The sequence below is a fragment of the Arhodomonas sp. KWT2 genome, assembly GCF_041949875.1.
Taxonomy (GTDB): Bacteria; Pseudomonadota; Gammaproteobacteria; order Nitrococcales; family Nitrococcaceae; genus Arhodomonas; species Arhodomonas aquaeolei.
Genome location: NZ_JBHFPQ010000033.1, coordinates 1 through 55,854, shown reverse-complemented (window position 1 = coordinate 55,854; position 55,854 = coordinate 1). Strand labels below are relative to the sequence as shown.

Sequence of the window (55,854 nt, the reverse complement as noted above, 5' to 3'; positions counted from 1 at the left end):
TCACTGTCCCCGAGACCCTCGACAGCGTCCATCTCTCCCGGCTGCGCGTAGACCAGCCCGGCCTCGTCAGCGGTCAGGGCACCCTTACCTGGGAGAGCGGCCGGGGCATCGTCGCCGCGGGCGTCACGCCGTTGACCCTGAGCCTGCCGGCGGCCTACACCACCTATGCCCGCCCGTTCCTCACCGGCGGCGGCCTCCCCGAGGTGGGCGGTGACGGCACCGCCACGCTTCGCGCGGCGTTCGCCGACGGGGCGTTCCGGAGCGTGAACCTGCGCCTCACCGGCCTCGGTCTCGACGGTGCCGACTACCGGCTCAACGGGCTCGAGGCCCGGCTGGACTGGCGGGCCGGCGACCTCGACGCGCCTGCGGCGAGCCGCCTGAGCGTGCAGGGGGGCAGCCTCCACGGCGTCCCGGTCGGGGCGTTCGACGCGCGGGCCCTGCTCCACGGCGATGGCGGCAGGCTCCTTGCGCCCCTGCGCGTCCCCATCGCGGACGGCGCGCTGGCGGTGGAGCGGCTCGCGCTGTCCGGGCTCGCCGGCGATAACCCCGCCGCCGCCCTGGACGCGCGGGTGACCCCCATCAGCCTTGGCCCGGTGACCCAGGCCCTGGGCTGGCCGCGGTTCGGCGGCACCCTCTCCGGCGAGCTGCCGACCCTGCGCTACGCCAACGGCACCGCGAGCGTCGCCGGGACCCTGCGCATCGAGGCCTTCAAGGGCCTCATCCGCCTCCAGGACCTGGTACTCTCCGACCCCTTCGGTGTGGCACCGCGGCTCACGGGGGAGATGACGGCACAGGGCCTGGACCTGGAGACGCTGACGACGGCGTTCGAGTTCGGCCGCATCACCGGCACGCTGGAGGGCCGCGTCACCGGGCTGCGCCTGGTGGGCTGGCAGCCTGCCGCCTTCGACGCCTGGTTCCACACGCCGGTGGACGACCCGGTGCCCCACCGGATCAGTCAGCGGGCGATCGAGGCGCTGTCGAGCATCGGCGGCAGCGGTGCGGCCGGCGCCCTCTCCCGCGGGCTGCTCAGCGTGTTCGACGCCTTCGGCTACGCCCGCCTGGGGCTCGGCTGCCGCCTCTCCGGCGATGTATGCCTGATGCGGGGTGTCGGCCCGGCGGAGAACGGCTACTACATCGTCGAGGGTGCGAGCGTCCCCCGCGTGGACGTGATCGGGCACGTCGACCGGGTCAGCTGGTCGACCTTCATCCGCCAGCTCGCAGGCGTGACCGCCGGCGGCGCACCGGTGGTAGAGTAGACCCGACGCCACGACGACGAAGGAGACCCGCCGTGACCGCGATCAAGCGCCTGGGCCTCGTGCCGCTGTTCATGCTGCTCGCCGCCTGTGTGACCATCAATGTGTACTTCCCGGCGGTCGCCGCGGAGAAGGCCGCCGACCGCATCATCAAGGACGTCTGGGGTCCGGAGGACGGCGCCCCGCCGACGCGCGAGCAGGCCCCCGGGGGCGACGACACCCAGGGGCGTGCCCCCGGAGCGGAACGCCCCCTGGCGATACGCCTGCTCGACACGGTGATCTCCCCCGCCCACGCCCAGGAACCCCGCATCGACATCTCCTCACCCGCGGTCAAACGCCTGACCGCGAGCATGGAGAACCGCTTCGCCCGGCTGCGCCCGTACTACGAGTCCGGTGCCGTCGGGCTCACCCAGGACGCCCTGGTCGCGGTGCGTGACCTCAACAGCGTGCCGCTCGCCGCGCGGGGCAGCGTCCGCCAGCTCGTCTCCGCCGAGAACGCGGACCGCAACGCCCTGTACCGGGAGATCGCCGTCGCCAACGATCACCCCGAATGGGAGCAGCGCATCCGCGGGGTCTTCGCCGAGCGCTGGGTGCGCAACGCCCGCAACGGCTGGTACTACCAGAACGACAGCGGCAAGTGGGTCCGCAAATGACCCGCCGGCGGCCCGGCTGACGGGGCCGCCTCCCGAAGCCGCCGCCAACGCCCGTGCCCAATGCACGGGCGTTTTCCTTTCGGCTCCCCGGTCTGCTATGGTGCATTGGTCAGACCAATGGAGGAGAGGTCATGGCAGCGCCGTCCCGTTACCGTGACGAAGATACCCGTTTCTCCGTCGACCGCGACGACCTGATCACGCGGCTCTCGGCGATACTCCCCGGCGAGGGACTGATTGTCCACGAGGCGGGCCTGCGCGCCTACGAGTGCGACGGCCTGTCCGCCTATCGCCAGCTGCCGCTGGTGGTGGCCGTGCCCGAGACCGTCGAGCAGGTTCAGGCCGTGCTCCGGCTGGCCAGCGAGTGGGACGTCCCCGTGGTCGCCCGGGGCTCCGGCACCAGCCTCTCCGGCGGCGCCCTGCCCCATCCGCAGGGCATCCTGCTGTCGCTGGGCAAGTTCAACCGCATCCTGTCAGTGGACGCACAACGGCGCATCGCGCGGGTCCAGCCCGGCGTGCGCAACCTTGCGATCTCCGAGGCCGCCGCCCCCCACGGGCTGTACTATGCACCGGATCCCTCCTCCCAGATCGCCTGCTCCATCGGCGGCAACGTCTCCGAGAACGCCGGCGGCGTGCACTGCCTGAAGTACGGGCTGACCGTGCACAACGTCCTCGAGGTGACCGCAGTGACCATCGACGGCGAGCTGGTAACCATCGGCTCGGAGGCCCCGGACACCCCCGGCTATGACCTGCTGGCGCTGATGCACGGTTCCGAGGGCATGCTCGCGGTGATCGTGGAGATCGCCGTGAAGCTTCTGCCCGAGCCGCCGACGAAATCCGTGCTCATGGCCTCGTTCGACGACGTCGAGCACGGCGGCCACGCGGTCGCGGCGATCATCGCCGCCGGCGTGATCCCGGGCGGACTGGAGATGATGGACGGCCCGGCGATCCAGGCGGCGGAGGACTTCGTCCACGCCGGCTACGACACCGGGGCCGCCGCCATCCTCATCTGCGAGCTCGACGGCACCGACGCCGAGGTTGCCGACCAGCTCGAAAGCGTCCAGGCACTGATGCGCGAGCACGGCGCCACGCGCATCCAGGTCGCCGCGGACGACGCCGAGAAGGCCCGCTTCTGGGCCGGTCGCAAGGCCGCGTTCCCGGCCGTCGGGCGCATCTCGCCGGATTACTACTGCATGGACGGCACCATCCCCCGCCACCAGCTCGCCCACGTGCTCCGGCGCATCCGCGAGCTCTCCTCGGAGTACGGGCTCGGCGTGGTCAACGTCTTCCATGCCGGCGACGGCAATCTCCATCCCCTCATACTCTTCGACGGCAACCGTCCCGGCGAGCTCGAGACCGCGGAGCGCCTCGGCGGCGAGATCCTCACCCTGTGCGTCGAGGTGGGCGGCACGGTCACGGGCGAGCACGGCGTGGGCATGGAGAAGATCAACGAGATGTGCGTCCAGTTCCGCACTGCGGAACTCAACCAGTTCCACGCGGTAAAGCATGCCTTCGACCCCCGGGGACTGCTCAACCCCGGCAAGGCGGTCCCGACGCTGGCGCGCTGTGCGGAATTCGGCGCCATGCATGTGCACAACGGGGAACTGCCCCATCCGGAACTCGAGCGATTCTGAGGAGCATGCCATGGAGACCGGCGAGGACCGGACCGAGTACATTGCCGAGGCCGTCCGCGACGCCGCGGCCGCATCCCGCGCGCTGTCCATCGCCGGCAGCGGCAGCAAGGCCTTCTATGGACGCACGCCGACGGGCACGACGCTGGACGTCTCCAGCCACCGGGGTATCGTCAACTATGCCCCCACCGAGCTGATCCTGACCGCCCGGGCGGGCACCCCGCTCGCGGAGATCGAGGCCGCGCTCGCCGGGCAGGGTCAGATGCTGCCCTTCGAGCCGCCTCACTTCGGTGGCGGCGGCACCCTCGGCGGCGCTGTCGCCGCCGGCCTCGCCGGCCCCCGGCGGCCTTTCACCGGGGCCGTGCGCGACATGGTGCTCGGCCTGCGCCTGGTGAACGGCAATGGGGAGGTCCTGCACTTCGGCGGCGAGGTCATGAAGAACGTCGCCGGCTACGACCTCTCCCGTCTCAACACTGGCGCGCTGGGCACCCTCGGCGTGATCCTGGAGGTCACGGTCAAGGTCCTGCCGCGGCCGGAGACCGAGGCCAGTGTGCGCCTCGAGCTCCCTGCCGAGGCGCTCCACGGCGCCGTCGAGGGCTGGCTGCGCCAGGGCGTTCCGGTCTCCGCCGCCGTTCACGACGGCGAGGCCGCGCTGCTGCGGCTCTCCGGCACCCATTCCGGCGTCGAGCAGGGCCTGGCCCGCGTCGGCGGTGAGGCCCTGGCGGACGCGGCGACGGTCTGGGCCGACTGGCGGGATCACCGCCATCCCTTCTTCGCGCGCACCGACACGCCCCTGTGGCGGATTGCGCTGCCACCGGGGCGACAGCCGGAGGGTCTGCCCGGCGAAGCCGTCACGGACTGGGCGGGCCAGCAGCTGTGGCTACGCACCGACGCCGACGCGGCCGCGGTACGTGGCCCGGTCACCGCCCGTGGCGGCCACGCCGCGCTGTTCGCCGGCGGCGACCGCGACAGCGACGTCTTTCAGCCCCTGTCGCCGGTCCTCATGCGGGCGCACCGGCGCGTGAAGCAGGCATTCGACCCCGGGGCGATCCTCAACCCCGGTCGGCTGTATCCGGAGTAAGCGACCATGCAGACCCAACTCGCCGACTTCATCCGCGACACCGAGGCCGGCCAGGAGGCGGACGCCATCCTGCGCAAGTGCACGCACTGCGGTTTCTGCCTGGCCAACTGCCCCACCTACCGGCTATGGGGCGACGAGCTCGACAGCCCCCGCGGGCGCATCTACCAGGTGAAGCAGGTACTGGAGGGCGCAGAGCCCACCGAAAGCCTTCAGACCCACCTGGACCGCTGCCTCACCTGCCGGGCCTGCGAGACCACCTGCCCGTCCGGCGTCGAGTACGGACGTCTCGCCGACCTGGGTCGCGAGATCGTCGAGCGCGAGGTGCCGCGCCCGGTGTCCACACGCGCGCTGCGCTGGGCGCTGCGCGTCGTGCTGCCGCGACGGCAGCTGTTCTCCGCGCTCCTCGGCATCGGCCGTACGGTACGGCCGCTGGTGCCGCAGCCCCTGCGCTCGAAGATCCGCCCGCGCCGCACCGCCCCGGCCTGGCCGCAGGCGGCCCGCGAGCGCACGGTGCTGATGCTGGAGGGCTGCGTCCAGCCGGCCCTCGATCCCGTGATCAACCCGCAGACCGCGCGGGTCGCCGACGGTCTCGGCTTCCAGGTGATCCGTACGCCGGAGGCCGGCTGCTGCGGCGCCGTCAACCAGCATCTCGGCGACGTGGACACGGCGAAAGACCAGGCGCGGCGGAACATCGACGCCTGGTGGCCCCACGTCGAGGCCGGCGCCGGGGCGATCATCGTCAACGCCAGCGGCTGCGGCGCGCAGGTCAAAGACTACGGCCACCTCCTCGCCGGCGACCCGGACTATGCCGAGCGTGCCGAACGCGTCAGCACCCTGGCCGTGGATCCGGTGGAATTCCTGGAACACTGGCAGGCGGAGCTGCGCCCTGCCGCAGACGCACCGCGGCGCATCGCCTTCCAGAGCCCCTGCACCCTGCAGCACGCCCAGGGCCTCGGCGGCCGGGTCGAGGCCCTGCTGGGGGCGGTGGGCTTCGAGCTGACCCCGGTGGCGGACCCGCACATCTGCTGCGGCTCCGCCGGCACCTACTCGGTGCTGCAGCCAGAGACCGCCAAGACCCTGCGCCAGCAGAAGCTCGATAACCTCAACGCGGGGGCACCGGAGCTCATCGCAACGGCCAACATCGGCTGCCTCACGCACCTGGACGAGGCCAGCGATATCCCCGTGCGCCACTGGCTGGAGCTTGTTACAGTCGAGGGCCAACCCGCCACGGAGGCCTGAACCCAGTCATGGCGAACAAGCGTCTGCCCCTGCTCGTCGAGCCCGAGACACTGGCCGAATCCCTGGACACGCCGGGCCTGCTGATCGTGGACCTCTCGGACGCGGACGCCTACGAGCGCGCCCACATCCCCGGCGCGGTGCACCTGCGCTACAGCGACATCCTGCGCCAGGAAGGCAACGCCAAGGGGCTGATGGCGGACGTGGACACGCTGTCACGGGTCCTCTCCGGGCTCGGCATGCGCTCGGACTGCCACGTGCTCGCCTGCGACAACGAGGGCAACGGGCGGGCTTCCCGGTTCCTGTGGACGCTGGACGCCCTGGGCCACCATGACTACTCCCTGCTCGACGGCGGCATGCGTGCCTGGGTTGCCGACGGGTATGCCACCGAGAGCGGTCCCTCGCCGTCTGTGCCCCCGAGCGAGTATCACGCGGCGCTCGCCAACCCCGATGTAGTCGCGGACAAGGCGTTCATGCTCGAGCATGTGAACGACGACAACACCGTGATCCTCGATGCGCGGTCGCCCGCCGAGTACGCGGGCGAGGACGTGCGCGCGGCCCGCGGTGGGCATATCCCCGGCGCCGTGAACCTGGAGTGGACCGAGGTCATGGATCCCCAGCACGACTCCCGGCTGCTGCCGCCGGAGGCCCTCCGCGAGGTGCTCAAGGACCGCGGTGTGACGCCGGACCGGGAGGTGGTCACCCACTGCCAGACCCATCACCGCTCGGGGCTGACGTTCTTCGTGATGCGCTATCTCGGTTACCCCCGGGTCCGCGGCTACGCCGGTTCCTGGTCCGAGTGGGGCAACGACCCGGACGTGCCGATCACCGCCGGCGATCGCCCCTGATCCCCCGCCGCCCCGGGCGGCCCGTCATCGTCGCGGAGATCGACCATGCGTTCCGTCGCGGACCGTATCCGTCATGCCGTACTCTTCGAGCTTATCGGGGTGCTTATCGTAAGCCCTCTCGCCGGCTGGCTGTTCGAGGCCCCCGTTCACCGCGTGGGCGCGCTCGCCGTGGGCATATCCCTTTTCGCCACGGTGTGGAATTACGTCTACAACCTCGCCTTCGACCATGCCCTGCGCCGGTTCACGGGCCGTGTCTACAAGACCCCGGGCGAGCGCATCTGGCACGCCCTTGCCTTCGAGCTGGGCATGCTCGTGATCACCCTCGTGCCGGTGATGTGGTGGATGGGCTATACGCTGTCGGCGGCCCTGACCATGAACGTCGCGCTGATGCTCTTCTATCTGGTGTACACGTACGCCTACAACCTCGCCTACGATCTGATCTTCCCGATCCCCGTACACCCGCAGGCATGACCACGATATCCGCCATGGACACGCCCGGCGTCTGCGCTATGCTGGGCGGCGTTCCATTCACCCGAGCGGGAGGCCACCGATGAACCGCGCGCTGATCCTCTCCGAGGATGCCGACGTCTATCACGATCTGCTCCGGGATACCGAGCTCCCCGGACTGACGCTCCACGTCGCGACCGACGCCGACAAGGGCCGTGCACTCGCGCCGGAGTGCGACATCATCCTCGGCAAGCCCGCGCTGGTGGCGCAGGTCCTGGACACGGCCGAGCGCCTGAGCTGGGTGCAGTCCACCTTCGCCGGCGTCGACGCCCTGCTCGAGGACGGGCTGCCCCGTGGCTACACGCTCACCGGCGTGAAGGACGTGTTCGGCCCACTGATGAGCGAGTACGTGCTCGGCTGGCTCATTGCCCTGGAACGCCAGTTCTTCGCCCTGCGCGAGCAGCAGCGCGGGCACGTCTGGGCCGAGCGTCAGTACCGCGGCCTCGGCGGGCGGACCATGGGCATCGCGGGCCTCGGCTCCATCGGCCAGCACATCGCCGGCACCGCGAACCACTTCGGCCTCGATGTGATCGGCTACAAGCGCCGCGCGAGCGACGTCCCCGGCGTGCGCCGGGTCTACGCCGGCGACGAGTGGGACCGGTTCCTGGAGGGGCTCGACTACCTCGTGCTCACCCTGCCCGATACCCCGGAGACCCATCACCTGGTGGACGCCGCGGCGCTGGAGCGCCTGCCGGCGCACGCCTGGGTGGTCAACGTGGGCCGCGGGCCGCTGATCGACAGCGACGCCCTCGCCGGCGCGCTTCGCGATGGCCGGATCGCCGGCGCCGTGCTCGACGTCTTCGAGACCGAACCGCTGCCGGCGGACAGCCCGCTTTGGGACCTGGAGAACTGTTACGTCACCCCCCATGTGGCTGCCGAGAGCTTCCCGGAGGACATCGTGGAAATCTTCCGCCGAAACTACGCCAGATACCGGGACGGCGAGGCGCTGGACTATGTCATCGACTTCGCACGGGGGTACTGACCCGGTCCGGACCTTCGCCCGCCAGGCCCAGCGCACGCTGCTGGTGGGCGAATGGTTCGACGCCCTGCGCCTGGGCCAGGGGTCAGCGGTCGCGGACCTCGGCTGCGGCGGCGGCTACGTCGCGCTGCGCGCCGCCGAACGCGTCGGCACCACCGGCACCGTCTACGCCTTCGACCGCGATCCGGAGGCCGTCGAGCTGCTGCGGCGCACCGCCGCACTGCACCAGCTCCACCACCTCCATGCCGCGGTGGCGGATGTCGCCGCGCTCACCGCCCTGCCGGCGCCGGTGGAGGCGGCACTGCTGACCATGGTCCTTCACCACGCCGGGGATCCGGGCGCTTTCCTTGCCCACCTCCGCGGATTGCTGGCCGACGATGCACGTCTGTTGGTGGCCGAGTTCGCGCCGGACGGCCCCGGGCTCGTCGGCCCCGGGCTCGCCTCGCGCATGGGACCGGCGCAGCTGAACGAACTGGCCGCTGCCGCCGGCTTCGACATGGACTGGGTGGAACGTCAGACCGCCGAGCACTGGTTCGGCGTGCTCACGCCGCGCTGACGGCACCGTATCCTATCCGTCCCCGCCGCGCAGCCACGCCACCAGCCCGGCGGTGGAACCGTCCAGATCCTGTCGGACCGCGTCGCTGCCGAGGCAGGCGCGGAGGTCGCCCGCCAGGCGCTTGCCCAGCTCCACGCCCCACTGGTCGAAGGGGTTGATCCCCCAGATCGTCGCCTCGACGAAGATGCGGTGCTCGTAGAGTGCGACCAGCCGGCCGAGGTGCCCAGCGTCGGCGCGACGCATCAGAAGCGTGTTGGACGGCCTGTCCCCGACATGGGTCCTGTGCGCCAGCAGGAGCCGCCGTCGTTCCGGCGCCAGCGCCGCCATGGCCTCCTCTGCCGCCAGGCTCTCCGCATCAACACCACACATCAGCGCCCGGGACTGGGCGAGACAGTTGGCCAGGAGCTCGCGGCGGTGCGCCGGGGCGTCGCGCCCGTCCTCCATGGCGCAGATGAACTCCGCCGGCACCACCTGGGTACCCTGGTGCAGGAACTGGTAGAAGGCGTGCTGGCCGTCGATGGCGGATCGCCCCCAGAGCACGGCCGCGGTGCCGGTCCCCGCCGGGGTGCCGTCAACGGTCACGGACTTACCATTGCTCTCCATCACCGCCTGCTGGAGGTAGGCGGGCAGCCGGCGCAGTCGCCAGTCATAGGGCAGCACGACCTGGCTGGCCGCGCCGAGGACCGTGGTGTTCCAGACGTTCACCAGCGCCAGCAGCACCGGCAGGTTATCGGCAAGGGGCATATCGCGGAAATGCCGGTCCATCGCCGCGCCGCCGGCAAGGAACTCACGGAAGACAGCGGTACCGGCGGCCATCATCACCGAGACGCTCACCGCGGACCACACCGAATAGCGGCCGCCGACCCAGTCCCACAGGGGGAAGCTCCGGCCGACCTCGAGACCGGCGTCGGCGAGTCGCTCCGGATTCCCGGTCACGCCGACGAAATGGTGTGCCAGGGCCGCATCGCGCCCCAGCCGTGCGGCGAACCAGGACAGGGCGGTACCGGCATTGAGGAGCGTCTCCCGCGTGCCGCCGCTCTTGGTCGCAACCACCACCAGCGTGGTCGCGGGATCGAGGCCGGCGAGCACCGTACGCAGGGCCTGGGCGTCGGCACTGGAGACGAAATGCAGCCGCGGACCGTCGTTCTCCGGTGACAGTACGACATCCGCCAGCAGCCGTGGCCCCAGGTCGGAACCACCGATACCGATGTGGATCACATCGGTGAAGACATGGCCATCCACGCCGGTGACCGTGCCGTCCCGCACGCCGGCGGCGAAGGCCTCCATCTGCCCGAGACAGTCCGAAACCGTCCGCGACACCCCCGCGTGATCGGCGATCTCCGGCGTACGCAGCGCTGCGTGCAGCGCCGCGCGCTCCTCTGTCGGGTTGACGACGTCGCCGGCAAACATGGCGTCCCGGCGCGCCGGCACGTCCCGCGCCCGCGCCAGCGCCAGCAACGCATCCAGGGCGGCCGCGTCCAGCCGGTTCTTGGAGAAATCCACCAGCAGCCCGTTCTCACGCCGGCTGAAGCGCTCAAAGCGTTCAGGATCCGCCTCGAAGAGCGCGTCGATACGGCACTCGACGAGCCGTCGGTGATGGGACGCCAGCTGCTGCCATGCCGGGTCCTGCTCCAGTGGGCGCATCGGTCCCCTCCTGCTCCACGTGCCCGGGCCGGCGCTCACCGCGTGCGGCCCGGGAGGTGACACTACGTATGAGCGGGCCAGTATACCGGCGCTCCGCAACAGCGTCCGGATACCGCCGGACACACCGCGATCATGACCGCGGCGACGCCGGGCGACGACACCCGGCACCCGGGCGCAACGGCGTCAGGGACGGTTCGTCGTCGGCGTATCCGGTGACGGCCGGACGCGATCGCGGCCGTGTGCCTTCGCGAGGTTCAGCGCCTGGTCGGCGGCGCCGATGAAGACGTCCACGCTGGGGTAACACCGGCCGGCATCCATGTGCGCGGCCACGCCGATGGACGTGGTGATATGGAAGGGGCGCCCCTCGCCATCCTGGTGGGCGACCGCGGCGACCGCGCTGCGCAGACGCTCGCAGACCGCCATTGCGTCGCTCAGCGTCGTACCGGGCAGCAGGACCAGGAACTCCTCGCCGCCGTAGCGAACGACGAGGTCGCGCTGGCGCAGCCGTGCCGCCATCAGCTCCGCGACGCCCACCAGCACCTGGTCGCCCACCTGGTGGCCGTGATGGTCATTGACCGACTTGAACTGGTCGAGATCCACGAAACCGATACTCAGCGGCCAGCCGCTCTCGGTGGCCAGCGCGAACTCGTGCGCCATGCGCTCGTCGAAGTAACGCCGGTTGTAAACACCGGTCAGCGGGTCGTGGTTCGCCACCTCCTCCCAGTGCTTCGCCGTACGCTCGAGCTCATGGAAGCGCCGGCGCTGTTCGCTGGTCTCCTGCAGGAGCTGGAGATTGCGCATCATCAGCATCTCGCGCGCCTCCTCGATCACCCCTGCCGCCACCCGGGCCGACGGCAGCCGGGTATCGAACAGCCGCGCCGCCTCCGGCAGGCCCTCCCCGACACGGTCGATCACCGCGGCAACGGCGTCCCCGCCGAGCCCGAGCCACACCGATGCGGCATCCGCAAGCCGCGCCGAGGATTCCGCACGGTCACTGTCATGGAGGAACAGGTCGGCGATACGGCCGGACAGGGCCACACAGCGCGCCAGCTCCCGGTCCTCGTCCGGAATCGCGTCGGTTTCCGGGTCGTGGCTGCCGAGCACGGTGTTCACGAGATAGCGGGGCAGCCCCCAGCGCTCCATCAGCCAGGCGCCGACCGCGCAGTGACCGGATTGCAGATGGACGGACTCCAGTGCGACCAGGGCATCGTGGGTATCGGCCTCCGTCACCAGGGGCTCATAGAGCTCGGGGACCGCGACCTCCAGTGCCAGGATGCCGATGTCCTGGAGCAGACCCGCGAGGAAGAACTCCTCCTTGCCCGGGTGGCCGATCTCCTCGCCGAGGATGCGGCAGGCGGTGGCGGCGATCAGCGCGCGGCGCCAGACCAGCCGCATCGCGCGCCCGTCGCCGCGCCCGCGCAGGGCGTCCGCGAGCGAGAAGCTCAGCGCCAGCGTCATGGTCGTGTTCAGCCCCAGCACCATCACGGCCTGGCGGATGTTATCGCTGCGCCGGCGCTGACCGTAGAGCGGGGAATTACTCACCCGCAGGATCCGGCTCGCCAGCGCCGGGTCCTTGACCAGCAGCGCGGCAAGGTCCGCGATATCCACTTCCGGATCGCGCCCCATATCGATAATGCGGGTCGCGATGCCGGGCATGGTCGGCAGGTGTGGGCAATGCTCCAGCGCGGCCTCGGTATCAGGCGTCATCGGCCCTCCCGGTGCCGTGGCCGGCATGGACGCAGTCGTATCGGCGAGGACGTGCGGTCCACGGTGACATCGCTGCTCACAGGACTCCCTCGGGTCGGCTCAGGATCGCTGTTGTTATTATTCTCCCCACGCGGCGGGATACGATCTTCCACACCCCGCCCATGATGCCCTCAACGATACCACCGGGAACGGCGAAAATGGCAGAGTCACATGCAGCGGATCGTATCCGCCTGACACAGGGCGCCGGCCGTGTCCGGGTCCTTCTGGACGGACACCGCCTGGCAGACAGCACGGACGTAATCGAGCTCCACGAGACCGGTTACCCGGTGCGCTACTATTTCCCCCGGGCCGGGGTCGAGATGGGGCTTCTGACACCCTCCGCAACGCGGACGCACTGCCCGCTCAAGGGCGAGGCGGAGTACTTCGGCGTCCGCACGGGGTCCGCCGTGGTAACCGACGGCGCCTGGAGCTATCCCGCACCGCTGCCGGCGATGGCGCCCATCGCCGGCCGCCTGGCCTTCGATGGGGAGCAGGTGCAGATCGTCACCGCCTGAACCGGCGGTGCCTCACAGCCGGGCGGTGAAACCGACCGGTCGCGTCGTGCCGCCCTTCTCCGAAACCTCGTCGACGAGCTCGCGATAGAGGCGTTCACCGTCCACCGGCTCCCCGAGCAGGTGCAGGCGCTGAGCGACCGCCTCGAAATCCCCCGGCGTGAGCGCGTCGAGCTGGCGCAGGGCGTCAGCGAAGCGTGCGGCCTCGCCCTCGCCGCCCAGCGCCGCAAGGGTGGCGTCGAACAGCCGCTCGCGCTGCCCCGGCGCGAGGGGATCGAAGCGCAGTTTGAGGGCAAAACGACGCATGCTCGCCGGGTCCAGGTTCGACTTGAGGTTGGTGGTGGCGATAAAGACGCCCTCGAACGCCTCCATCTGCGTGAGCAGCTCGTTGACCTGGGTGACCTCCCACTGCTGGTGAGCGCCGCGCCGGTCACCGAGGAAGCTGTCCGCCTCGTCGAGCACCAGCACCGCGTCCATCTCCGCCGCCTCCATGAACATGGCGGCGATGCTGCGCTCGGTCTCGCCCACGTAGGAGCCCAGGATGCTGGAGGCGCGCCGCACCATCACCTCGCGGCCCATGCTCTCGGCCAGATGCCGGGCGAAAGCGGTTTTGCCCGTGCCTGGCGGACCGTAGAAGCACAGGCTCGCGCTCGGCCGCGCGATCAGACCGTCACGCAGGGCGACCAGGTCGCGATTGGCGTTGAGCAGGCTCAGATCGAAGGGCACGATACCGTTGCGTCGCCCGCCGGCGGGCTGACCGCCGAGCAGCAGCGAGGTCTGGCGCAGCACATTCTCCACGGCCACCGCCTTGGCATCCGTCCGCCCCGCCACCCGCGCGGCCTTCGCGATCGCCGCCGGGGTGTTATGCTCGTTGGCCACCACCCGCTCGAACACCGCATGGGGCAGGTCCAGCCCGCCCATGTGGGCCTCGGCGATACGCCGGCGCACCACCGGCGGCACGGAGCGGAAGAACAGCGGATAGTCGAAGCGGCGCAGGTGCGCACTGTCCACCCAGCCGAGGTCGTTCGCCACCCACACGCAGGGCACGGTGTTGGACTCCAGCAGCTCGTTGATCCACGCCTTGCTGCCGGCGCTGCCCGTGCCGTCGTCGTCGCCGCTTTCCACGGCGATCATCGGCGTGGCCGCCAGGGCGTCATCGCAGTCGTCGAAGAGCACGGCCACGGACTCGCGCCCGGCCAGCAGGCGCTGGCAGGCCTTGAACGCCCGCAGCCGCATGCTCGCCTTCAGTGGCACACCGGCGCGCGTGGTGGTCGGCACCTCGTAGAGCGTCAGCCCCGCCGCCTGGGCCACCGCACGGGCGAACTCGGTCTTGCCCAGCCCGGGCTCGCCGTGGAGCAGGACGTTGCAGCCCGGGGTGTTCTGAGCCGCCGAGGCGACGAGGTAGTCCGTGATGATGGCCGCGTCCCGCCGCAGGTGCGGGAAATCCCCCACCCCGAGCTTCGGCGCGGGGCTCACCCGGCCGAAACGCTGGACGATATCGTCGATGCTGCTGTTGTCCTCGAACAGGCTGTCCGCCAGCCCCTCGACCAGGGAGATCTTGGCCTCCAGCGGGCAGCGCATGCCCTGTACGCGCACGACACCGGAGGCGACCAGCGCCGTCTCGCCCTCGACGCTCGCCAGCGCGTCACGCTGGGCGACGCCGGAGAGTTCGCGGAGCAGGCCCGCGAGCTGGCGGTTGTTCACGTCCGTCGCCACCATGCCGAAGGTGTCCTCGAAGGCCGGCTCGCACTCGATCAGCGCGGCCAGTACCAGCAGGACCTTGTCGGCGTCGGAGAGCTCCAGGCGCTCATCCAGGAGCTCGATGTTACGGAAGAGCGGACTGTCCGGATCGAGCCGCCCGTCCGGCCCCTCATGGCTGGCGAGCTGCCGGCGCAGACTCGCTTCGGCGCGCTCCGCGCGGACCTCACCGGGGTCATCCTTGTCGCCGGCCCAGGTGTCCGGCAGACCGAGATAGCCCTGGAAGGCGTCCGCATCCGCGATGTGCAGCGCGCTCGTGTGCCGCAGCGACTGCGGCCAGCCAAAGAACAGCGCCATGCGGATCAGCCAGCTCGCCCCGAGGCTGTGATATTCGTCGCGATCGTAGCCCTGGTAGTCATTCAGGTCGCCGACCGTGTCGTCGGCCCGGGTGCTGAGAAACGGCAAGTCGATCATCGATCCCCTCAATGCGCATCGGCGGACCCGACGCGTCAGCGGCAGGTCCTTCACCCGCCATGATGCCACACTCCGTCCAGTGCGGGCTGTGACCTGTACCCCCACGGATTTTGGGTCGTGACGCGCGGAATCAACCGCCTGCAGCCGTCCGGAACGGCAATGCGTCGTCGCCCGGGCTACACGCTTCGACGCCGGTCCCGCCAGAGGCGATAAACGGTGAAGAGATTGGTGACGAGGATCAGCGACTCCGCGGTCACACCACCGATGGAGCCCGCAAGGGCATTGCTGAGTATCCAGCAGGAAGCGGCGAGCGCCAGCCACAGACGCATCGCGATGCCCCGCAGCATGAACATCCCGTAGGTCCCGGCCAGTCCCGCGGCCAGCGCGGGCGCATCCTGCCAGCCCTGCCAGGTGGGCCAGGCAACCACGGCGGTCGCGGCGAGAATCGCGAGCATCACCAGACGGTGCCGGTAGTATCGCCGGACCAGCACCACGCGCAGCACAACCAACAGGGTCACGGCCGCCGCGACCCAGCTGCGGAACAGCGCGAACTGCAACGCGAAGGCGACATTCGCGGCGATCAGCAACACGAACAGCCGGTCGTCCCGACGGCTGGCGAAACCGGCAACGCACAACCCGAGCGCGACGAGGCTGACGAGCTGCCCGGCAATCCAGCGCACCCCCGGATCCGCCGTCAACATGCGGCATCCCGGGCGGCCGGGAACGTTTCAATAGGTAAGGCCAACGGCGGGGTCCCTGCTTGCGGACCGTGCAGGGTAAACGCCGCGCACGCCCCGTTGCCAGCCGTGACGCCGGCGGGGCCGCCCCTGCCACTCTCCCCCGCGTATAATCCGGCGGGCCGTCGCCTTCGGAGCCTCTGCGCGAGTAAACCGCTATCCGCACCGCAGGCGATGCGGCTCAGGGGTTCCGTGGCGACGAATGAGCGGTTCAGGAACGGACGGGGCCGTGTCCACCGGACAGTTCCTTTGCCGCTTGGCATGGCCGGTAGCCTGCCACCCGAGGGGTCCGGCGTTGCTACCGTGACACGCTCGGTGGCGGTACCGGCCCGCAGCCTTCCGTTCCGCTATGCACCGGGACCACCGGGAGCCGTTAACAGCTCCTGTACAAGCCGGGCAACCAGTACCCCCGCCGGCATCTCCCGGCACAGCGGCGCGCCCTGTCCCGCCCAGTTGGGGGAATAGGCTGTGCTCCCCGCCGCCCTCGCGGCCGCATGGAGCTGTTTGGCCGCATCGTAGGCCAGCGGGTAATCGGGGACGCTGTCGTCGTCGCAACGCCCGATCTCATCCTGGAAAACACCGGCAACCCCCCGTGCCGGACGCCCGGATATCGCCCGGGTAACGGCCGTGCGCGCCGCGGAATCACTCCGCAGCGCCGTTCGGTGGGCCGCCGTCGCCGCGGATTCGGGACACGGGATGAAGGCGGTGCCGAGCTGGGCCCCTACGGCACCTAGCGCGAGCACGGCGCGTATACCCGGACCGTCCATAATCCCGCCCGAGGCGATCACCGGCACGGACAGCCGCGCGACAAGCCGTCTCACCAGAGGCATGAGCCCCAGGGCCTCGTCCTCTCCGGCGTCGAAATTGCCCCGGTGCCCGCCCGCCTCGATACCCTGTGCGACCACCGCGTCCGCGCCAGCCGCCTCCGCCGCCCGCCCCTCCGCGGGGGTGGTCACCGAGATCAGCACTCGTCCGCCGTAACCGTGGATGCTTCGGACGATATCCACACCAGGCACGCCGAAATGGAAGCTGACCACCGGAGGCTGTTCCTCACACAGCATGGCCACCATCGCCGGATTGGCGTCGATCGGCACATAGATCTCGTCCAGGGACTCCGGCACCTCCGCGTGCTGCGCCTCGAAGTGCGGGCGCAGACGCTCGAGCCAGGCGCGGGTCACGGCGGGTCGGTTCCGGGGCCGGGTATGGCAGAAGAAATTCACGTTGAACGGCTGCGCGGTCAGGGCACGCAGCTCCCGGATCTGCCCGCGGGCCTGTTCGACACCGCTGCCGCCGAGCCCCAGCGAACCGAGACCGCCGGCCTCGGCCACCGCTGCCGCCAGCGCCGGCGTGGACACGCCGGCCATCGGTGCCTGGACAACGGGGTACGGGACCCCGAAGAGGGCGCGGAACGCCGCCGATTCCATACTGTTCATGCCGTCCTCCGGTGCATCGGCCCCACGTCGCACCGAACGCTATCCGGGTGAGCAGTCCACGGCAAATGAAAGGTAACGATGGCCGCAATCACGGTCCGTGATCCCGCAGGACCGCACCCTGACGGCGGCGCCTGCGCCGCCGGGTCGGCCACGACACTCGGGCATTACCGGCACCGGGTCACCGGTACCACCCACGGAACGGTACGGGGGGTCGCCCGCCTAGCCCTGGACCTGCCAGCTGCCGTCCGACTGACGGCAGGCGGTGCCGTACACCGTCTCCGGACGGCCGCCGATGGACGCCTCCATGGTGTACTCCCGACACGGACCGCCACTGGTCTCGTAGGTGCGTGTGGGGGTGACGACGTACTCGTTGCCGGTATCCGGATTGCGCCAGGACGATGGCACCCCCGTGCGCACGTTCTCCAGCGCCGCCGCCGTACGGAGCCGGTCGGTCTCGTCCACGGAGCGTCCGATGGAGCCGCCGATCGCCGCCCCCGCCAGGGTGCCCACGATGATCGCGGCCGTGCTCGCGTGCCCGTGCCGCTCCACCTGGCTGCCGAGCAGCCCACCCAGCACCCCGCCGATCACCATCCCGGACTGCTCCTGGGTGCCCTGGTAGTTCGCGCAGCCGGACACCCCGAGGGCCCCGGCCAGGATTACACCGATAACCCGCTGTCTCACCGCTACCTCCCGCCGGCCCACGCCGGGTGCTGCCGCCACAACGCTTCCCAGCCGATGCTAGGCCGGTGATGGGCAGAGGGGATTGACGGCGGTCATGAACACGGAAAGAAACGTTGTCCCGGCACGAGGCAGGTGCGCGCGGCGCCACCAGGGTCCGCAATGTGCCATACCCTGGCGCGTAACGGATCACTGAAGCCGTGCAGAACGGTCACATCGTCTTACGGCAGGCTCAGTCTCGCCGTTCGCCCGCCATCCACCGTGTACACCTGTCCCGTGATGAAGCCAGCCTCCTCGGCCGCGAGGAAGGCGACGAGGGCGGCAACCTCCTCGGGGATACCGGTTCGGGCCAGGGGGTGGATCCGGCCAATATCCCGGCGGAACGCGTCCGGGTCTGGCGTGTTCTCGATGAAATCGACGTTCAGCTCGGTATCGATCCAGCCGGGAGCAACCGCGTTACAGCGAATGCCCTCCCCACCGTGATCCACGGCGACGGCCCGGGTCAGCCCGTGCAGCCCGGCCTTGGAGGCGGAATAGGCCGCGTGCCCCGGGTTGGAGCCCAGGCCCTCTAGTGAACCCGTGTTCACGATGCTGCCACGGGCCTCACGCAGGTGCGGCAATGCGGCGCGGATCGTCAGGAAGGGTGCGGTCAGGTTCACGGCAAGCGTGCGATGCCAGTCCATCACGCTCATCGCCTCGATCCCCGCCTCCTGCATAATGCCGACGTTGTTCACCAGGACGTCGAGTCGCCCGGCACGCCGAATCACCTCGTCGACGACCCGGCCGGGCCCCTCCGGGTCCGTGAAATCGGTCGTTATTCCCTCGAATTCCGCGTCCTGCCCGCGCTGTGCCGTGAACACCGTTGCCCCTTCCGTGCTCAGGCGCCGCGCTATCGCGCGCCCGATGCCGGAGCGGCCTCCGGTAACGAGCGCGACCTTGTCCTCGAATCTCCGCATAAGCGCACACTCCCCTGAACAACCGCGAACAGATGGCATACCGTCCATACACCCGCCGCTCAAACGGCGGCCCTGTCCCGCATCAAGCAAGGATGCCGGAACGCTCCGTCTCAATGGGGGTGCGGGAAAGTCTCTGGAAACGGGGGTAAGACGGGATAGTGGCGGAGAGGGAGGGATTCGAACCCTCGGTACCCAGTAGGTACACACGCTTTCCAGGCGTGCTCCTTCGACCGCTCGGACACCTCTCCGTATTCTCGCCCCGCCGGGCTGCTGCCGACGAGGCGCTAAAGGGTAAACGACTCGGCAGGCGAGATCAATTACCCTGCCCGGGATCGTTTCCGCCGCGACCCGGGCCGTACATCGACACCGGAAAGGGCGTGACGTTACCCCCCTCGGCGTCGGAGATCTTGGCGTGGCCCTCCTTCTCCACCTCGTCGACGCGGATGATGGAGTGCATGGGGATGAAGCTGCGCTTCACGCCGGCAAACTCACTCTTGAGCTTTTCCTCGGAGGGGTCAACGACGACCTGGGTGTGCTCGCCGAAGATGAGCTCCTCGATCTGCACAAAGCCCATGATGCCGCCGTCGCCCACGCTGTGTGCGTAGAGTTCGTAGACCTTGCCCTTGTTGTGGAAGATCACGCGATAGATGGTCTTGCTCGCCATGGCATTCCTGCTCTCGATGAGTCCGCGCAATGGTCGCGGACGATACCACATGCGCGCCCGGCAGGCGCCCCGTCTGCGTTCGCCCCACCTCCTGCCGCCACTCTGCGCCAATACACCGGGGGAGGGAACCGCCCTCGCCGTCCCGGCGTTAGCCTGGAACAGCGACGGCGTTTTCCGGCACCCGCCGGCTCAGCCGAGGTAGACACTCGCCCTCGGATAACGAAGTAGCCGGGTCGCCGGCGTGGCGAGCACGAAGCCCACCGACAGCGGCCCCACGCGCCCGAGGAACATCAGCGCCATGATCACCCACTCGCCGAAGGTGTTGAGCTCCGGGGTTACCCCGCGGGACAGCCCGACCGTGCCGAAGGCGGACGCCGCCTCGAAGGCGATGTCCAGGAACGGCAGATTGTGCGTGGCCACCAGCAGGAACGCACCGATCATCACCGCGAGCAGCCCGATGAAGGTCAGCGCGAGGACCTTGAGCACGTCCTCCGCGCCGATGGTGCGGCCGAAGGCCACGGGCTCGTGGCGCCGGCGCAGAAACGCGCCGGTCGCGAAGATCAGCACCATGAAGGTGGTGACCTTGATACCGCCGGCCGTCGAGGTACTGCCACCACCGATGAACATCAGCGAGATCATCATCAGCGCGCTGGCATCCGTGATGCCGCCCATGTCCACGGTATTGAACCCGGCGGTACGTGGTGTCGTGCCCTGGAACCAGGCCGCCCACAGGCGGTCGCCGGTATGCGCGAGCCCGCCCAGGGTCTCCGGATTGTGCCACTCCAGTCCGGCGAAGGCGGCAACCGCCCAGACGTTGAGCGCGATCGTGCCGATCAGCATCAGCTTGGTATGCAGCGACAGCCGGCGGATGCTGCGTCTCGCGAGCAGCTCGTTGACCACGGCGAAGCCGAGCCCGCCCGCTATGTAGAGCGCCGGGATGGTGAGGTTCACCACCGGGTCCCCCGCCCACTGCGCGAGGCTGCCGTGGAACAGCGAGAAGCCCGCGTTGTTGAACGCGGAGATCGCATGGAAGGCGGCGTTGAACAGCCCATCCCCCCAGCCCTGAACGGGCACCCAGCGTGCCGCGAGCAGCAGCGTGCCCACCAGCTCGAAGAGGATCACCTGCAGGAAGATCACCCGCACGAGGCCGACCACGTCCCCGATGGAGGTCCGGTTGAGGTCCTCGCGCAGGAGCATCTGGTGGCTCAGGCCGATGCGGTGCCCGAGGGCGGAGAGCGCGAGTACCGCAAAGGCCATCACACCGAGGCCGCCGAGCTGGATGAGCACGGCAATGACCAGCTCGCCGAAACGCGTGAAGGTCGCCGCCGTGTCCACCACCACCAGGCCGGTGACGGTCACCGCCGAGGTCGCCGTGAAGGCGGCCTGCTGCAGGCTGATCGGCCGTATGGTCGCCCAGGGCAGGCTCAGCAGTACCGTGCCGATCACGATCAGGGCGAGAAAGGTGACCGCGAGGGTGAGCGGCGGCGGCAGCCGCACGATGCGCCGCCGGCGGCGCGAGGGCGGCCGCTGGAAACGCATCCAGTGCCTCATAGGATGTCCGCGAGAGCGCGGAGGTGCACCTGCTTGCCAACCACGACCAGCCGGTCGCCCTCCCGCAGGGCGGTGACGGTCTTCTCGTCGCGGATCAGCTCATCGCCGCGCTTGAGTGCGAGCAGCTCGATACCGAAGCGCTCTTCCAGCTCGAGATCACCCACCGTGGAGTCGGTGACGGTCTCGCTCAGCGCCAGCTCGACCACGAAGTAGTCGCTGCCGAGGCTGATGTAGTCCAGCACGAACGGGTAGTTGAGCGAGTAGGCCACGCGCACGCCGATCTCGAACTCCGGGTGGACGATGCGGTCCGCCCCGAGCTTGCTGAGGATGCGGTGGTGTGCCGGGCTCTTGGCCTTGACCCACACCCGCGGCACGCCGAGGTGCTTGAGCCCCAGCGTGCACAGGATGTTCGACTCCAGGTTCTCGCCGATCGCCACCACGGCGGCGTCGAAGTCCCCGAGGCCCAGCTCCTCCAGGGCGCGCTCGTCGCGCACATCCGCGGAGACGATGTGGGTGAATTCCTCGGCCAGGGTGTTCACCCGCTCCTCGTCCTCGTCGACCGCCAGCACCTCGTTGCCGAGCTCCTCGAGCTGCTGCGCCACCGTGGTCCCGAAGTTGCCCAGTCCCAGCACGGCGAACTTGCCGTGTCCTGGCTTGACGTCCGGCCGTCCGGACTCGCGGCCGTTGCCGCCGGTCTTTTCCTTCGCCATGCCGCCCCCGTGCCTCAGTGCCAGACGCTGACCACCACCGAACGACGATGGCCGTGCCGGCGGTGCTCCCACAGATAGATGCCCTGCCAGGTGCCCAGCGCCAGCCGACCGGTACTCACGGGCACAGTGAGCCCTGAATTCGTGAACACGCTGCGCAGGTGGGCGGGCATGTCGTCCGGGCCTTCCGCGTCGTGCACGTAGGCCGGATCGCCGTCGGGGAAGAGCCGCGCCGCGACCGTCTCGAGGTCCCGGCGCACGGAGGGATCGGCGTTCTCGCAGATGATGAGCGAGGCGCTGGTGTGGCGCACGAACACGTGGCAGAGCCCGTCCCCCGCGCCGGCCTCGGAGACCACGTCCGCGACGCGGCGGGTGATCTCCACCGTGCCACGCCCGCCGGTATCGAGCGCGAATTCCTGCTGATGCATCGACCCTCCCGGTCGTCCACCGCACCTGCGGCGCTGAATGACTGACCCGCTAGGCGCCGCGCACGCGGCTGCTACGCGGAATCCCTTACGTAATGAACCGAATGGGCGCGGCCCGCCGTGCCCACCATGATTACTCCCGAGCGTCGCGACGGCAACGCCGCGGTGCGAAACACCCGACAACGCGCAAGAGGAGACACGTTATGTCCACCACCAACCGCTACACCGCCCTCGGCCTCGCCGGCGCTTTCGCCCTAGCGTTGAGCGGTGCCGCGCTCACGGGCACGGCCGTCGCCGCCGAAAAGGACATGGTCAAGTGCTACGGCGTCGCCAAGGCCGGCCAGAACGACTGCAAGGCCGGCCCCGGGACCACCTGCGCCGGGACCTCCTCGGTGGACTACCAGGGCAACGCCTGGAAGCTCGTGCCCGCCGGCACCTGCGAGTCCATGGCGCTGCCCGGCGGTCGCACCGGCAGCCTCGAGCCACTGGACCGGGACGTGCCCGCCAAGGGCTAACGCCGGCCGGTCAGGGACGCCGCTCATGGAGGCAATCATGTCCGAAACAGCCACGCGGACGTCCATGATGCCGCCTGCGGACCCGATGCCGGCGCGAGCCGGCGTCGGGCTCAAGGCCCGGCATTACGCGAGCGTCGTCGGCGAGCGCCCGGACGTGGGCTTCTTCGAGGTCCACGCAGAGAACTACATGGGCGCCGGCGGCCCACCCCACGCCTGGCTTGCCGCCGTCCGCGAGCGCTACCCGCTGTCCGTGCACGGGGTGGGGATGAACATCGGCGGCGAGGGCGCCCTGGACACCGCCCACCTCGCCCGCCTCCGCGGCGTGGTGGACCGCTACGAGCCCGCGCTCGTCTCCGAGCACCTGGCGTGGTCCGGTCACGGCGGCGCCTATTTCAATGACCTCCTGCCCCTGCCCTACACGCGGGAGACACTGGTCCGCGTGATCGACCGTGTCGACCGGGTGCAGTGCACGCTGGGCCGGCGCATCCTCATCGAAAACCCGTCCACCTACGTGTGCTTCGGCGGCGATGAAATGGACGAGGTGACCTTCCTCAGCGAACTCGCGCGGCACAGTGGCTGCGGCCTGCTGCTCGACGTGAACAATGTCGCCGTGTCGGCGACAAACCACGACCACGACCCGGCCGCCTACATCGACGCATTTCCCACCGGTCCCGTTGACGAGATCCATCTCGCCGGCCATGCCCTGGGCCACGACGACACCGGCGCCCCGTTCGCCATCGACAGCCATGACCGACGGGTCGCTGACACGGTCTGGGCGCTCTACGAGCGCACCCTCCTCCGCAGCGGTCCAGTGCCGACACTGATCGAGTGGGACGGCGACGTCCCCGAGTGGCCGGTCCTCCTCGACGAGGCGCGGCGGGCCGACACCCGGCTCACCGACGCCCCCCGGGAGGCCACCTCATGAGCGCCTCTGCAACCCTCGAGACAGCGCTGGCCAGCGCGCTGCGCCGTCCGGGCGCACCCGCCCCCGCCGGCGTGACGCCGCCGGGACGGCTCGACATCCACCGCAACAACATCCACGTCAGCCTCGTGGAGGCATTGCGCGAGGCCTATCCGGTCACCGAACGACTGGTGGGCGAGGCGTTCTTCCACGCCATGGCGCGGACGTACGTGGCCGACGAACTGCCGGACTCACCGGTACTGCTGGCCTACGGCGCCGGCTTTCCCGCGTTCATCGAGACCTTCCGCGCCGCCGCCGGACTGCCGTACCTCCCGGACGTCGCCCGGCTCGAACGCGCCAGACTGGAGGCCTATCATGCCGCCGACGCCGACGCCCTTGCCCCGGAGGCACTCTCCAATGTGCACGCGGACGCCCTGACCGGCCTGCGGCTCACGCTGCACCCGGCCACACGGATCGTGGCCAGCCCCTGGCCGGTAACGTCGATCTGGGAGACGAACACCCACGACGAGTCCGTCCGCCCCGTGGATCTCGGCAGCGGCGGCGGCACCGCACTGGTCACCCGGCCCGTCCTCCAGGTGTACACACAGTGCCTGCCCGGCCGGGCGGACGTGTTCATCCGCGCACTCGATACGGGCCAGAGCCTGCCGGAGGCCGCGGGAACCGTGGCCGAGGCGGACGCGTCCTTCGACCTGGCCACCGTGCTTCAGGCGCTCCTGACGACCGGCGCACTCGCCGGCTACCGCCTCGACCCGTAAGCCTGCAAGGGAGGGAGACCCCATGCGCGTCGCGACTGCACCGATCGTCACCGGGCTGAACCGGGCCTCGCGGATACCCGGGGTGATAAGCACCTGGCTCGGCCGGCTGCCGGCGAGCGTGCCCCAGCTCGTGCTGCGCCTCACCATGGCAATCCCGTTCTGGCAGTCGGGGTTGACTAAATTCGACGGGTTTCTCCAGCCCTCGCCCGGCGCGGTGTGGCTGTTCACCAACGACTTCCGCCTGCACATCCTCGGCGGGACGTACGCCTACCCTTTCCCGGCGCTGATGGCGACCCTCTCCGGCATCGGTGAGCTGGTGTTCCCCGTCATGCTGGTCCTGGGCCTGGGGACCCGCCTCGCCGCCGCCGGGATGCTTGCGATGACCGCGATCATCCAGCTCACGATCCCGGACGCGTGGCAGGCCTACCACCTGCCCTGGGCGGCGATGCTGCTGGCGATCATCGCCCACGGACCGGGGCGGATCTCTCTGGACGCCGTCGTGGCGAGCCGCCTGATGCGGTCCGGCTGACCGGCCGCCGGTATGCCCGCCCCCCCGCTCGGTAGTAGGGTAACGGGTTTAGGGGCAGTCACGACGGGCATGATGTACGGCTGGGAAGGCAAACCCTTTGCGCAGATAGAGCGGCTCACGCGTCGGCGCGATCCGCAACGCTATCCGGTAGCCGCGGTAACCAGCGATGGCGAGAGCGAGGTCATCGAGTGGTTCCGCAACGTCGCAGAGCTGCAGCAGTACCTGGTGCGCATGGAGCCCCAGCGCTGGGGCGTCGAGGGCGGCACGCTCATCGAGCTCAAGACGGAGCTGGAACGCGCGCTCACGCCGCTGTCCGTCGCCGGCCTGGCCCCGGCGCTGCGCGAGGCCTACAACAACGCGCTCGACGGACGTTTCCGCATCATCTGGTGGGGCACGCTCGAAGAACTGGTGGAAGGCGGCACCGGCTGGCCGGCCTCGGTCCTGCGGGCCGCCGGTGCCGAAGGGCTGAACGACGACGACCGCCGGGTCCGCGTGCTGGAGTGGCTGGCCTCGCACCGGCCGGAGTAACGCTCCCCGACCCATCGTCAGGTCCGGGCACGCGGATCCGGGGCTGGACACCGGAGACGGGCGATACCCGGCCGCGCCTACGGGACCCTGCACACGAGCGCCGCCCCGGCATGCGCAGCGACACCACCTCTGGATCAGCCACCGGTGGCGTACGGCATCCCGCTGTGCCGACAGGCGCTTGGTCCACCTCTCCGTCCAGCAAACCGGACGACGCCACCGCAGCCGTAGCCGTCGTTTGCGAGGGGCAACCGAGTTACCGCTCCCGGCTTGCTCCGTCTGCGTTGGTGCTGGCAGAACGTACGCACATCGGGGTTATGTCGCGGTTGTAAGGTCGGCCGCTCAAGGCAGTCGACGTTACCAGCGCCGCAGGGCGGGATGTTGGCTGCCAGGAGCAGCCAACCTACAACACTATGGGGCTCGGGTAGGTCGGTCGCTCCTGGCAACCGACGGCCGATCGCCGGGCAGAACCTGGCGGTTGCGGGGAACCGGCAAGCCGCGTAGGCATGGACACGGCGCGTGGCCGTAGCCGACCTACGGGCAAGGAGCCCTGGGAGGACATCGCGCGACACCCCGGCTCTACCCGATCACCGTCGGCCGACAGGACCATAACACCGAGCCGCATCGATATCGTGACACCCGCCCACGACGGTCACACCACGTAGGTCGGGCGCCGTAGGCGTGCGACATCCCGATCCCGGCCGCGGTGCCCGTCGCACACCGTCCGTGGCCGCGCCCGATCCACGGCTCCCGCCCTTTCCCCGGGCCACCGCCACGCGGACGGCGTCACGGCGGTCAGGTCTGGTAGCGGGCCTTCCACTCCTCGTAGGGCATGCCGTAGATGTCCTCCCGCGCCTGCTCGTAGTCCATGCCGACGCCGCGTTCCTCCGCGGCGGCGAGATACCACTTGGACAGGCAGTTGCGGCAGAAACCGGCAAGATTCATCAGGTCGATGTTCTGGACCTCGGTGTGCTCGCGCAGGTGTGCCACCAGCCGGCGGAACGCCGCCGCCTCCAGCTCGGTACGGGTCTGTTCGTCCACGCTCGCCTCCTCACGCGCCGTGCTGTTCGTCCCATTCGTCCCTGCCGGCCGCCGCCAGCCGTTGCGCGAACACGTCCGCGGGCGCCGGTCTCGCAAGCAGGAACCCCTGGAGGTAATCGCAGCCCAGGCGGCACAGGTGCTCCGCCTGACCGGGCGTCTCCACGCCCTCGGCGATTACCTCCAGACCGAGATTATGGGCCATGGCCGCGATCGTCGAAACGATCTGCGCATCGTCGTCATCGCGCTCCAGATCCTGAACGAAGGCGCGGTCGACCTTGAGCGTATCCACGGCGAAGCGCTTGAGATAGGCGAGCGACGAGTAGCCGGTACCGAAGTCGTCCAGTGAGAGGTGAACGCCCAGGCGCTTGAGCCGCTGGAGCGTGGCGCTCACCGCATCCCCCGACCCCATCAGTACCGTCTCGGTGATCTCCAGGTGCAGCCGGTCCGGCGGCAGCCCCGATGCGGCGAGCGCGGCGCCCACCCGACGTTCGATACCGCTGGCGTGAACCTGATGGGCGGAAAGGTTCACCGACACCCACAACGGCGCCGGGCCCTCGCTGTTCCAGCGCGCAGCCTGGCCGCAGGCGTGGTCGAGTACCCAGTCGCCCAGCGACTCGATCAGTCCCGCCTCCTCCGCGAGCGGTATGAACTGCTCCGGCCCGAGCAGGCCCTCGTTGGGATGATGCCATCGCACCAGCGCCTCCGCGCCCACCACCCGACCGTCCCGCGCCCGGGCGATGGGCTGGTAGTGGAGAACGAGCTCGTGCTCGTCGATGGCCCGGCGCAGCTCGCTGCGCAGGCCGAGCCGGCGCTGGGCGCTCCGGGTCAGGTGTGCCGCGTAGAAGCGGTAGGTCTGACGCCCCTCGTTCTTGGCCTGGTGCAGGGCCGCATCGGCGTTGCTGATGAGCGTACCGGCGTCGTCCACCCGGTCGTCCGGGAAGATGCTGATGCCCACGCTCACCCCGAGGAGCACCTGCTCACCGCTGGACAGCCGGATCGGCTCGTCGAAGCACTGGATGATGCTCTGGGCGATGACCGCGACGCCGTCGGTACCGGGCGCCGTCTCGAGCATCACCGCGAACTGGTCGCCGCCGAGCCGGGCCAGCGTGTCCTCGTTACCCAGCCGCGAGCGCACGCGTTCGGCAAGCGCGCACAGTGCCTCATCGCCAGCCGCGTAACCGAAGCTGTCGTTCACCACGCCGAAGCCGTCCGGGTCGATATAGAGCAGCGCCACCCGGTGGCCATGGCGGCGGGCCCGGCTCAGGGCGTGCTCGAGTCGCAGGTTCAGGAGCTGGCGATTGGGCAGCTCGGTGAGCGGATCGTAGTGGGCGAGCTGTTCCAGCTCCGCCTCGGAGTGCTTGATGCGACTGATATCGGAGAACACGCCGACGTAGTTGATCAGCGCGCCGCCGCCGTCGCGCACCGCGGTGATCGTCAGCCACTGCGGATAGATGTCACCGGACTTGCGCCGGTTCCAGATCTCGCCCTGCCACTGGTCATGATCGACGAGCTCCTGCCACATACGGTCGTAGAACTCGCGGTCGTGGTGGCCGGAGGAGAGAATCGCGGGCGTCGCCCCGCGCACCTCCGCCTCCGAATAACCGGTGATCTCGGTAAACGCGCGGTTGACGCTCTGGATCCGGGTCTCCGGATCGGTGATGGTCACGCCCTCACGGGTCGAGGCCAGCACCCGCGCGGCCTGACGCAGCCGCACGTCGGTACGCCGGCGCTCGGTTACGTCCCTCGCCACCACCGCCACCGCCGCAGTCCCGTCCAGGTCCACCGCGCTGAGGCTGACATCCAGCCAGCAGACCGAGCCGGAACGCCGCTGCGCGGGCCACTCGAAGCGCTGGGGAGCGCCTTCGGCCGCCGCCGAGAGCCGCCTGCCGAAGGTCGCCGGGCCACCGCAGCAGCCCTCCGCGCCGAGTCCGGCGAAATCGAGGCCCTGCGCCTCCGCCGCGGTATAACCGATGAGCTCACCGGCCGCGGGATTGAGCTCCAGGACCTCGCCCTCCCCGGCGGAGAGCAGGAACACCGCATCCTGAACCGCCTCGAAAACCGCCGGCCAGCGCCGGTCATGCCCTCGCTCACCGTCGGTGGCCCGCACCGGCCGCAGGATGACGAAGTAATAGTGCCGGCCATCCGCCTCCTCGTGGAAACCCGACACCGTGACCCGCACCGGGCGCTCACTCCCGTCGCGGCAGCGCGCACCGAGCAGCCAGCCCGACCCACCCCCGCCGGCGGTGACATCGCCGGGCGCCAGGGCAGTGAGGTCGGTCACCGCGGCCCCGGTGTCGCTCGTACCCAGATGCGCGCGGATATCGGCACCCCGTAACGCCCCGGGGCGCTCCCAGAACAGCGCGGCCGCGGCCGTATTGAGACCACGTACCCGGTGCCCGCCGTCGATGAGCACCGCCGCCTCCGGCAGTGCCCGCATCATCGCCTCGACGCGCGTAAGCCACTCGCTACGCGCCATGCCGTCGCGGCTCCCTGTACAAGGTGTTGTATCTCCTGCACGCACCGGCGTGCCGAGTGCCATTACCGCCCCCGGCGGGAGACGTACGCGACGCCCCGCCGATAGATCCCCCATCCGGTCCGCAACGCGGGCCGCAACTTGGAAGAATACTAACCTGATCGTCCGTATTACACCTCCGGACGACCTTGGTTGATCCTCGTCAGTCGTGTCGCCGCATACACAGGGGGACCGGGGGTGGCCTCACCACGACATTGCTCGCGTTTTGCGTCATCGGGCCGCGCCGGTGTGAACGCGCATTGCCGCCCGCCGAACCGCTAACGCACGCCAATACCCCCGGGACGCCCGACGCGAGCGACCGCGGCGGGACCGGCGGCACACAGGCAGGGACCGCGCCCCGGCGACCGCTTGGCACCGCAGGTGCCGCAGTGCTGTGACCCGCGTCACGTGAGGCGCTATCATGTCGCGGCAATCCAGGCTTGCCGCCGATGCCGGGGCGCACGGAGTCCGCCGGACCGCGGCGAAGGAAACGAGGATGGAGCTGGACCGATACCTGCAGCTGATGCCGAAGCACAATGCCTCGGACCTGTTCTTCAGTGCCGGGGCGCCGGTAGGGATCCGCATCGACGGGCGCATCCGGGCAATCGAACCGGACCGCAAGCTGGCCGCCGACGAGATCGAGCGGCTCGCGCACTGGGTGATGACCGAGCCGCAGCGCGAGGAGTTCGAGCGGGAATACGAGATCAACCTGGCCTACTCGCCCCGGGGGCTCGGGCGCTTCCGCGTGAACATCTACCGCCAGCGCGGCTCCGTGTCGATGGTGATCCGCTTCATCACCCACGAGATCCCGGACCTGGAGGCGCTGAACCTGCCCACGCGGCTGCGCGAGCTGGTGCTCGAACCCCGCGGGCTGGTACTGGTGGTCGGCGCGACGGGCTCCGGCAAGTCCACCACCCTCGCCTCGCTGATCGACTACCGCAACACCCAGCACTCCGGCCACATCCTTACGGTAGAGAACCCCATCGAGTATCTCTACCAGCACAAGCGCTGCATCATCGACCAGCGCGAGATCGGGCTGGACACTCACTCCTACGAACGCGCGCTGGCCAACGCGATGCGCGGCTCGCCAGACGTCATCCTCATCGGCGAGATCCGCGAGCGCGAGACCATGGCGCACGCCCTCGCGTATGCCGAGACCGGCCACCTGTGCCTGTCCACGCTGCACGCGAACAACGCCAATCAGACCCTGGACCGCATCCTCAACTTCTTCCCGGAGACGGCGCACCACCAGCTGCGCAACGACCTCTCGCAGCACCTCTGCGCCATAGTCAGCCAGCGTCTCATCCCGGCCCGCGAGGGTGGGCGTGTGCCGGCCGTTGAGATCCTGCTCAACACCCCATATGTCTCAGACCTCCTGGAGCGCGGTGAAATCGACGAGCTCAAGGAGGCGATGAAGCAGGGCCTCGAAGACGGCATGCAGACCTTCGACGAATCCCTCTATCGCCTCTACGAGGCAGGCCAGATCACCCGCGAGTCGGCGCTGGAGCACGCCGACTCGCGCAACGACCTCGGCCTGCGCATCCGCCTCGGAGACGGCGGCGGCGACCTCGGCGAATGACCCGTAGCCGGCGGCGTCCATGACACCGCCGCGCCACCCGCACCGAACACGGCCGCGAGGATACCGATCACTCATGAACGCCAGCTCTAACGACCGCGCCCGCCGACTCCTCGACGGTGACGCCCCCCTGATGCTTCGCGACAGCCACAAGGGGCTGGAGAAGGAAAGCCTGAGGGTCACCCGCGACGGCACCATCTCGCAGACCTCCCATCCGGCCTCCCTCGGCTCGGCGCTGTGTCATCCGTGGATTACCACGGACTACTCGGAGGCGCTGCTGGAGTTCATTACCCCGCCGTATCCCACGACCCGGGAGACCGTTTCCTTTCTCACCGACGTCCACTGTTTCACCTACCACAACATCGGTGACGAGCTGCTGTGGGCGACGAGCATGCCGTGCATCGTCGGCGGCGAGGCGAGCATCCCCATCGCCGAGTACGGCCGCTCCAACGTCGGGCGCATGAAGCACGTCTACCGCCACGGCCTCGACTGGCGCTATGGCCGCGCCATGCAGGCCATTGCCGGCATCCACTTCAACTACTCGTTCAGCGACGGCTTCCTGGCCGCCGTGCAGGCCGCGGACGGTGACACCCGGCCGGCAAAGGAATACCGCTCCGGCGCCTACTTCGCACTGATCCGCAACTTCCAGCGCTACGGCTGGCTGGTGCCCTACCTGTTCGGCGCCTCGCCGGCGATCTGCCGCTCGTTCACCCACGGGGAGAACCTGCACTTCGAGACCATGGGCAAGGGCACGTTCTACGAGCCCTGGGGCACATCGCTGCGCATGAGCGACATCGGCTACAAGAACAAGGCACAGGCCGGGCTGTCGGTCTCCTACAACGACCTCGACAGCTACGTGCGCGACCTCACCGCCGCCATCTCCACGGAGGATCCGGAGTACGCGCGCATCGGCACCCATGTCGACGGCGAATGGCGCCAGCTCAACACCAACATCCTCCAGATCGAGAACGAGTACTACAGCTTCGTTCGCCCGAAGGCGGTGGCGAACTCCGGCGAGCGCCCCACCACGGCACTGCGCCGCGCCGGCGTGGAGTACGTCGAGATCCGGGCACTGGACCTCAACCCGTTCGAGCCCGTGGGTGTGGACGTGCCCCAGCTGCTGTTCATGGAGACGCTGCTGCTGTTCTGCCTGCTCCAGGACAGCCCCCCCATCGACGCCCACGAGCAGGGACGGATCAACCACAACCAGGGACTGGTGGCGCGCAAGGGCCGCGAGCCGGGGCTGGTGCTCTACCGCGGCGACGGCAGCGAGGTAACCCTCACGGACTGGGCCCGCGAGCTCTTCGACGCCCTGGCGGCGCCTGCACGCATGCTCGACGCCCACACCGCCGACGCCCCTTACACCGCCGCCCTCGCGGAATACCGGCGGCGCGTCGAAGACCCGGCGCTGACCCCCTCCGCGCGGGTGCTCGCGGAAATGCGCGAGCACGACGAGGACTTCATCGAGTTCGCCATGCGGGTATCCCGCGCCCACGAGCACACCTTCAAGAGCACCCCGCTCGACCCCGGGCTGGCCGAACGTTTCGAGGCGGCATCGCGGGAATCCCTCGCCGAGCAGGCGGCAATCGAAGCGGACGACACCGTCTCCTTCGAGGACTACGTGGCCCACTACTTCGGCCACTGAACGGCCCCAACCCGGACCCATTTCATCCGGGTTCGGGTTGATTCAAATCATGGATATTTCCGTCCGTCCATGAGTCAAGTGCCATATATGTCGGCTGCATATCCTTATGTGGCGCATATGTCGCATTATCCCCAGCCCCTCCCCGCTAACCTGAGTTCACGCTGAAGACGCGCCGGCACAAGCGCGCCCCGCGGCGGCCCCCGTGCAACCGCCCGCGGAAGAATACGCCCACCCCGTGGACAACCCGCGTGAACGGAGGGGTCGATACTTGGACATCATCACCTTCATCGCCGACAACGTCGACGTGCTGGTCAACCGCACGATCGAGCACATCGCCCTCGTGGCGGTCGCCGTCGGCCTGGCCGTCGCCACCGGTGTGCCGATCGGCATCGCCATTACCCAGAGTCAGCGCGTCGCCAACATCGTGCTCTACATCGCCTCCATGGTAATCACCGTCCCGTCCATCGCGCTGTTCGGCGTGATGATCCCGATCCTCTCGACCATCGGCCAGGGTATCGGCTACGTGCCGGCGGTGATCGCCGTACTGCTCTACTCGCAGCTGCCGATCATCCGTAACACCTATACCGCCATCAACGACGTCGACCCGGCCCTGCGCGAGGCGGCCCGGGGCGTGGGCATGAGTCCGATGCAGCGGCTGCGCATGGTCGAAATCCCGCTGGCGGTTCCGGTGATCATGGCCGGCGTGCGCACCGCCGTGGTCATGAACATCGGCGTGATGGCCATCGCCACCTACATCGGGGCCGGGGGCCTGGGGACCTTCATCAGCCGGGGCATCAGCCAGACCGATCCGCGCCAGCTCATCGTCGGCGCCGTCGCCGTGAGCCTGCTCGCGATCGCCGCCGACTTCGGCCTGCTCGGCCTGCAGCGGCGGCTCACGCCGCGCGGGCTGCAGCGCGCCGGGGGCTGAACAACGACAAGGGGAGCCGAATGATCCGCATCGAGAATCTGACCAAGGTCTTCGAGACGCCGGAGGGACCGGTAACCGCCGCCGACCACATCACCATGGACGTGCCGGACGGTGAGATCTGCATCCTCCTCGGCCCCTCCGGCTGCGGCAAGACCACCACGCTCAAGATGATCAACCGCATCATCGAGCCCACCTCCGGCCGGGTGTCCATCAACGACGAGGACACCACCGGCATGAACACCACGGACCTGCGCCGCAGCATCGGCTATGTAATCCAGCAGATCGGGCTATTCCCGAACATGACCATCGAGGAGAACATATCGGTGGTGCCGCGACTGCTCGGCTGGGACCGCAAGCGCACCCGCGAGCGGGCGCGGGAGCTGCTGGACATGGTCGCCCTCGACCCGTCCGCGTTCATGGGCCGCTACCCCGGCGAGCTCTCCGGCGGCCAGCAGCAGCGCGTGGGCGTGATCCGCGCGCTCGCCGCAGACCCGCCGGTGCTGCTGATGGACGAGCCCTTCGGCGCCATCGACCCGATCAACCGCGCGGTGATCCAGGACGAGTTCCTGCGCATGCAATCGGAGCTGAACAAGACCATCCTCTTCGTCAGCCACGACATCGACGAGGCGATCAAGATGGGCGACCGCATCGCCATCTTCCGCGCCGGTCAGCTCGTGCAGTATGACCGCCCGGACGACCTGCTCGCCCATCCGAAGAACGACTTCGTGGAGAGCTTTTTCGGCGAGGACCGCGCCCTCAAGCGCATGCAGCTGGCCCGGGTGCGCGACGTCATGGAGGACGACGTACCGGTGGTCCGCCACGACGATGACCTCCGCCGGGCCCTCGAGCTCATGGACGAGCGCGGCTACCACTACGCCATCACCCTGGTGAACGAGCACCACCAGCCGGTGGGGATGGTCATGCGCTCCACCGCCGAGACCCGCCGCGGCAAATGCGGCGAGCACTATTACGGCGTGGATGCCCTCGCCCACCTGGACGACGACCTGCGCAAGGTCGCCTCGCTGATGTTCTCCCACGACACGACCTGGCTGGCCTGCGTCGACGAAGACGGGCGCCTGGCGGGCACCCTCACCCAGCGCGGGATCACCCGCTACCTGGGCGCGACCTACCGGCCGCAGGAGTAAGCCATGCTGTTGCAGTCACCGCAGAGACTCTTCTACGGGACCGCGCTGGTGGTGATGTTCCTGCTCGGGGTGTGGACCGAGGGCAGCGGGTTCATCGACGAGTTCCTCTACTACCGCGGCGATATCACCTACCTGCTCGGCCAGCACATCGAGCTGATGCTGATCTCAGGGGGACTGGCGATCACCTTCGCCGTGCCCGTGGGCGTGCTCCTCAGCCGGCCGCGCTTCGCCCGCGTGGCGGAACCCGCGATGCAGGTACTCAACATCGGCCAGACCATCCCGACCCTGGCGGTGCTGGCGCTGTCGATGACGCTGCTCGGCATCGGTCGCGTCCCTGCGATCTTCGCGCTGTTCGTCTACACCATCCTGCCGATTGCCCGGAACACCTACGCCGGGATCAAGGCGGTGCCGCCGCACATGAAGGAGGCCGCCGCCGGCATGGGCATGAGCCCCACCCAGATGCTCCTGCGCGTGGAGCTGCCCAACGCGCTGTTCGTGATCTTCGCGGGCATCCGCATCGCGCTGTCGGTGAACGTCGGCACCGTCCCGCTGGCGTTCCTCATCGGCGGTGGCGGGCTCGGCGAGCTGATCTTCACCGGCATCGCCCTGGACCGGCCCGTGATGATGCTCGCCGGCGCCATCCCCACCGCCGCCCTCGCCGTGGTGGTGGACATGATCGTCGCCACGCTGGCGTTCCTTACCGTTCCCAAGGGGGTCAATCCGCTGCGAAACCCCGCCTGACGATACCGAAGCCAAACAGGAGAACCACCATGCTACGCAAGCTCGTTACCGCCACCGTCGCCGCCGGGCTGCTCGCCCTCGGCAGCAACGCCGCCGCCGAGATCACCGTCGGTGGCAAGGGCTTCACCGAACAGCTCCTGCTCGCGTCCATGACCACCCAGTACCTCAAGGCCGAAGGCTACGACGTCGACAAGCGCGACGGCATGGGCTCCACGGTGCTGCGCAAGGCCCAGACCAACGGCCAGGTCGACCTCTACTGGGAGTACACCGGCACCTCCCTGATCACCTACAACAAGGTGGAGGAGGACCTCGGTCCCGAGGAGACCTACGAGCGGGTCAAGAAGCTCGACGCCGAGAAGGGTCTGGTCTGGCTCGAGCCGTCCGACGCCAACAACACCTACGCGCTCGCCATGCGCGAGGACGACGCCGCCAAGCGGGGCATCGAGACCCTCTCCGACCTCGCAGACGCGGTCAACGACGGCAAGGAGATGACCATCGCCGTGAACGCCGAGTTCTACGCGCGGCCGGACGGCTTCAAGCCCATGATGCGCGCCTACGGCTTCCGCGTGCCGCGCGGCGACATCAAGCGCATGAACTCCGGGCTGACCTACTCCGCGCTCAAGGAGGGCGAGGTCGACGTCGCCCTGGTATTCGCCACCGACGGGCGTATCCCGGCGTTCAACTTCCGCGTGCTCGACGATGACCGCAACTACTTCCCCTCCTATGCGCTCACTCCGGTGGTGCGCAAGGACACCCTGGAGGCGAACCCGAAGCTGCGTGAACAGATGAACGCCCTGTCCGCACTGCTCGACGACGACACCATGGCGGCCCTGAACGCCCGCGTGGACGTCGACAAGGAGAGCATCGAGCGGGTCGCGGAGGACTTTCTCAAGAAGCACGACCTCATGTGAGGTCCGCAACCGCAGCGGCGGACCGCCGGTCCGCCGCCCTCACCCGCCGCGAAGACCGACCCACAATCGTGCCACCACGCCGGAGCACCATGACCGCACAGACCTCTCTCCTTGCCGGCGCGGCCCAGATCAACTGCGCCCTCGCCGAACCTGACACCAACCTCGACCGGCACCTGGAATGGATCGCCCGGGCGCGGGCCGGGGGCGTCGGCCTGCTCGTCTTCCCCGAGCTCTCGCTCACCGGCTACGGCCTCGGACGCCGGGTGCCGGACGTGGCCATGCACCGGGACCACCCCCGCCTGGTGCGGCTCGCCGAGGCTGCCGACGGGATCACGGTGGTCGCCGGGTTCATCGAGGCGGCCTCCCCGGGGGAGTACTACAACGCCGTGGCGGTCGTACGTGACGGCGAGCTGGCCGCCGTGCACCGCAAGCTCAACCTGCCGACCTACGGCGGCCTCGAGGAAGGCAAGCACTTCCATGCCGGGCGGGGGCTTACCGAGGTAGCGCTGGACGGCGGCTGGCGCGCCAGCCCCCTGATCTGCGCCGACCTCTGGAATCCGGGACTCGTGCACGCCGCCATGCTCGCACGCCCGGAGGTGCTCATCGCGCCGGTGAATTCGGCCAGCGGGATTGTCAGCGAATCGTTCTCCAACGAGCGCAACTGGCTGACCAATATCACCTTCTACGCCATGACCTATGCCACGCCGGTGATCATGGCCAACCGCTACGGCCCGGAGGGCGACAGCCACTTCTGGGGCGGCAGCCGGATCCTTGACCCGCGCGGCGAGGTCCTCGCCGCCGCCGACGACGGCGAGGCGCTGGTGACCGCGCAGCTGGACCGCGAGGCCATCGCCCGCGCCCGCTACGACATGCCCACGCACCGCGACGCCGACACCCCGCTGGTGCGCCGGCTGCTGGAGTACGGTGACCGATGAGCACCGACGATATCGCCGGCTGGGCCCTCGGCCTGCGACCGGGCGACCTCCCGCAGGCCGCGCTCGCGGAGGCCCGGCGCTGCCTGCTCGACACCCTCGGCGTGGCCGCCGGCGCGACGTGCACGCGGCTGGGCGGCATCGTCGCCGCGTTCGCCCATGCCCAGATGCCCGGCGCCGTACCGCTGCTGTTCAGCCCCGGCACTGCGTCCGCCGTCGGCGCGGCGCTGCACGGCGCCGCCCTCACCGACGCCCTGGACGCCCACGACGGCCAGGTGCTGACCAAGGGCCACGTCGGCGCCGCCCTCGTCCCCGGCCTCCTCGCCCTCCCGGACGCCGCCGCCGTCGACGATGGCGAGCTGCTCACCCGTATCGCCGCGGGCTACGAGATCGCCACCCGGGCGGGCATCGCGCTGCACGCCACCGCCCCGGACTACCACACCTCCGGCGCCTGGAACGCCCTCGGCGTCGCCGCCGTGGCGGCGCGGGCCCTCGGGCTCGACACCGCGGCCACCGCCCACGCCCTGGGCACGGCGGAGTTCTACGGCCCGCGGAGCCAGATGATGCGCTGCATCGATCACCCCACCATGGTCAAGGACGGCTCGGCCTTTGGCGCGATGGCGGGCGTGAGCGCGGCCTTCCTGGCGCGGGAGGGCTTCACCGGCGCCCCGGCCGCAACCCTCGACGACCCGGCAGTGTCGGAAATCTGGGACGACCTGGGCCAGCGCTGGCGCATCGGCGAGCAGTACCGCAAGGCCTACCCGGTCTGCCGTTGGGCCCAGCCCGCCGTGGAGGCCGTGCGCAGCATCGCCGGGGAGATCCCGGGGGACCCCGCGGCCATCCGCCGCATCGTCGTGGAGACCTTCCACGAGGCGGGCCGCCTCGCGGTGGCCGCCCCGGCCACCACCGAGGAGGCCCAGTACAGCCTGCCGTGGTCGGTGGCCTGTGCCCTTGGCGGCGGCATCGGGGCGGCCGACGTGGCCGACGCCGCGCTGGATGACCCGGCGCGCCGTGCGCTCGCCGCACGGGTAGCGGTGACGGAACGCGAGGACCTCAACGCCCGCTTCCCCCGGGAACGCTGGGCCGCGGTGCGGATCGAGTGCACGGACGGCCGCGTTATCGCGAGCGTGCCCTGCGAGGCGCGCGGCGACTGGGAGCGGCCGCTCGGCGACGACGAGCTCGACGCCAAGTTCCACCGGCTCGCCGCCCCCGTGCTCGGCGCCGCCCGGGCGAACGCACTGGCGGAGGCCGTCCATGGCCTCTCGCCGGGCCGGCACGGGGGAGCTGCAGCGGTTCGCGCCCTGACGGAGGCACCGTGATCACGTGGCGCCACGATGGAGCGCTACCGCGCCGGTGCGGTCGGCGCGGTCACGGTCTCCACCCCCTCGGTGTGGGCGATCGAGCCCATCAGGGCGTCCACGAACGCATCCGTCGCCGCCGGCAGCACACCCGGGGCGCGGTGCAGCTCGATATCCACGTGGGGCAGCGCCGGCAGGCCATGGCGCGTATCGAGGATGCGGCAGCCCTCGGGCACGGAACGCGGGGTCTTCACCGTCACCGCGAGCCCGGCCTGCACCGCCAGGTTGATCCCCGTCGGGCTCTGGCTGGTGTACACCACCCGCCAGTCCCAGCCCGCCCGGCCGAGCGCGGAGAACGCCTGCGCACGATAGGTGCAGCCCTCCGGGTTGACCGCCATCGGCAGGGGCGCCCCCACCGGCGGCACGAAGCCCTCCGCGGCCACCCACACCAGCGGCTCGCGGGCGACCACCTCGCCGGTCTTGGTATGGCGGTGACGCACGGCCAGGGCGAGGTCCAGCTCGCCCTCCTCCAGCCGCCGGATGAGCACCGGACTCATCTCGCAGATGACCTCCAGGTGGAGCTCCGGGTGGGCGCGGGTGAAGCCGGCGAGCACCTCCGGGAGATACGCGAGCGCCTGCTCCTCGGAGAGCCCGAAACGCAGCTGCGACGCCTCCGCACCCTCGCCCACCGCGCCCACCGCCTCCTCCTGGAGCCGGAGGATACGCCGGGCATAGGGCAGGAAGGTGCCCCCGGCCTCGGTCAGCCGCACGGAGCGGCTAGTGCGCTCGAACAGCGCCTCCCCCACGCGCTCTTCCAGGCGCTTGATCTGCAGGCTAACCGCGGACTGGGTCCGGTTCAGCCCCTTGCCGGCCGCGCTGAAACCACCACTCTCGGCGACCGCGATGAAGGCACGAAGGAGTTCAGTGTCCATCGGAAACGCCCTATCAATGATATATCGCAATCGAACATATTAAATTAAATCGTTTCACTTATCGATTCACCATCCCTAGCCTGATTCACGAATCCTTGCAGAGGACGAGAGAGGACCTCCCATGAGTGTCGCCAAAGAACAGATGAAGCAGACCGACGGCATCGACGCCATCATCGACCTGGAGCGCCACCCGATCCACGACCTGGACGGCGAGGCCGGTCAGGCGCTGATCGAGCGCTGCCGCGCCCAGCTCGCCGACGACGGGTGCGTCGTGCTCAAGGGCTTCATCCGCCCCGAGGCGCTGGCCGCGATCCGCGACGAGACCCGCGAGCTCGCCCCGCGGGCGCACTACAACGAGACCCACACCAACCCGTACAACTCCGACGGCGATCCGGCGCTGCCGGACAACCACCCCAAGAACGTCTTCGGCGACCGCACCAACGGCTTCGTCGCCGGCGACCTGATCGCCCAGGACACCGCGGTGCGCCGCGTCTACCACAACCCGGACTTCCAGCGCTTCATCGCCGCGGCGATGGACGAGCCGGAGCTCCACGAGTACGCCGACCCGCTCGCGGGGCTGGTGATCAACGTGCTGCGCGACGGCTGCCAGCACCCGTGGCACTACGACACCAACGAATTCATTGTCACGATGATGACCCAGCGGCCGGAGCAAGGCGGCGACTTCGAGTACTGCCCGCAGATCCGCAACCCAGAGGACGAGAACTTCGAGGGGGTGCAGCGGGTGCTCGAAGGCGATCGCAGCCCGATCAAGACCCTGTCGCTGGAGCCCGGCGACCTGCAGATCTTCTACGGCCGCTACTCGCTGCACCGCGTCGCCCGCGTGCACGGCGACGTCGAGCGGCACACGGTGATCTTCGGCTATGCCCGCGAGCCCGGGTTCATCGGCCGCGCCGAGCGCGCCAAGCGCATCTTCGGGCGCATGGCCCCCATCCACGAGCGCCAGCTCGAGGAGGGCCTGGAGCGCAGCGACAAGCTCGCGGACTGATCAGGAGGCCATCGTGGACGACATGACCCACCCGCACGTCGATCTGCCCGACACCGGTCGGCCGCTCACCCCGTCCGGCCCGGTGGGCAACTACGACAGCGTGCCCATGAGCTTCGAGCCCCGCGCCCTGCGCGCCGGGCGCCTGCGCCGGCTGCGCGAGATGATGGCGGAGAAGGGCTACGCCGCCGTGGTGCTCTTCGACCCGTACAACCAACGCTACGCCACCGGCTCGCGCAACATGTTCGGCTACTTTCTGCGCAACTCCACGCGTTACATCTACGTGCCTCAGGAAGGCCCGGTGATCCTGTTCGAGTACCCGGGCAGTGCCCACGTCTCCACCTGGCTGGAGACCATCGACGAGTCGCGCACCTCCAAGGTCGTGTGGTCGGCGGTGAACCAGCGCGACAACCTCAGCGCCGACCCCTTCGCCCGCGAGATCGCCGACCTGGTGCGCGCCCACGGCCGCGGCAACGTCCGGGTCGGGCTGGACCGCTGCTCTCACCTGCTCGCCCTCAACCTCGAGGCCCAGGGTCTCGAGGTGGCCGACTGCATGCAGGACACCCTGCACTGCCGGCGGCTGAAGACCCGTGAGGAGATCGCCTGCCTGGCCCAGTCGATGGCCGCGAGCGAGGCCGCCGTGGCATCGGTGGAACGCGGCATCCACCCCGGCGTCACCGAGACCGACCTGTTCGCCACCATGTACGGCGAGGTGATCCGCGGCGGCGGCGAGTTCATCGAGACCCGGCTGCTCTCCTCCGGGCCGCGGACCAACCCATGGTTCAACGAGGCCAGCGACCGCGTGATCCGCCCCGGAGAGCTGGTGGCCCTGGACACCGACACCATCGGCTGCAACGGTTACTACTCGGACTTCTCGCGGACCTTCCACGTCGGCCCCGGCCGCCCCTCCGGCTATCAGCAGAGCCTCTACCAGATGGCCTGGGAGCAGGTGCACCACAACATCGACATCCTCCAGCCGGGGATGAGCTACCGCGAGATCGCCGAGCGCGCCTGGCGCATCCCCGAGCGCTTCCTCGACCGGCGCTACCCGTCGATCATCCACGGCGTCGGCATGCACGGCGAGACGCCGCTGGTGGCCCACTCCGTGGACTTCGACCGCTTCACCGGCGACGGGGTGCTCGAGCCGGGCATGGTCGTGAGCGTGGAGAGCTACATCGGCGAGGTGGACGGCCCGGAGGGCGTCAAGCTCGAGGAGGAAGTGCTGATCACCGACACCGGCGTCGAGATGATCTCCAAGTACCCCTTCGACGAGGCCCTGCTCGGCCGCCACGTCTGAACCGCCCACGCGCGGATGGCATACTGGGGGCTGCGGGCCCCGATCCGGCCGTGGCACGGCGGATCGGGGCGCTCCCTCGCCGAGACAGGCCGGAACCCACCATGAACGCGACCGACACGGAGACCGCCGAACCGCAGGACGCGGGCGCACCGGCCCCGCGCCAGATGGGCTTTCTGCTGCTGCCGCAGTTCTCGATGATCTCACTCGCCGCAGCGATCGACCCGTTGCGCATGGCCAACCGCCTCTCCGGGCGGCACCTCTACGAATGGCCGCTGTACTGCCCGGGTGACGCCCCGGTGACGGCGAGCAACGGGATGCTCTTCCGCCCCACGCGGCGATTCGGTGACGGCGAGGGCCTGTCCGCGCTGTTCGTGGTCGCCGGCTACGACGCCGCCGCGGTGGAGAGCCCCGCCATCACCCAGTGGCTGCGCCAGCTCGCCCGTGCCGGCATCACCCTGGGCGCGACCTCCACCGGCACCCTGCTGCTCGCCCGGGCCGGACTGCTGCAGGACCGCCGGTGCACCATCCACTGGGAGAACGCCGACAGCCTGCGCGAGGAATTCCCGCGGCTGCACGTCACCAACGAGCTCTACGAGGCCGACGAGGGCGTGCTCACCTGCTCCGGCGGGGTCGCCGGCCTGGACATGATGCTCGAGCTCATTGCCCGGGACCATGGCGAGGCGCTCGCCAATGCGGTCGCCGAGCAGGCCATCCACCCGAGCATCCGCCCCGCCCACGCCGCCCAGCGCATGTCTCTGGAGGCCAAACACCGGATCCGCCATCCGCGGCTGCTGCGCGCCGTGGAGATCATGCGCGCCCACCTGGACGAGCAGCTCCCCGCCCGGGAAATCGCCGAAAGCGCGGGCATCTCACCGCGCCAGCTCGAGCGGCTGTTCCGCCGCCACTTCGACCGGACGCCGCGGCAGTTCTACCTGGAGCTGCGCCTCGACCGGGCCCACGACCTGCTACGCCAGTCGACGCTGAGCATCCTCGAGATCGCCTCCGCCTGCGGGTTCTCGTCCTCGTCCCACTTCGCGCGCTGCTACCGCCGGCGCTTCGGACGCTCCCCCGGCGCCACCCGGAGCGGACGCGGGGACGGCGCCGTCGCCCGCTGACCGCCTCAGGTCATGCCGAGGGACACGTACACCGCGTAGCCGGCAAGCAGCAACGCCCCTTCCCAGCGGGCGAGCCCGAGCCGGGTGGCGAGAAAGGCGACCACCGCCACGGCAGCGGCGATCATCACCCACTGGTCCACCGCAAGGATCCGGGGTGCCGCCGACAGCGGATGGATCAGCGCGGTAACGCCCAGGATCCCCAGCAGGTTGAACAGGTTGCTGCCGAGGATATTGCCCACGGCCACATCCGCCTGTCCGCGGAGCGTGGCGAGCAGGGAGACGGCGAACTCCGGCAGCGAGGTCCCCACCGCCACGACCGTCAGGCCGATTACCGCCTCGGGGACGTCGAGCGCCCGGGCCAACGCGATCGCCGAGATCACCAGCAGCCGCGCCCCGCCCACGAGCAGCGCAAGCCCGCCGATCAGGGCAACGAGCGCCCGCCCCCGTCCTCCACGCAGCGCCGGAACCGACGCGGCCTCGTCACGGTGCACCGCCGCCGAGGCGGCACCGTGGTAGGTCTCGGCCACGTAGGCCCAGGCCAGGTAACCCAGGAGCGCCAGGACCAGCACGGCACCGTCACCCCGCCCGATACCACCACCGAGCAACAGTACCGGCAACGCGAGGCTCGCGGCGAGCATGCCAACGCCGTCGCGCCACAGGGCGCGGCGGGACGTCGCGAGTGGCGCGAGTAGCGCGCATATGCCGAGGATCAGCAGGACGTTGGCGATGTTGCTGCCCACCACGTTGGCGAGCGCGATGTCGGGGCGGGCCTGGAGGGCGGCATCCAGGGAGACGGTGAACTCGGGCGCGGAGGTTCCGAAGCCGACGATCACCAGCCCGGCGAGCAACGGCGAAACCCCGGTGCGGCGGGCCAGCGCGAGCGCGCCACGCACGACGAACTCGCCGCCCAGTGCCAGCAGCACGATCCCCCCGATGATCCCCAGCAGCGCAGTCATGCCCCCGGCCCCGTGGCAGCGATCGCCCCCCGGATTACCGCAGAAGCCGTGGCCGCGGGCAAGTACGGACACTCAGCGCGAAGAGGTATCGGGACCCCCGCCGCGTTCGAACTGCGCGGCATAGCAGACCGGCGAGGCGGGCTCGTCCGGCGCGTACCAGGCCGCGAACTCCTCGGCGAGCACCTCCGCAAGCGCGACCGCCTGGTTGTGCTCCCGGTCACGGGCCGAGAACACGAGCGTGGTCCGACCGGCCGCACAGCGCTCCACCAGGGCCCGCAACGCCTCCGGCGCGTTCCCGAGCTCTGCACGGTAGCGCTCGCGAAAGCCGGGCCAGCGCTCGGGATCGTGGCCGAACCAGCGCCGCAGGTCCGTGGAGGGGGCAAGATCGCGCGCCCACTCGTCCAGCGCGAGATCGGCCCGGCGTATCCCGCGAGGCCAGACCCGGTCGACGAGCACCCGGTAGCCGTCGTCGTCGGCCACCGGGTCATGGGCACGCTTGAGGCGTATGTCCGGTGCCGTCACCGCGGACCCAGGGCAAGGAAAAAGACGACCAGCACCGTGTTCAGCGCCCAGGCGGCGGTGAGCAGCCGGGCCATGTCGCCCCAGCGGGCGTTGTGCACGTTATCCGCACTGGCCCACACGGCGGCGATGATCCAGCCCGTGTAGACCAGCAGTACGGCGTAGGCGACGGCGAGGGCCCCGCCCGGCGCGCCACCGGTAAGCATCAGCAGGGTGATGGCCCAGAGCACGTTGCTCGGGATCACCCCGTAGAGCCAGAACACGCGCCACAGCGGCGAGTGTCCGGGGAACAGGCGAGTGGCGGTAAGGCGCATGGGTTCTCCCTCCCGGCAGACATCCGTTATATTCCAGTATCTGAAATATAGTTTACCACCGGACCATCCACAACCGGCTGTTCAGCCGGACAGCCCCAGCAGGACAGGTCCATAGACCACCAGCAGCAGGACCCCGAGCAGCACCGCCAGGTACGGCACCACCGCCCGCGCGATGCGCTCCAGCGGCTGGTCCGTGATCGAGGACGCCACGTACAGATTGATCGCCACCGGTGGCGTGATCATCCCGATGCCCAGCCCCATGACCATGATCACCCCGAAGTGGATGAGATCGACGTTCATCGCCTTGACCAGCGGCAGCAATACCGGTGTGAGGATGATCAGCGCGCTCGCGGTCTCCACGAACACGCCGGTGACCAGGATCACCGCCGTGATCAGCAGCAGGATCACCATCGGCTCGGAGGAGATTCCGAGTACCCACTGCGCCACCTGCGTGGGGATATTCCAGTTCGCAAGCGTCCAGCTCAGCACCGCCGAGGTGGCGATCACGAACATGATCACCCCGGTGGTGAGCACGGAGCGGATCATCAGCGCGTATATCTCGCGCAACGTGAGGTCGCGGTAGACGAACAGCGAGACCAGCAGCGCATAGTTCACCGCCACCACCGCCGCCTCGCTGGGGGTGAACACACCGGAGAAGATCCCGCCGAGGATGATTACCGGGGTAAGCAGCCCCCAGAAGGCGTCGCGGAAGGTGCGCAGTATATTGCCGAGCGACAGCGCACTGCCCCGCGGATAGTTGCGGTCGTAGGCCTGGGCCAGCGCTATCGCCATGAGACCGAGCCCCATGATGATGCCGGGGATGAAACCGTTGAGGAACAGCCGCGCCACCGACTGGTCGGCGAGCACCGCGTAGATGATCATCGGCACCGACGGCGGGATCACCACGCCTATGGTGCCGCTCGCGGCGATCAGGCTCGCCGCCGGGGCCTCCTCGTAGCCCTTGCGCTTGAGCTCGGGGATTAGTGTCGAGCCCACGGCCGCGGTGGTCGCCGCGCCCGAACCGGAGATCGCGGCGAAGAACATCCCCGCGAGCACCGAGACGATTGACAGCCCGCCCTTCACGAAGCCGAACAGGGCATCGGCGAAATCGACCAACTTGCGGCTGACCATGCCCGAGGCCATGAGATCGCCGGCGAGGATGAAGAACGGCACCGCGATCAGCGCGAAGGAATCGGTGCCCGCGAACATCCGCTGCACCACGACCATCAGCGGGACGCCGTCCGCGGTCAGCGCCACAATCGCGCCCAGACCGATGGCCACCGCCACCGGCACACCGAGCACCAACAGCCCGAAGAACGCAACGAACAGCAACGCCCCCATCAGTCCTCCGCCCCCACCGCATCATCACCGGCCTCGTCCCGGCCGAACAGCACCTCGAGGAGGTCCACGGCCGCGTACAGACCCATTACCGCCGCCGACCCGGGGATCACGGCATAGACCCACGGCATCGGGATACGCAGGGAAGCAGAGACCTGGAAGCTCTGGAGGTCCATATAGCGCCAGCCCGCCACGATCACCACCGCGAAGAACGCCACCGACGCGGCGTGGGCCAGCACCCGGGCGAACCGCCCGAGCGGCCTCGGCAGCCGATCCACGAGCACCGTCACCGCGATGTGGCGACCCCGCTGGTAGGCCAGCGTAGCCCCCAGGAACGTGGTCCACACGAGCAGGTAGCGGGCCAGCTCCTCCGACCAGCTGATGGCGTCGAAGGCGACGCGGAAGACGATCTGGAGCGTGGTGACCACGATCATGCCAGCCAGTGCCAGGAAGGCGGCCGGACGGATCACGGCGTCCAGGCCGCGTTCGACGGCCTGCAGAAGGGACAGCATGGACCTCTCCACGGCGGGCCGGGCGCACGGCCCGGCCCGTCCGGCAACGCGGTGGGCTTACTGGAGCTGCTCGCGGATGCGATCGAGATACGAGCCGAAGCGCTCACCGTACTTCTCGTAGACCGGCTGCACGGCCTTCTGGAAGGCGGCGACGTCCGGATCCATGACGATCTTCATGCCGTTATCGCGTAGCGTCTGCAGCTGCTCGGCCTGCATCTGGGCGTTCATCTTCCGCTCGTACTCGGCGGCGTCCTGGGCGGAGCGCTGGAGGATGTCCTGGGCCTCGGCCGGCAGACGGTTCCAGACATTCAGGCTCATCACGAACAGCGCCGGCGCATAGGTGTGGCGGGTCATCGACATGTACTTCTGGGTCTCGTAGAGCTTGAACGACTCGACCACGTTGACCGGGTTTTCCTGGCCGTCGATGGTGCCCTGCTGCATCGCCGTCAGTGCCTCCGTCCACGCCATGGGCACGGCATTGGCGCCGAGCGCGCGGAAGGTGTCGATGTAGACCGGGTTTTCCATGACCCGGATCTTGAGCCCCTCGACATCCTCGGGCGTGTGCACCGGATGCACGCTGTTGGTCAGGTTGCGGAAGCCGCGCTCGGCATAGGCGAGGCCCTTGAGGTTGACGCGCTGGAGCTCGTCGAGCAGGTCCTGGCCGACCGGGCCGTCCAGCACCTCGTAGGCCGCCTCGCGGGAGGGGAAGAGGAACGGCAGCTCGAAGACCGCGATCTCCTCGACGAAGTTGGCCACCGGGCCGTTGGTGATCACGCCCATGTCCACGGTGCCCATCTGCATCCCCTCGAGCAGCGTGCGCTCGTCGCCGAGCTGGGCGTTGGGATAGATCTCGATGTTCACCGCCCCATCCGTGCGCTCATCGACCAGCTTCGCGAACCGCTTCGCGGCGATATGGAAGCCATCCTCCTTGTTGACCACGTGAGCAAGCTTCAGGGTCACCGGATCCATGTCCGCGAGCCCGTCCTGGGCATGGGCGGTGCCGGCCACCAGGCCGGCTGTCAGGATCGCGGTGGAAAACAGCTGTTTGATCGACGGGATCATGTGCCCTCCCGGGGATTGTTTCGACTAATGATTATTGGGAAGCAAATTACATTAGGGGAGCCATCCCACGCGGTCAATTCGCCCGCGCGATGACGACAGAACGCCCGGACCACGCCACGAACCGGGCACGGCCGGACACTGCCCTACTCGACGACCGACGTCTTGGCGAAATACCAGTCGGTGACGGCGTAATCGTCGTTGGCGAGGCGCTCCGCGGCCGCACCGGCGGTACGCGGCGGCGGCACGATCACCGACTCCCCGGGCTGCCAGCCCGCCGGCGTGGCAACGCCGTGGCCGTCGGAAGTCCGCAGCGCCTGGAGCAGGCGCAGGATCTCTTCGATGGAACGACCGTTGCGCATCGGGTAGTAGTGCATGGAGCGCAGCACACCATCCGGGTCGATGATGAACGTCGCCCGCACGGCCGACCGGTCCGACGCCCCGTGGTGGATCATGCCGTAGGCACGCGCCACCTCCATCTTCGCGTCCGCGATGAGGGGGAAGCGCACCTCCACCCCGAACTTCTCCTGAATGGACTGCATCCAGGCGATATGCGCGAACTCGCTGTCCACCGACAGCCCCAGCAGGTCCGCACCGAGGGCGTCGAAACGATCCTGTGCCCGGGCGAACGCCAGGAACTCGCTGGTGCATACCGGTGTGAAATCCGCCGGGTGCGAGAACAGCACGAGCCAGCGCCCCCGGTAATCGGCCAGCGAGAGCTCGCCGGCCGTCGTGTCCACACGGAAATCCGGTGCCGGCTCATTGAGCCGGGGCTGGACACCCTCCTTGGGCCGGGATTGTTCCTCCACCATGACCTGACCTCTCCATCGAAACGGCGGTTATATTACTTCTCTACCGAACAACGACTCATGTGCCGCCGGCGGCGAGCCCCTGCCGTCCGATCGAATCGGATCCGGTCGCCCGCGCCACATTGCCCCTCGTCATTTAATTATCGGATGATCGGCCCCCGGTGCAATCCCCGAATCGGCCCGGCCCGAATTCCGCACCGAGCTCATCGAGCCACTCGAGCAGCGACTCGGCCGTGATGATGCCCCGACGCAGGGCCAGGTACTGGAGCCGGTACCGCCTCGGCAGAGACGACGCGCGCTGAAAATAGGCCGTCTCGATTCCGCGATACGCGGCCAGACGGTCCTGCCAGTACGCCCGCCGCTGCTCGACCTGCACGCGCATGGCCGCGTCGTCGAGCAGCTCGCCGGCGAAGAGCTTTACCAGGAAGGGGTCCCTTACCGTGGGCGGAGCATGGGGCTCGGCGAGCCATTCCCGCAGCGCGGCCTCGCCGGCCGGGGTGACCCGGTAACGCTTGGCATCGGGGCGGTCGTCATGGGGCAGCGGCTCCATGGCCAGGTGCCCGGCCTCGTGGAGCCGTGCCAGCTCCCGGTAGATCTGCTGATGGCTCGCCGGCCACACATGCCCGAGCCGCTCGCGGAAGGTACGCGTCAGCTCGTAACCCGTCGCCGGGCATTCCTGCAGCGCGGTCAGCAGGGCGAAGCGCAGTGCCATTCGTCGTTCTCTATATGCATCCGGTTGCACGCAATCCCGCCGGGCGCCACTATTATGCAATAAGTTGCACACAGGCTGCCACATGCACCTCCAGCCACTGCTCCACGCCTCCGTCGTGATCCAGGTACACGTCGCCGCCGCCGTGCTCGCGCTGGCGCTGGGTATCATCCAGTTCGGGCTGCGCCGCGGCGGTACGCTTCACCGCCGTGTCGGCCGGAGCTGGGTCGCGCTCATGGCCCTCACGGCGGTCAGCTCGCTGTTCATCCACGAGCTGCGGGTCTGGGGGGACTGGAGCCCGATCCACGTCCTTTCGCTGGTCACCCTGGCGACCCTCGTTCACGCGGTACGGGCCGTGCGCGCCGGGCATGTCCGGGCACACCGTGCGGGGATGATCTCGCTGTTCGTCTTCGCGCTGATCGGGGCCGGCGCATTCACCCTGGTCCCCGGGCGGTTGCTTCACACCGTGTTCATTGCCGGCTGAGCGGCCGGTCAGTCCCCGAGGCCGGCCCCGGGCGCGGTGAGATCCAGCCGCTCCCCGTAGCGCATGGCACGGGCGTGCGTCGCGCCGTCGCCCTGCAACCGGGCGGCGAGGGCATCCTGTGCCGCCGGCTCGCCGTGGACGATCGCCACCGGTGGTCTGCCCCCGAAGCCGTCGTACCAGCCGGCGAGCCCGTCCTGGTCGGCATGGGCGGAGAGGCCGCCCACGGTATGCACCGTCGCCTGCACGCGCACCGTTTCGCCCCAGAGACGGATGTGGCTCGCCCCGTCCACCATTGCCCGGCCCAGAGTGCCCGCCGCCTGGAAGCCGGTAATCACGACGTGGGCCTCGCGCCGCCAGATGTTGTGCTTGAGGTGATGCTTGATCCGCCCGCCGGTGCACATGCCGCTGCCGGCGACGATCACCGCGCCGCTGCGGATCCGGTTGATGCCCATCGAGGCCTCGGTGGACTCCGACAGGCGCAGGTTCGGGAGGTCGAAGAGCTCGCCGTGGGCCCGTTCAAAGGCGGCGGCACGCTCGTCGTAGAGGGCCGTGTGACGGGCGTACACGCGTGTCGCCTTGATCGCCATGGGGCTGTCGAGGAAGATCTGCCAGTCGTCGAGCCCCCAGTCCTGGTAATAGCGTTTGAACATGTAGAGCAGCATCTGGGTGCGGTCCACGGCGAAGGTGGGCACAAGCACGTTGCCGCCGGCCTGACGCGCCTCGCGGAAGATCCCGCCGAGCTCCGCCCAGGTCTCCTCCCAGCCGCGGTGCCGGCGATCACCGTAGGTACTCTCCATTACGACCAGGTCCGCCCGGTCGACGACCTCCGGGTCGCGCAGGATAGGTGTGCCCTTGTGGCCCAGATCACCGCTGAAGACGACCCGCCGCCTCGTCCCCGTCTCCTCGAGGTCGAGCACCGCGAGCGCGGAGCCCAGGATGTGGCCGGCGTCACGCAGGGTCAGCCGCACGCCGGGCACCACCTCCCGCTCCTGGCCGTAATCCAGGCCGTGGAAGCGGTGGGTGGACAGCCGCGCCTCATCGCGGGTGTATAGCGGCTCCACCGGGCGCAGGCCCTTGCGCTCGCGCTTGCGGTTCTCCCACTGGGCCTCCTTCTCGTTGAGGTAGCCCGCGTCCTCGAGCATGATCCGGCACAGGTCCACGGTCGCCCGATGGGTGAAGATCCGCCCGCGGAACCCGCGCTTGATCAGCAGCGGCAGGCGCCCGGAGTGATCGAGGTGGGCATGGGTGAGCACCACCGCGTCGATGGACGAGGCCTCGAAGGGGAATGGATCCCGATTGTGCCGCTCGTGCCGGTGGCTGCCCTGGATCAGGCCACAGTCCACCAGCACCCGCCGGCGGCCGACTTCCAGCAGGAAGCACGAGCCGGTGACCTCCCGCGTCGCCCCGTAGAAGCCCAGTTCCATTGGCACTGCTCCCGTCTCTGTCCCGCTATTCCGGGCGGGGTCCGCCCATCGCCTGGGTGAGGTCATCGCCCCGCGGCAGCCCCTGGACGTGATGCACCTCGCCCGCCTCATTGCGGTAGACCACCGTGGGCGTTCCCCGGTACCCGAGCTCCTGCATCAGTGCGCCGTTGGCCTGCACCCCCTTGCGCGCCGCCTCCGGGATGTCGTCCCGCGGCGTGACACCGCCCTGCTCGTAGTTGCGCTCGTGGGCCTGCAGCGCCTTCGACGGGTTGCCCGATGCGAGCAGCGTCGCCGCCTTCGGACCGCTGCTCGGGCGGATCACGCCGACCATGATATGGCGGAGCTGGACCTTGCCCGCCTCCACCCAGGGCCGGCTCATCTGCCAGAAGCGGTGACAGTACGGGCAGTTGGGATCGGTGAAGACATACACCACCCGGCCCGCATCCTCTGCCCCGTCGGCGATCCAGCGGCTGTCGGCGAGCTGATCCCAGATCTTGGGGTCGAGGGGCGCCCGCGAGGCCTGGTCGAGCACCGGCTGGCTGAGGTTGTTACCGTCGGCATCGAGCAGCGTCCCGATCACCGCGTGCTCTTTGTCCGGGGTGACATAGACGGTGACGGTCTGGCCACGCGCGGAGATCACGTAGCCGGTCAGCCCGCCCGGGGCCTCGAACGGCTCCCCGATTTCGACACCCTGCGCCTCGAGGGACTGCAGCGGTGCCGGCAGATCCGCGGCATGAACGCCCGAAAGCCCCAGGATCAGCCCCGCCGGGACCAGCGCGGCGCCGGCGATTCGCGTCATCAGGCGCGCAATGGATCGGTGCATGCGTGTGTGCTCCCTAATGGTCTGCATGATACGGCCACGCCCGCGCGTTGCCGTTCCCAGCCGGGATGTTACCCGGGCCGGGCCGCCGGGTCAGCAGCCGCCATTCCCACCGACACCGGGATACCCGCGTCGTTCCTGCACGACCGTCTCGGCTATGCTCCGGGAAAGCGGTCAGCGGCAGCCGCGCCGGATGCCGGAACATGGAGGGACCGCGAAGGGATGTCGTCCACCGCGATCGCAGCACAGCGCGCGCACCAGCGCCGGATCGTGGACCAGCTCGCCGAGCACGGCCCACCCGCCCCGGCGGATGCCGTGATCGAGACCCACCTCTCCTGGGTGATCCTCGCTGGCGACCGGGCGCTGAAGCTCAAAAAGGCCCTGCACTACCCCTGGCTCGATTACGCCAGCCTCGCAGCGCGCCGGCATCAATGCCGGGAGGAGGTACGCCTCAACCGCCGGCTCGCCCCGGCGGTTTATCTCGGCGTGGCCGCGGTCTCCGCCACGGACGGCGGTCACCTGGTGCTGGACGGTGACGGCCCGCCCCTGGCGTACCTGGTGCGTATGCAACGGTTGCCCGAGCGCGACTGCCTCGGGCAGCGCCTGGGCACCGGCGGCGTAACGCCCGCCGAGGTCGATACCCTCGCCGATACCCTGAGCGGTTTCTACGCCGCGCGCACGCCCTTCACGCCGCCGCCCCACGCCTGGCTCGAGGCCATGCGCGGGCACATCGACGCCGACAGCACGGCCCTCGGCGTTTCCCGCTACGGCCTCGACCGGGCGTTGATCCGCCGTGTCGCCCGCGACGTGCATGGCCTTCTCGACGACCGTGCCGACGAGATCGGCGGGCGGCTGCGCGATGGCCGCGTGGTGGAAGGACACGGGGACCTGCGCGCGGAGCACGTGTACTTCACCCCCGGGCCCACGGTGATCGACTGCCTGGAGTTCGACCGCGGCCTCCGGATCGTCGACCCGGCGGACGAGCTCGCCTTCCTGGCACTGGAATGCCACCGGCTGGGCGCCGAGTGGATCGGCCCGCGGCTGCTGCGCCGCTACACGGAGGTCTGCGGCGACGCCCCCGGCGACCGCCTGCTTGCCGCCTACACCGGCCGCCGCGCCCTGCTCTGGGCGAAGCTCGCCGTGTGGCACCTGGACCGGGACCCGGCACGGGACCGGGAGAAATGGCTGGAGCGCGCCGGCACCTACCTGACGCTGGCCCGGGAGCGGATCCTGGGCTAGGTGGGCACGACGCTCAGCCCTGGTCCGCCATCATCGAGACGATGGAATCTCCGGCGTGCAGCCGGCGCACCGCCTCCGCCATGAAGTCGGCGGTATCCACGACGGTCAGGCGTTCCCGCAGCGGCGCGTTGCCCAGCCGGAACGCCGGCACGCTGTCGGTGACGAGCAGCCGCGTCAACGGCGCCCCGGCGAGGGTCCGCGCGGCGTCGCCGGTGAACAGGCCATGACTGGCGACGGCGGTGACCGCCGTTGCCCCAGCGGCATGCGCCGCCGATGCCGCGCGGGCGATGGTGCCGCCGGTGCTGATCAGGTCATCGACGATTACCGCGTTGCATCCGGCGACGTCCCCGACCAGCCGCTCCCCCGAGACCGTACCGCCGCTGCGTTTCTTCTCCATGAACGCCATGCCGGGCGCGGCACCGGTCCGCGCCTCCAGGGTCTCGCGGAAACGCTCGGCGCGTTTGTAACCGCCGGTGTCCGGGGAGACCACGACGAGGCCGTCGCCCGCTCCCCCGCGGAGCAGCTCGCCGGCCAGCAGCGGGCGCGCCTCCAGGTGAATCGCGGGCACCCGGAAGGCGTTCTCGAAGGCCGCCGGGTTGTGCACGTCCAGCGCCACCACGCGCTGCACGCCCATCGCCTCCAGCAGCGCTGCCAGGTAGCGGCTGGTCACCGGGTCCCGGGGCTTGGTACGGCGTTCCTTGCGGGCGTACGCGAGATACGGGATGACCACCGTCAGCCTCGCCGGGTCGGCGTCCCGCAACGCACCCAGAAAGAAGAGCAGGCGCACGAGCTTGTCGTTGACGCCGGCGCCGAGCTCGCCGTGCAGGCCCTGGAGGACATAGACATCGCGGCCGCGCACGCTCTCCAGCGGGCGCGCCTTGTGCTCGCCGTCCTCGAAGTCCCGCTCCTCGTGACGCGCCGGCTCGATGCCCAGACACGCCGCCACCCGGGCCCCGTAGTCGCGCCCCGCGTCGAGGGTGAACAGTGCGATGTCCCGATCCTTCATCGTCCGCCTTCCCTGTCCTGCATGAACCGCGCTGGCCCGCGTCACGGTACCTCCGCCGATGCACCCGCTCAGCGGGACCCGTCGTCCGGCGGGCCTGCGTCCTCGTCGTCCTGCGTACCGCGGGCCTCCGGGTCGTGCGCCCACGGCTCGCAGGGCTGGCGGAACGAGGCGACGCCGGACTCCCGCGCGTCCCGGTCGGCGAGCGCGTCGGAGTCGGTGCCGGTGTCGTCGTCCGACTCGTCCACCGGCCCGCTCCAGTCCTCCGGGGGCTCCCCGAGCTCGATGTCCATCGCCGGCCAGCCGTCGCCGTCCACGGTCTCCAGGTCGCCGTCGTAGTGCTGGATCTCCACGGTGCCATCGGCCTCCACGGCGACGACCACGAACGCCTGGCCCTTATCGTGGTGCCAGTACCACTGCCCCACCACCGGCTCGAGCTCGTTGTCCATCATCGCTCCCTCCCGGACGGGATCGTCCCGCCATTATGGCGGGCACCGCCGCAACATCACCCGTCCCGGCGGTGCCCGCCCGACCGGCGGTCAGGATGTCGATCACGGACCACTCGGATTCGGGATCGGGACACCACCCCCGACCGGGCCGTTCCAGCATGAACGCCATGGTCTCGAGACATGGCAGACCGCGCTTACCACGAACATACTGGTGGAAGGTGGTTGTTGCGGACACCCGGACCCTGATCACACGCAACCGGGGAGCCTGAGGCAATGACGACGGAGGAGAGTGACGGCGCACTGCCGTCGACCATCGAGTCAATCTGCCGGCGACACGGCGGCCGCGAGGGACCATTGCTGGCAATCCTGCACGACGTCCAGGACACGTTCGGCCATATCCCGGACGAGGCCGTCCGCCACATCGCCCGCACACTGAATCTCACCCGTGCCGAGGTCCACGGCGTGGTCCGCTTCTACACCGATTTCCACGCCGAACCGGCCCGGGCGCACCAGCTCAAGGTCTGCCGCGCCGAGGCCTGCCAGGCCGTCGGCGGCCGGGCCGTGTGGGCGGCAGCCCAGGCACTGTCCGCGGTGCCGGACGGGCGGGTCGAGATCGAGCCGGTCTACTGTCTGGGCAATTGCCCCTGCGGACCATCGGCGCAGTGGAACGGGCGCACGCTCGGGCGGATGACTCCGGAGCGCGTGCACGAGCTGGTCGCCGCCGCCGAAGGGGGGAGGCCGTCATGAGTGTATACGTCCCCCGCGACAGCACCGCAGTGTCCATTGGCGCGGACGAGGTCGCCGCCGCGATCGCCGCTGCCGATCCGGCCCTCTCGCCGCTGCGCACCGGCTCCCGCGGCCTCTACGCCCTGGAGCCGCTGGTGGAGGTCGACCACGAGGGCCGGCGTATCGGTTTCGGACCGGTCACCGCGGCGGATATGCCCGGCCTCGTCGAGGCACTCCGCCACCCCGGTGCCGGGCACCCGCTGCGCATAGGCGATATCGACGCCCTGATCGCGGACCAGGGCCAGAACCGCTTCACCTGCCGCCGCCTCGGCCGTGTCGTGCCCGACGACTGGGACGACTTCGTCGCCCACGGGGGCACCCGCGGCCTGCGCCGTGCCCTGGATATGGGCCGGCAGTCGATCGTCGATGCCGTCACAGCCTCCGGCCTGCGCGGGCGCGGTGGCGCGGGTTTCCCCACCGGCCGCAAGTGGCAGACCGTGCTCGACGCCGACGGCGCGGGCAAGGTCATCGTCTGCAACGCGGACGAGGGCGACAGCGGCACCTTCGCCGACCGCATGCTCATGGAGGGCGACCCTCTCGCCCTCATCGAGGGCATGGCCATCGCCGGAATTGCCGTCGGCGCCGCTCACGGCTACATCTACCTGCGTTCCGAATACCCCGCGGCACGGGCATCGCTGCTTACCGCCCTGGACATCGCCCGGCACAACGGCCTTCTCGGCCCGGACGTCCTTGGTTCCGGACACACCTTCGACATCGAGCTGCGCATGGGTGCCGGGGCCTACATCTGCGGCGAGGAGACCTCGCTGCTGGAGAGCCTGGAGGGCCATCGCGGCGAGGTCCGTTTCAAGCCACCGCTGCCGGCGATCCGCGGATTCATGGGCCGGCCCACGGTGGTGAACAACGTCATCACCCTGGCCACCGTGCCGGCGATCCTCGCCGATGGCGCCGAGGCCTACGCCGCCCTCGGCCACGGCAAGTCCCGCGGCACCCTCACCGTGCAGCTGTGCGGCAACGTCCGCCGCCCCGGGCTCTACGAGGTGCCCTTCGGGGTGTCGCTGGCCCACGTCATCGACGAGCTCGGCGGCGGCACTGCCTCCGGGCGGCCGGTGCGCGCGGTGCAGGCCGGCGGCCCGCTGGGGGCCTACCTGCCGGCCCCGGCGCTGGACGTGCCGCTGGATTACGAG

56 protein-coding genes and 1 tRNA gene (1 of these 57 only partly in view) are annotated in these 55,854 nt (G+C 69.6%); 30 read left to right on the top strand and 27 right to left on the bottom strand.

All coding sequences use genetic code 11. The features are described from left to right. The 9 genes from ACEZHJ_RS04900 to ACEZHJ_RS04860 all read left to right on the top strand — a co-directional run. Positions 1–1,256 carry the 3' portion of a hypothetical protein gene (locus ACEZHJ_RS04900; RefSeq protein WP_375036301.1) on the top strand. It extends 790 nt beyond the left edge of the window, so 1,256 of the gene's 2,046 nt are visible here — the last part of the coding sequence; its start codon lies off the left edge, out of view; the stop codon is at positions 1,254–1,256. Between the two features lie 32 nt (positions 1,257–1,288). Continuing rightward, positions 1,289–1,906, top strand: a complete 618-nt coding sequence (locus tag ACEZHJ_RS04895; RefSeq protein WP_163142600.1) for a YdbL family protein — start codon at positions 1,289–1,291, stop codon at positions 1,904–1,906. Positions 1,907–2,037: 131 nt separating this feature from the next. Then, on the top strand, positions 2,038–3,537 hold the full coding sequence (locus ACEZHJ_RS04890) for an FAD-linked oxidase C-terminal domain-containing protein (RefSeq protein ID WP_018716994.1): 1,500 nt from the start codon (positions 2,038–2,040) through the stop codon (positions 3,535–3,537). Between the two features lie 10 nt (positions 3,538–3,547). Next, positions 3,548–4,615: a glycolate oxidase subunit GlcE gene (gene glcE, locus ACEZHJ_RS04885; protein ID WP_259201886.1), complete on the top strand. Its 1,068-nt coding sequence runs from the start codon at positions 3,548–3,550 to the stop codon at positions 4,613–4,615. A gap of 6 nt (positions 4,616–4,621) precedes the next feature. Further along, complete coding sequence (glcF, locus tag ACEZHJ_RS04880; RefSeq protein ID WP_259201885.1) at positions 4,622–5,854, top strand: glycolate oxidase subunit GlcF; 1,233 nt, start codon at positions 4,622–4,624, stop codon at positions 5,852–5,854. 8 nt (positions 5,855–5,862) lie between these two features. Further along, a complete protein-coding gene (locus ACEZHJ_RS04875; protein ID WP_375036300.1) occupies positions 5,863–6,699 on the top strand; it encodes a sulfurtransferase in 837 nt (278 codons plus the stop codon). A gap of 45 nt (positions 6,700–6,744) precedes the next feature. Beyond that, positions 6,745–7,170, top strand: a complete 426-nt coding sequence (locus ACEZHJ_RS04870) for a PACE efflux transporter (protein ID WP_375036299.1) — start codon at positions 6,745–6,747, stop codon at positions 7,168–7,170. Positions 7,171–7,249: 79 nt separating this feature from the next. Continuing rightward, the gene (locus tag ACEZHJ_RS04865; RefSeq protein WP_163141487.1) at positions 7,250–8,188 is read left to right on the top strand and encodes a D-2-hydroxyacid dehydrogenase; all 939 of its coding nucleotides are present in this window, start codon (positions 7,250–7,252) and stop codon (positions 8,186–8,188) included. Next, positions 8,160–8,741 (top strand): class I SAM-dependent methyltransferase, encoded by a 582-nt coding sequence (locus ACEZHJ_RS04860; RefSeq protein ID WP_163141484.1) that lies wholly within the window; start codon positions 8,160–8,162, stop codon positions 8,739–8,741. Before ACEZHJ_RS04865 ends, ACEZHJ_RS04860 begins: the two co-directional genes overlap by 29 nt. Before the next feature lie 12 nt (positions 8,742–8,753). Here the strand turns inward: ACEZHJ_RS04860 and pgi are convergent, their stop codons facing one another. Beyond that, complete coding sequence (pgi, locus tag ACEZHJ_RS04855) at positions 8,754–10,385, bottom strand: glucose-6-phosphate isomerase (RefSeq protein ID WP_163141480.1); 1,632 nt, start codon at positions 10,383–10,385, stop codon at positions 8,754–8,756. A 183-nt stretch (positions 10,386–10,568) separates the two neighbouring features. Beyond that, a complete protein-coding gene (locus ACEZHJ_RS04850; RefSeq protein WP_163141477.1) occupies positions 10,569–12,092 on the bottom strand; it encodes a GGDEF domain-containing protein in 1,524 nt (507 codons plus the stop codon). Positions 12,093–12,289: 197 nt separating this feature from the next. Between ACEZHJ_RS04850 and ACEZHJ_RS04845 the strand changes: the two genes are divergently transcribed. Continuing rightward, on the top strand, positions 12,290–12,646 hold the full coding sequence (locus ACEZHJ_RS04845; protein ID WP_163141474.1) for a DUF427 domain-containing protein: 357 nt from the start codon (positions 12,290–12,292) through the stop codon (positions 12,644–12,646). A gap of 12 nt (positions 12,647–12,658) precedes the next feature. Here ACEZHJ_RS04845 and ACEZHJ_RS04840 read toward each other — a convergent pair whose 3' ends face one another. The 10 genes from ACEZHJ_RS04840 to ACEZHJ_RS04795 form a co-directional block, all read right to left on the bottom strand. Further along, a complete protein-coding gene (locus tag ACEZHJ_RS04840) occupies positions 12,659–14,815 on the bottom strand; it encodes an AAA family ATPase (RefSeq protein ID WP_375036298.1) in 2,157 nt (718 codons plus the stop codon). 176 nt (positions 14,816–14,991) lie between these two features. Further along, positions 14,992–15,516, bottom strand: coding sequence for a YgjV family protein (locus tag ACEZHJ_RS04835; protein WP_018717005.1), 525 nt, complete (start codon positions 15,514–15,516; stop codon positions 14,992–14,994). A gap of 383 nt (positions 15,517–15,899) precedes the next feature. Beyond that, entirely contained in the window at positions 15,900–16,985 is a 1,086-nt protein-coding gene (locus tag ACEZHJ_RS04830) for an NAD(P)H-dependent flavin oxidoreductase (protein WP_375036297.1), read from the bottom strand. Positions 16,986–17,204: 219 nt separating this feature from the next. Next, positions 17,205–17,666, bottom strand: a complete 462-nt coding sequence (locus tag ACEZHJ_RS04825) for an RT0821/Lpp0805 family surface protein (protein ID WP_375036296.1) — start codon at positions 17,664–17,666, stop codon at positions 17,205–17,207. 218 nt (positions 17,667–17,884) lie between these two features. Beyond that, complete coding sequence (locus tag ACEZHJ_RS04820; RefSeq protein ID WP_375036295.1) at positions 17,885–18,619, bottom strand: SDR family NAD(P)-dependent oxidoreductase; 735 nt, start codon at positions 18,617–18,619, stop codon at positions 17,885–17,887. A gap of 159 nt (positions 18,620–18,778) precedes the next feature. Then, positions 18,779–18,867, bottom strand: a tRNA-Ser gene (locus tag ACEZHJ_RS04815). Positions 18,868–18,932: 65 nt separating this feature from the next. Next, positions 18,933–19,283 (bottom strand): DUF1820 family protein, encoded by a 351-nt coding sequence (locus ACEZHJ_RS04810; protein WP_018717009.1) that lies wholly within the window; start codon positions 19,281–19,283, stop codon positions 18,933–18,935. Positions 19,284–19,472: 189 nt separating this feature from the next. Next, entirely contained in the window at positions 19,473–20,834 is a 1,362-nt protein-coding gene (locus ACEZHJ_RS04805) for a TrkH family potassium uptake protein (RefSeq protein WP_211210568.1), read from the bottom strand. Continuing rightward, positions 20,831–21,544 (bottom strand): TrkA family potassium uptake protein, encoded by a 714-nt coding sequence (locus ACEZHJ_RS04800; RefSeq protein WP_018717011.1) that lies wholly within the window; start codon positions 21,542–21,544, stop codon positions 20,831–20,833. Before ACEZHJ_RS04800 ends, ACEZHJ_RS04805 begins: the two co-directional genes overlap by 4 nt. A gap of 14 nt (positions 21,545–21,558) precedes the next feature. After that, on the bottom strand, positions 21,559–21,969 hold the full coding sequence (locus ACEZHJ_RS04795; RefSeq protein ID WP_018717012.1) for a secondary thiamine-phosphate synthase enzyme YjbQ: 411 nt from the start codon (positions 21,967–21,969) through the stop codon (positions 21,559–21,561). A 200-nt stretch (positions 21,970–22,169) separates the two neighbouring features. Here ACEZHJ_RS04795 and ACEZHJ_RS04790 point away from each other — a divergent pair, with 200 nt between their 5' ends. The 5 genes from ACEZHJ_RS04790 to ACEZHJ_RS04770 all read left to right on the top strand — a co-directional run bounded on the left by ACEZHJ_RS04790 (position 22,170) and on the right by ACEZHJ_RS04770 (position 25,215). After that, positions 22,170–22,481 (top strand): DUF2282 domain-containing protein, encoded by a 312-nt coding sequence (locus ACEZHJ_RS04790; RefSeq protein WP_375036294.1) that lies wholly within the window; start codon positions 22,170–22,172, stop codon positions 22,479–22,481. Positions 22,482–22,518: 37 nt separating this feature from the next. Then, complete coding sequence (locus ACEZHJ_RS04785) at positions 22,519–23,406, top strand: DUF692 family multinuclear iron-containing protein (RefSeq protein ID WP_375036293.1); 888 nt, start codon at positions 22,519–22,521, stop codon at positions 23,404–23,406. Beyond that, positions 23,403–24,158 (top strand): DUF2063 domain-containing protein, encoded by a 756-nt coding sequence (locus tag ACEZHJ_RS04780; RefSeq protein WP_018717015.1) that lies wholly within the window; start codon positions 23,403–23,405, stop codon positions 24,156–24,158. The genes ACEZHJ_RS04785 and ACEZHJ_RS04780 overlap by 4 nt, the downstream gene beginning before the upstream one ends. A 22-nt stretch (positions 24,159–24,180) precedes the next feature. After that, positions 24,181–24,687 carry a DoxX family protein gene (locus tag ACEZHJ_RS04775; protein ID WP_163143121.1) on the top strand — a complete coding sequence of 169 codons (507 nt, stop codon included), beginning with the start codon at positions 24,181–24,183 and terminating at the stop codon, positions 24,685–24,687. Positions 24,688–24,759: 72 nt separating this feature from the next. Beyond that, positions 24,760–25,215, top strand: coding sequence for a hypothetical protein (locus tag ACEZHJ_RS04770; protein ID WP_375036292.1), 456 nt, complete (start codon positions 24,760–24,762; stop codon positions 25,213–25,215). Between the two features lie 792 nt (positions 25,216–26,007). Here ACEZHJ_RS04770 and ACEZHJ_RS04765 read toward each other — a convergent pair. Further along, entirely contained in the window at positions 26,008–26,253 is a 246-nt protein-coding gene (locus tag ACEZHJ_RS04765) for a DUF1244 domain-containing protein (RefSeq protein ID WP_018717018.1), read from the bottom strand. 10 nt (positions 26,254–26,263) lie between these two features. Then, positions 26,264–28,729 (bottom strand): EAL domain-containing protein, encoded by a 2,466-nt coding sequence (locus ACEZHJ_RS04760; protein ID WP_375036291.1) that lies wholly within the window; start codon positions 28,727–28,729, stop codon positions 26,264–26,266. Positions 28,730–29,261: 532 nt separating this feature from the next. On the opposite strand from ACEZHJ_RS04760, the gene ACEZHJ_RS04755 reads away from it, so the two are divergent. The 8 genes from ACEZHJ_RS04755 to ACEZHJ_RS04720 all read left to right on the top strand — a co-directional run bounded on the left by ACEZHJ_RS04755 (position 29,262) and on the right by ACEZHJ_RS04720 (position 37,962). Next, complete coding sequence (locus tag ACEZHJ_RS04755; protein WP_018717020.1) at positions 29,262–30,344, top strand: PilT/PilU family type 4a pilus ATPase; 1,083 nt, start codon at positions 29,262–29,264, stop codon at positions 30,342–30,344. A gap of 73 nt (positions 30,345–30,417) precedes the next feature. Continuing rightward, positions 30,418–31,986, top strand: a complete 1,569-nt coding sequence (gene gshA / locus ACEZHJ_RS04750) for a glutamate--cysteine ligase (RefSeq protein ID WP_018717021.1) — start codon at positions 30,418–30,420, stop codon at positions 31,984–31,986. Between the two features lie 268 nt (positions 31,987–32,254). Next, positions 32,255–32,914, top strand: a complete 660-nt coding sequence (locus tag ACEZHJ_RS04745) for an ABC transporter permease (protein WP_018717022.1) — start codon at positions 32,255–32,257, stop codon at positions 32,912–32,914. Between the two features lie 20 nt (positions 32,915–32,934). Then, positions 32,935–34,059 carry an ABC transporter ATP-binding protein gene (locus ACEZHJ_RS04740; RefSeq protein ID WP_375036290.1) on the top strand — a complete coding sequence of 375 codons (1,125 nt, stop codon included), beginning with the start codon at positions 32,935–32,937 and terminating at the stop codon, positions 34,057–34,059. Positions 34,060–34,062: 3 nt separating this feature from the next. Further along, a complete protein-coding gene (locus ACEZHJ_RS04735) occupies positions 34,063–34,800 on the top strand; it encodes an ABC transporter permease (protein WP_163142371.1) in 738 nt (245 codons plus the stop codon). A 29-nt stretch (positions 34,801–34,829) separates the two neighbouring features. Continuing rightward, a complete protein-coding gene (locus tag ACEZHJ_RS04730) occupies positions 34,830–35,711 on the top strand; it encodes a glycine betaine ABC transporter substrate-binding protein (protein ID WP_259201873.1) in 882 nt (293 codons plus the stop codon). Positions 35,712–35,800: 89 nt separating this feature from the next. Beyond that, the gene (locus ACEZHJ_RS04725; protein WP_375036289.1) at positions 35,801–36,646 is read left to right on the top strand and encodes a nitrilase-related carbon-nitrogen hydrolase; all 846 of its coding nucleotides are present in this window, start codon (positions 35,801–35,803) and stop codon (positions 36,644–36,646) included. Next, positions 36,643–37,962, top strand: coding sequence for an MmgE/PrpD family protein (locus ACEZHJ_RS04720; RefSeq protein WP_375036288.1), 1,320 nt, complete (start codon positions 36,643–36,645; stop codon positions 37,960–37,962). The genes ACEZHJ_RS04725 and ACEZHJ_RS04720 overlap by 4 nt, the downstream gene beginning before the upstream one ends. A gap of 23 nt (positions 37,963–37,985) precedes the next feature. On the opposite strand, the gene ACEZHJ_RS04715 is transcribed toward ACEZHJ_RS04720, so the two are convergent. Next, on the bottom strand, positions 37,986–38,873 hold the full coding sequence (locus tag ACEZHJ_RS04715) for a LysR substrate-binding domain-containing protein (RefSeq protein ID WP_375036287.1): 888 nt from the start codon (positions 38,871–38,873) through the stop codon (positions 37,986–37,988). Between the two features lie 121 nt (positions 38,874–38,994). Between ACEZHJ_RS04715 and ACEZHJ_RS04710 the strand changes: the two genes are divergently transcribed. The 3 genes from ACEZHJ_RS04710 to ACEZHJ_RS04700 all read left to right on the top strand — a co-directional run bounded on the left by ACEZHJ_RS04710 (position 38,995) and on the right by ACEZHJ_RS04700 (position 42,288). Beyond that, complete coding sequence (locus tag ACEZHJ_RS04710) at positions 38,995–39,879, top strand: hypothetical protein (RefSeq protein ID WP_018717029.1); 885 nt, start codon at positions 38,995–38,997, stop codon at positions 39,877–39,879. Positions 39,880–39,901: 22 nt separating this feature from the next. After that, positions 39,902–41,173 (top strand): M24 family metallopeptidase, encoded by a 1,272-nt coding sequence (locus ACEZHJ_RS04705; RefSeq protein WP_375036307.1) that lies wholly within the window; start codon positions 39,902–39,904, stop codon positions 41,171–41,173. A gap of 101 nt (positions 41,174–41,274) precedes the next feature. Beyond that, positions 41,275–42,288, top strand: coding sequence for a GlxA family transcriptional regulator (locus ACEZHJ_RS04700; RefSeq protein ID WP_163142998.1), 1,014 nt, complete (start codon positions 41,275–41,277; stop codon positions 42,286–42,288). 5 nt (positions 42,289–42,293) lie between these two features. Here ACEZHJ_RS04700 and ACEZHJ_RS04695 read toward each other — a convergent pair whose 3' ends face one another. The 8 genes from ACEZHJ_RS04695 to ACEZHJ_RS04660 form a co-directional block, all read right to left on the bottom strand. Next, on the bottom strand, positions 42,294–43,244 hold the full coding sequence (locus tag ACEZHJ_RS04695) for a calcium/sodium antiporter (protein ID WP_018717032.1): 951 nt from the start codon (positions 43,242–43,244) through the stop codon (positions 42,294–42,296). Positions 43,245–43,316: 72 nt separating this feature from the next. Beyond that, the gene (locus ACEZHJ_RS04690; RefSeq protein ID WP_259201868.1) at positions 43,317–43,766 is read right to left on the bottom strand and encodes a DUF488 domain-containing protein; all 450 of its coding nucleotides are present in this window, start codon (positions 43,764–43,766) and stop codon (positions 43,317–43,319) included. Then, entirely contained in the window at positions 43,763–44,077 is a 315-nt protein-coding gene (locus tag ACEZHJ_RS04685; RefSeq protein ID WP_259201867.1) for a hypothetical protein, read from the bottom strand. The genes ACEZHJ_RS04690 and ACEZHJ_RS04685 overlap by 4 nt, the downstream gene beginning before the upstream one ends. Before the next feature lie 81 nt (positions 44,078–44,158). Beyond that, complete coding sequence (locus ACEZHJ_RS04680) at positions 44,159–45,418, bottom strand: TRAP transporter large permease (protein ID WP_259201866.1); 1,260 nt, start codon at positions 45,416–45,418, stop codon at positions 44,159–44,161. Beyond that, entirely contained in the window at positions 45,418–45,927 is a 510-nt protein-coding gene (locus ACEZHJ_RS04675; protein ID WP_163141219.1) for a TRAP transporter small permease, read from the bottom strand. The genes ACEZHJ_RS04680 and ACEZHJ_RS04675 overlap by 1 nt, the downstream gene beginning before the upstream one ends. A gap of 57 nt (positions 45,928–45,984) precedes the next feature. Next, positions 45,985–46,989 carry a TRAP transporter substrate-binding protein gene (locus ACEZHJ_RS04670; protein ID WP_163141216.1) on the bottom strand — a complete coding sequence of 335 codons (1,005 nt, stop codon included), beginning with the start codon at positions 46,987–46,989 and terminating at the stop codon, positions 45,985–45,987. Positions 46,990–47,132: 143 nt separating this feature from the next. Beyond that, a complete protein-coding gene (locus tag ACEZHJ_RS04665; protein WP_163141213.1) occupies positions 47,133–47,798 on the bottom strand; it encodes a peroxiredoxin in 666 nt (221 codons plus the stop codon). Positions 47,799–47,931: 133 nt separating this feature from the next. Next, positions 47,932–48,507, bottom strand: a complete 576-nt coding sequence (locus tag ACEZHJ_RS04660) for a PadR family transcriptional regulator (protein WP_163141210.1) — start codon at positions 48,505–48,507, stop codon at positions 47,932–47,934. Between the two features lie 82 nt (positions 48,508–48,589). Between ACEZHJ_RS04660 and ACEZHJ_RS04655 the strand changes: the two genes are divergently transcribed. After that, positions 48,590–48,988 (top strand): DUF2306 domain-containing protein, encoded by a 399-nt coding sequence (locus ACEZHJ_RS04655; protein ID WP_163141207.1) that lies wholly within the window; start codon positions 48,590–48,592, stop codon positions 48,986–48,988. An 8-nt stretch (positions 48,989–48,996) separates the two neighbouring features. On the opposite strand, the gene ACEZHJ_RS04650 is transcribed toward ACEZHJ_RS04655, so the two are convergent. Together ACEZHJ_RS04650 and dsbG are read right to left on the bottom strand one after the other, a co-directional pair. Further along, the gene (locus ACEZHJ_RS04650; protein WP_163141204.1) at positions 48,997–50,412 is read right to left on the bottom strand and encodes an MBL fold metallo-hydrolase RNA specificity domain-containing protein; all 1,416 of its coding nucleotides are present in this window, start codon (positions 50,410–50,412) and stop codon (positions 48,997–48,999) included. Between the two features lie 25 nt (positions 50,413–50,437). Further along, positions 50,438–51,235 (bottom strand): thiol:disulfide interchange protein DsbG, encoded by a 798-nt coding sequence (gene dsbG, locus ACEZHJ_RS04645; RefSeq protein ID WP_163141201.1) that lies wholly within the window; start codon positions 51,233–51,235, stop codon positions 50,438–50,440. A 219-nt stretch (positions 51,236–51,454) separates the two neighbouring features. On the opposite strand from dsbG, the gene ACEZHJ_RS04640 reads away from it, so the two are divergent. Next, positions 51,455–52,471 carry a hypothetical protein gene (locus ACEZHJ_RS04640; RefSeq protein WP_163141198.1) on the top strand — a complete coding sequence of 339 codons (1,017 nt, stop codon included), beginning with the start codon at positions 51,455–51,457 and terminating at the stop codon, positions 52,469–52,471. Between the two features lie 13 nt (positions 52,472–52,484). Here the strand turns inward: ACEZHJ_RS04640 and ACEZHJ_RS04635 are convergent, their stop codons facing one another. Both ACEZHJ_RS04635 and ACEZHJ_RS04630 read right to left on the bottom strand, forming a co-directional pair. Continuing rightward, the gene (locus ACEZHJ_RS04635; RefSeq protein ID WP_375036286.1) at positions 52,485–53,477 is read right to left on the bottom strand and encodes a ribose-phosphate pyrophosphokinase; all 993 of its coding nucleotides are present in this window, start codon (positions 53,475–53,477) and stop codon (positions 52,485–52,487) included. A gap of 68 nt (positions 53,478–53,545) precedes the next feature. Continuing rightward, entirely contained in the window at positions 53,546–53,926 is a 381-nt protein-coding gene (locus ACEZHJ_RS04630; RefSeq protein WP_163144492.1) for a DUF6763 family protein, read from the bottom strand. Positions 53,927–54,196: 270 nt separating this feature from the next. Here ACEZHJ_RS04630 and ACEZHJ_RS04625 point away from each other — a divergent pair, with 270 nt between their 5' ends. Then, on the top strand, positions 54,197–54,670 hold the full coding sequence (locus tag ACEZHJ_RS04625; protein WP_375036285.1) for an NAD(P)H-dependent oxidoreductase subunit E: 474 nt from the start codon (positions 54,197–54,199) through the stop codon (positions 54,668–54,670). Continuing rightward, positions 54,667–55,854: SLBB domain-containing protein (locus ACEZHJ_RS04620; RefSeq protein ID WP_375036284.1), on the top strand; the 1,188-nt coding region annotated here is incomplete at its 3' end. The genes ACEZHJ_RS04625 and ACEZHJ_RS04620, both read left to right, overlap by 4 nt.

Bases quoted from the DNA above. Each gene is read 5' to 3' on its own strand.
- ACEZHJ_RS04810 (WP_018717009.1), bottom strand. From the start codon at position 19,283: ATGGCGAGCAAGACCATCTATCGCGTGATCTTCCACAACAAGGGCAAG.
- ACEZHJ_RS04850 (WP_163141477.1), bottom strand. From the start codon at position 12,092: ATGACGCCTGATACCGAGGCCGCGCTGGAGCATTGCCCACACCTGCCG.
- ACEZHJ_RS04780 (WP_018717015.1), top strand. From the start codon at position 23,403: ATGAGCGCCTCTGCAACCCTCGAGACAGCGCTGGCCAGCGCGCTGCGC.
- ACEZHJ_RS04630 (WP_163144492.1), bottom strand. From the start codon at position 53,926: ATGATGGACAACGAGCTCGAGCCGGTGGTGGGGCAGTGGTACTGGCAC.
- ACEZHJ_RS04680 (WP_259201866.1), bottom strand. From the start codon at position 45,418: ATGGGGGCGTTGCTGTTCGTTGCGTTCTTCGGGCTGTTGGTGCTCGGT.
- ACEZHJ_RS04665 (WP_163141213.1), bottom strand. From the start codon at position 47,798: ATGGTGGAGGAACAATCCCGGCCCAAGGAGGGTGTCCAGCCCCGGCTC.
- ACEZHJ_RS04775 (WP_163143121.1), top strand. From the start codon at position 24,181: ATGCGCGTCGCGACTGCACCGATCGTCACCGGGCTGAACCGGGCCTCG.
- ACEZHJ_RS04805 (WP_211210568.1), bottom strand. From the start codon at position 20,834: ATGAGGCACTGGATGCGTTTCCAGCGGCCGCCCTCGCGCCGCCGGCGG.
- glcF (WP_259201885.1), top strand. From the start codon at position 4,622: ATGCAGACCCAACTCGCCGACTTCATCCGCGACACCGAGGCCGGCCAG.
- ACEZHJ_RS04710 (WP_018717029.1), top strand. From the start codon at position 38,995: ATGAGTGTCGCCAAAGAACAGATGAAGCAGACCGACGGCATCGACGCC.
- ACEZHJ_RS04625 (WP_375036285.1), top strand. From the start codon at position 54,197: ATGACGACGGAGGAGAGTGACGGCGCACTGCCGTCGACCATCGAGTCA.
- glcE (WP_259201886.1), top strand. From the start codon at position 3,548: ATGGAGACCGGCGAGGACCGGACCGAGTACATTGCCGAGGCCGTCCGC.
- pgi (WP_163141480.1), bottom strand. From the start codon at position 10,385: ATGCGCCCACTGGAGCAGGACCCGGCATGGCAGCAGCTGGCGTCCCAT.
- ACEZHJ_RS04650 (WP_163141204.1), bottom strand. From the start codon at position 50,412: ATGGAACTGGGCTTCTACGGGGCGACGCGGGAGGTCACCGGCTCGTGC.
- ACEZHJ_RS04700 (WP_163142998.1), top strand. From the start codon at position 41,275: ATGAACGCGACCGACACGGAGACCGCCGAACCGCAGGACGCGGGCGCA.
- ACEZHJ_RS04835 (WP_018717005.1), bottom strand. From the start codon at position 15,516: ATGTTGACGGCGGATCCGGGGGTGCGCTGGATTGCCGGGCAGCTCGTC.
- ACEZHJ_RS04800 (WP_018717011.1), bottom strand. From the start codon at position 21,544: ATGGCGAAGGAAAAGACCGGCGGCAACGGCCGCGAGTCCGGACGGCCG.
- ACEZHJ_RS04735 (WP_163142371.1), top strand. From the start codon at position 34,063: ATGCTGTTGCAGTCACCGCAGAGACTCTTCTACGGGACCGCGCTGGTG.
- ACEZHJ_RS04705 (WP_375036307.1), top strand. From the start codon at position 39,902: ATGACCCACCCGCACGTCGATCTGCCCGACACCGGTCGGCCGCTCACC.
- ACEZHJ_RS04760 (WP_375036291.1), bottom strand. From the start codon at position 28,729: ATGGCGCGTAGCGAGTGGCTTACGCGCGTCGAGGCGATGATGCGGGCA.
- ACEZHJ_RS04795 (WP_018717012.1), bottom strand. From the start codon at position 21,969: ATGCATCAGCAGGAATTCGCGCTCGATACCGGCGGGCGTGGCACGGTG.
- ACEZHJ_RS04685 (WP_259201867.1), bottom strand. From the start codon at position 44,077: ATGCGCCTTACCGCCACTCGCCTGTTCCCCGGACACTCGCCGCTGTGG.
- ACEZHJ_RS04875 (WP_375036300.1), top strand. From the start codon at position 5,863: ATGGCGAACAAGCGTCTGCCCCTGCTCGTCGAGCCCGAGACACTGGCC.
- ACEZHJ_RS04730 (WP_259201873.1), top strand. From the start codon at position 34,830: ATGCTACGCAAGCTCGTTACCGCCACCGTCGCCGCCGGGCTGCTCGCC.
- ACEZHJ_RS04675 (WP_163141219.1), bottom strand. From the start codon at position 45,927: ATGCTGTCCCTTCTGCAGGCCGTCGAACGCGGCCTGGACGCCGTGATC.
- ACEZHJ_RS04860 (WP_163141484.1), top strand. From the start codon at position 8,160: ATGTCATCGACTTCGCACGGGGGTACTGACCCGGTCCGGACCTTCGCC.
- ACEZHJ_RS04755 (WP_018717020.1), top strand. From the start codon at position 29,262: ATGGAGCTGGACCGATACCTGCAGCTGATGCCGAAGCACAATGCCTCG.
- ACEZHJ_RS04840 (WP_375036298.1), bottom strand. From the start codon at position 14,815: ATGATCGACTTGCCGTTTCTCAGCACCCGGGCCGACGACACGGTCGGC.
- ACEZHJ_RS04785 (WP_375036293.1), top strand. From the start codon at position 22,519: ATGTCCGAAACAGCCACGCGGACGTCCATGATGCCGCCTGCGGACCCG.
- ACEZHJ_RS04770 (WP_375036292.1), top strand. From the start codon at position 24,760: ATGTACGGCTGGGAAGGCAAACCCTTTGCGCAGATAGAGCGGCTCACG.
- ACEZHJ_RS04720 (WP_375036288.1), top strand. From the start codon at position 36,643: ATGAGCACCGACGATATCGCCGGCTGGGCCCTCGGCCTGCGACCGGGC.
- ACEZHJ_RS04790 (WP_375036294.1), top strand. From the start codon at position 22,170: ATGTCCACCACCAACCGCTACACCGCCCTCGGCCTCGCCGGCGCTTTC.
- ACEZHJ_RS04655 (WP_163141207.1), top strand. From the start codon at position 48,590: ATGCACCTCCAGCCACTGCTCCACGCCTCCGTCGTGATCCAGGTACAC.
- ACEZHJ_RS04820 (WP_375036295.1), bottom strand. From the start codon at position 18,619: ATGCGGAGATTCGAGGACAAGGTCGCGCTCGTTACCGGAGGCCGCTCC.
- ACEZHJ_RS04725 (WP_375036289.1), top strand. From the start codon at position 35,801: ATGACCGCACAGACCTCTCTCCTTGCCGGCGCGGCCCAGATCAACTGC.
- ACEZHJ_RS04870 (WP_375036299.1), top strand. From the start codon at position 6,745: ATGCGTTCCGTCGCGGACCGTATCCGTCATGCCGTACTCTTCGAGCTT.
- ACEZHJ_RS04635 (WP_375036286.1), bottom strand. From the start codon at position 53,477: ATGAAGGATCGGGACATCGCACTGTTCACCCTCGACGCGGGGCGCGAC.
- ACEZHJ_RS04830 (WP_375036297.1), bottom strand. From the start codon at position 16,985: ATGAACAGTATGGAATCGGCGGCGTTCCGCGCCCTCTTCGGGGTCCCG.
- ACEZHJ_RS04845 (WP_163141474.1), top strand. From the start codon at position 12,290: ATGGCAGAGTCACATGCAGCGGATCGTATCCGCCTGACACAGGGCGCC.
- ACEZHJ_RS04890 (WP_018716994.1), top strand. From the start codon at position 2,038: ATGGCAGCGCCGTCCCGTTACCGTGACGAAGATACCCGTTTCTCCGTC.
- ACEZHJ_RS04670 (WP_163141216.1), bottom strand. From the start codon at position 46,989: ATGATCCCGTCGATCAAACAGCTGTTTTCCACCGCGATCCTGACAGCC.
- ACEZHJ_RS04715 (WP_375036287.1), bottom strand. From the start codon at position 38,873: ATGGACACTGAACTCCTTCGTGCCTTCATCGCGGTCGCCGAGAGTGGT.
- ACEZHJ_RS04740 (WP_375036290.1), top strand. From the start codon at position 32,935: ATGATCCGCATCGAGAATCTGACCAAGGTCTTCGAGACGCCGGAGGGA.
- ACEZHJ_RS04640 (WP_163141198.1), top strand. From the start codon at position 51,455: ATGTCGTCCACCGCGATCGCAGCACAGCGCGCGCACCAGCGCCGGATC.
- ACEZHJ_RS04865 (WP_163141487.1), top strand. From the start codon at position 7,250: ATGAACCGCGCGCTGATCCTCTCCGAGGATGCCGACGTCTATCACGAT.
- ACEZHJ_RS04695 (WP_018717032.1), bottom strand. From the start codon at position 43,244: ATGACTGCGCTGCTGGGGATCATCGGGGGGATCGTGCTGCTGGCACTG.
- gshA (WP_018717021.1), top strand. From the start codon at position 30,418: ATGAACGCCAGCTCTAACGACCGCGCCCGCCGACTCCTCGACGGTGAC.
- ACEZHJ_RS04660 (WP_163141210.1), bottom strand. From the start codon at position 48,507: ATGGCACTGCGCTTCGCCCTGCTGACCGCGCTGCAGGAATGCCCGGCG.
- dsbG (WP_163141201.1), bottom strand. From the start codon at position 51,235: ATGCACCGATCCATTGCGCGCCTGATGACGCGAATCGCCGGCGCCGCG.